Annotated in this window: 47 protein-coding genes (2 of these 47 only partly in view); 23 read left to right on the forward strand and 24 right to left on the reverse strand. The window is 71.8% G+C overall.

The window, feature by feature from the left end:
- The 3 genes in view from G5B56_RS15705 to G5B56_RS15715 are tightly spaced (at most 13 nt apart) and all read right to left on the reverse strand, a layout consistent with a single transcriptional unit that may run on beyond the window.
- Positions 1 to 518, reverse strand: partial view of a phosphoadenylyl-sulfate reductase gene (locus G5B56_RS15705; protein WP_009858672.1) — the 5' portion only. It extends 214 nt beyond the left edge of the window; the window shows 518 of its 732 coding nt (coding positions 1-518); its start codon is at positions 516 to 518; its stop codon lies off the left edge, out of view.
- Positions 519 to 522: 4 nt separating this feature from the next.
- Positions 523 to 900 (reverse strand): DUF934 domain-containing protein, encoded by a 378-nt coding sequence (locus G5B56_RS15710; protein WP_138938919.1) that lies wholly within the window; start codon positions 898 to 900, stop codon positions 523 to 525.
- A 13-nt stretch (positions 901 to 913) separates the two neighbouring features.
- Positions 914 to 2626 carry a nitrite/sulfite reductase gene (locus G5B56_RS15715; protein ID WP_164963840.1) on the reverse strand — a complete coding sequence of 571 codons (1713 nt, stop codon included), beginning with the start codon at positions 2624 to 2626 and terminating at the stop codon, positions 914 to 916.
- A 121-nt stretch (positions 2627 to 2747) separates the two neighbouring features.
- Between G5B56_RS15715 and G5B56_RS15720 the strand changes: the two genes are divergently transcribed.
- Positions 2748 to 3644 (forward strand): patatin-like phospholipase family protein, encoded by an 897-nt coding sequence (locus G5B56_RS15720; RefSeq protein WP_029718381.1) that lies wholly within the window; start codon positions 2748 to 2750, stop codon positions 3642 to 3644.
- 43 nt (positions 3645 to 3687) lie between these two features.
- Here G5B56_RS15720 and G5B56_RS15725 read toward each other — a convergent pair whose 3' ends face one another.
- A complete protein-coding gene (locus G5B56_RS15725; protein ID WP_164963841.1) occupies positions 3688 to 4257 on the reverse strand; it encodes a helix-turn-helix domain-containing protein in 570 nt (189 codons plus the stop codon).
- 15 nt (positions 4258 to 4272) lie between these two features.
- Between G5B56_RS15725 and G5B56_RS15730 the strand changes: the two genes are divergently transcribed.
- Positions 4273 to 5175 (forward strand): DMT family transporter, encoded by a 903-nt coding sequence (locus tag G5B56_RS15730; RefSeq protein ID WP_029718380.1) that lies wholly within the window; start codon positions 4273 to 4275, stop codon positions 5173 to 5175.
- Here G5B56_RS15730 and G5B56_RS15735 read toward each other — a convergent pair.
- Together G5B56_RS15735 and G5B56_RS15740 are read right to left on the reverse strand one after the other, a co-directional pair.
- A complete protein-coding gene (locus tag G5B56_RS15735) occupies positions 5165 to 5584 on the reverse strand; it encodes a GreA/GreB family elongation factor (RefSeq protein ID WP_029718379.1) in 420 nt (139 codons plus the stop codon). The two genes, G5B56_RS15730 and G5B56_RS15735, sit on opposite strands and share 11 nt — an antisense overlap.
- Positions 5585 to 5934: 350 nt before the next feature.
- A complete protein-coding gene (locus G5B56_RS15740) occupies positions 5935 to 6492 on the reverse strand; it encodes a phasin family protein (RefSeq protein WP_009858680.1) in 558 nt (185 codons plus the stop codon).
- 133 nt (positions 6493 to 6625) lie between these two features.
- Between G5B56_RS15740 and G5B56_RS15745 the strand changes: the two genes are divergently transcribed.
- From G5B56_RS15745 to G5B56_RS15760, 4 genes are read left to right on the forward strand one after another with little or no spacing between them, the layout of a single operon-like run.
- Positions 6626 to 7570 carry a histone deacetylase gene (locus G5B56_RS15745; RefSeq protein WP_164963842.1) on the forward strand — a complete coding sequence of 315 codons (945 nt, stop codon included), beginning with the start codon at positions 6626 to 6628 and terminating at the stop codon, positions 7568 to 7570.
- On the forward strand, positions 7567 to 8010 hold the full coding sequence (locus tag G5B56_RS15750) for a thioesterase family protein (RefSeq protein ID WP_164963843.1): 444 nt from the start codon (positions 7567 to 7569) through the stop codon (positions 8008 to 8010). The genes G5B56_RS15745 and G5B56_RS15750 overlap by 4 nt, the downstream gene beginning before the upstream one ends.
- Positions 8007 to 8708, forward strand: a complete 702-nt coding sequence (locus G5B56_RS15755) for a nitroreductase (RefSeq protein WP_009858683.1) — start codon at positions 8007 to 8009, stop codon at positions 8706 to 8708. The genes G5B56_RS15750 and G5B56_RS15755 overlap by 4 nt, the downstream gene beginning before the upstream one ends.
- Positions 8709 to 9695, forward strand: coding sequence for a D-glycerate dehydrogenase (locus tag G5B56_RS15760; RefSeq protein WP_164963844.1), 987 nt, complete (start codon positions 8709 to 8711; stop codon positions 9693 to 9695).
- Here the strand turns inward: G5B56_RS15760 and otsB are convergent, their stop codons facing one another.
- Both otsB and G5B56_RS15770 read right to left on the reverse strand, forming a co-directional pair.
- Positions 9696 to 10466 carry a trehalose-phosphatase gene (otsB, locus tag G5B56_RS15765; RefSeq protein ID WP_009858685.1) on the reverse strand — a complete coding sequence of 257 codons (771 nt, stop codon included), beginning with the start codon at positions 10464 to 10466 and terminating at the stop codon, positions 9696 to 9698. It lies immediately after the preceding gene.
- Positions 10463 to 12715 (reverse strand): trehalose-6-phosphate synthase, encoded by a 2253-nt coding sequence (locus tag G5B56_RS15770; RefSeq protein WP_164963845.1) that lies wholly within the window; start codon positions 12713 to 12715, stop codon positions 10463 to 10465. Before G5B56_RS15770 ends, otsB begins: the two co-directional genes overlap by 4 nt.
- A 161-nt stretch (positions 12716 to 12876) precedes the next feature.
- Between G5B56_RS15770 and G5B56_RS15775 the strand changes: the two genes are divergently transcribed.
- Positions 12877 to 14148: a DNA recombination protein RmuC gene (locus tag G5B56_RS15775; RefSeq protein ID WP_009858687.1), complete on the forward strand. Its 1272-nt coding sequence runs from the start codon at positions 12877 to 12879 to the stop codon at positions 14146 to 14148.
- Positions 14141 to 15319 carry an MFS transporter gene (locus G5B56_RS15780; RefSeq protein WP_164963846.1) on the forward strand — a complete coding sequence of 393 codons (1179 nt, stop codon included), beginning with the start codon at positions 14141 to 14143 and terminating at the stop codon, positions 15317 to 15319. Before G5B56_RS15775 ends, G5B56_RS15780 begins: the two co-directional genes overlap by 8 nt.
- On the opposite strand, the gene G5B56_RS15785 is transcribed toward G5B56_RS15780, so the two are convergent.
- The 5 genes from G5B56_RS15785 to G5B56_RS15805 all read right to left on the reverse strand — a co-directional run bounded on the left by G5B56_RS15785 (position 15316) and on the right by G5B56_RS15805 (position 22115).
- A complete protein-coding gene (locus G5B56_RS15785; RefSeq protein ID WP_164963847.1) occupies positions 15316 to 15933 on the reverse strand; it encodes a glutaredoxin family protein in 618 nt (205 codons plus the stop codon). The genes G5B56_RS15780 and G5B56_RS15785 overlap by 4 nt on opposite strands.
- Before the next feature lie 9 nt (positions 15934 to 15942).
- Positions 15943 to 17985 carry a M3 family metallopeptidase gene (locus G5B56_RS15790; protein WP_164963848.1) on the reverse strand — a complete coding sequence of 681 codons (2043 nt, stop codon included), beginning with the start codon at positions 17983 to 17985 and terminating at the stop codon, positions 15943 to 15945.
- Complete coding sequence (folD, locus tag G5B56_RS15795; protein ID WP_164963849.1) at positions 17982 to 18833, reverse strand: bifunctional methylenetetrahydrofolate dehydrogenase/methenyltetrahydrofolate cyclohydrolase FolD; 852 nt, start codon at positions 18831 to 18833, stop codon at positions 17982 to 17984. Before folD ends, G5B56_RS15790 begins: the two co-directional genes overlap by 4 nt.
- Before the next feature lie 73 nt (positions 18834 to 18906).
- Positions 18907 to 19530 (reverse strand): response regulator transcription factor, encoded by a 624-nt coding sequence (locus G5B56_RS15800; protein WP_009856189.1) that lies wholly within the window; start codon positions 19528 to 19530, stop codon positions 18907 to 18909.
- Positions 19527 to 22115, reverse strand: a complete 2589-nt coding sequence (locus G5B56_RS15805; RefSeq protein WP_164963850.1) for a PAS domain-containing sensor histidine kinase — start codon at positions 22113 to 22115, stop codon at positions 19527 to 19529. Before G5B56_RS15805 ends, G5B56_RS15800 begins: the two co-directional genes overlap by 4 nt.
- A 164-nt stretch (positions 22116 to 22279) precedes the next feature.
- Here G5B56_RS15805 and aceE point away from each other — a divergent pair, with 164 nt between their 5' ends.
- Genes aceE through lpdA form a run of 3 tightly spaced genes read left to right on the forward strand, consistent with a single transcriptional unit; the run spans position 22280 to position 28445 of the window.
- A complete protein-coding gene (aceE, locus tag G5B56_RS15810) occupies positions 22280 to 24982 on the forward strand; it encodes a pyruvate dehydrogenase (acetyl-transferring), homodimeric type (protein ID WP_164963851.1) in 2703 nt (900 codons plus the stop codon).
- A 28-nt stretch (positions 24983 to 25010) separates the two neighbouring features.
- Entirely contained in the window at positions 25011 to 26675 is a 1665-nt protein-coding gene (aceF, locus tag G5B56_RS15815; protein WP_164963852.1) for a dihydrolipoyllysine-residue acetyltransferase, read from the forward strand.
- 12 nt (positions 26676 to 26687) lie between these two features.
- A complete protein-coding gene (gene lpdA, locus G5B56_RS15820; protein WP_164963853.1) occupies positions 26688 to 28445 on the forward strand; it encodes a dihydrolipoyl dehydrogenase in 1758 nt (585 codons plus the stop codon).
- A gap of 94 nt (positions 28446 to 28539) precedes the next feature.
- Here the strand turns inward: lpdA and G5B56_RS15825 are convergent, their stop codons facing one another.
- Positions 28540 to 28842 carry a high-potential iron-sulfur protein gene (locus G5B56_RS15825; protein WP_009856858.1) on the reverse strand — a complete coding sequence of 101 codons (303 nt, stop codon included), beginning with the start codon at positions 28840 to 28842 and terminating at the stop codon, positions 28540 to 28542.
- 260 nt (positions 28843 to 29102) lie between these two features.
- On the opposite strand from G5B56_RS15825, the gene G5B56_RS15830 reads away from it, so the two are divergent.
- Positions 29103 to 30524, forward strand: a complete 1422-nt coding sequence (locus G5B56_RS15830; RefSeq protein WP_164963854.1) for an EAL domain-containing protein — start codon at positions 29103 to 29105, stop codon at positions 30522 to 30524.
- Between the two features lie 17 nt (positions 30525 to 30541).
- Here G5B56_RS15830 and G5B56_RS15835 read toward each other — a convergent pair whose 3' ends face one another.
- Entirely contained in the window at positions 30542 to 31087 is a 546-nt protein-coding gene (locus G5B56_RS15835) for an NUDIX hydrolase (RefSeq protein WP_164963855.1), read from the reverse strand.
- Positions 31088 to 31150: 63 nt separating this feature from the next.
- Between G5B56_RS15835 and G5B56_RS15840 the strand changes: the two genes are divergently transcribed.
- Genes G5B56_RS15840 through pgeF form a run of 3 tightly spaced genes read left to right on the forward strand, consistent with a single transcriptional unit; the run spans position 31151 to position 33271 of the window.
- Positions 31151 to 31843, forward strand: a complete 693-nt coding sequence (locus tag G5B56_RS15840) for a fumarylacetoacetate hydrolase family protein (protein ID WP_009856861.1) — start codon at positions 31151 to 31153, stop codon at positions 31841 to 31843.
- Between the two features lie 2 nt (positions 31844 to 31845).
- Positions 31846 to 32481 (forward strand): maleylacetoacetate isomerase, encoded by a 636-nt coding sequence (gene maiA, locus G5B56_RS15845; RefSeq protein ID WP_009856862.1) that lies wholly within the window; start codon positions 31846 to 31848, stop codon positions 32479 to 32481.
- Between the two features lie 4 nt (positions 32482 to 32485).
- On the forward strand, positions 32486 to 33271 hold the full coding sequence (pgeF, locus tag G5B56_RS15850; RefSeq protein ID WP_164963856.1) for a peptidoglycan editing factor PgeF: 786 nt from the start codon (positions 32486 to 32488) through the stop codon (positions 33269 to 33271).
- Here pgeF and G5B56_RS15855 read toward each other — a convergent pair.
- A complete protein-coding gene (locus tag G5B56_RS15855) occupies positions 33200 to 33460 on the reverse strand; it encodes a hypothetical protein (protein ID WP_029718375.1) in 261 nt (86 codons plus the stop codon). The genes pgeF and G5B56_RS15855 overlap by 72 nt on opposite strands.
- A gap of 129 nt (positions 33461 to 33589) precedes the next feature.
- Between G5B56_RS15855 and phaC the strand changes: the two genes are divergently transcribed.
- The 3 genes from phaC to phbB all read left to right on the forward strand — a co-directional run bounded on the left by phaC (position 33590) and on the right by phbB (position 37342).
- Positions 33590 to 35281 carry a class I poly(R)-hydroxyalkanoic acid synthase gene (gene phaC / locus G5B56_RS15860; RefSeq protein WP_164963857.1) on the forward strand — a complete coding sequence of 564 codons (1692 nt, stop codon included), beginning with the start codon at positions 33590 to 33592 and terminating at the stop codon, positions 35279 to 35281.
- 23 nt (positions 35282 to 35304) lie between these two features.
- Positions 35305 to 36486: an acetyl-CoA C-acetyltransferase gene (locus tag G5B56_RS15865; RefSeq protein WP_009856866.1), complete on the forward strand. Its 1182-nt coding sequence runs from the start codon at positions 35305 to 35307 to the stop codon at positions 36484 to 36486.
- A 118-nt stretch (positions 36487 to 36604) separates the two neighbouring features.
- Positions 36605 to 37342, forward strand: a complete 738-nt coding sequence (phbB, locus tag G5B56_RS15870) for an acetoacetyl-CoA reductase (protein WP_009856867.1) — start codon at positions 36605 to 36607, stop codon at positions 37340 to 37342.
- Positions 37343 to 37415: 73 nt separating this feature from the next.
- Here phbB and G5B56_RS15875 read toward each other — a convergent pair whose 3' ends face one another.
- From G5B56_RS15875 to map, 5 genes are all read right to left on the reverse strand, one after another.
- A complete protein-coding gene (locus G5B56_RS15875) occupies positions 37416 to 38024 on the reverse strand; it encodes a YitT family protein (protein ID WP_164963858.1) in 609 nt (202 codons plus the stop codon).
- 17 nt (positions 38025 to 38041) lie between these two features.
- Positions 38042 to 38260: a DUF2788 domain-containing protein gene (locus G5B56_RS15880; protein ID WP_009856869.1), complete on the reverse strand. Its 219-nt coding sequence runs from the start codon at positions 38258 to 38260 to the stop codon at positions 38042 to 38044.
- 184 nt (positions 38261 to 38444) lie between these two features.
- Positions 38445 to 39539 carry a tRNA 2-selenouridine(34) synthase MnmH gene (gene mnmH / locus G5B56_RS15885; protein ID WP_164963859.1) on the reverse strand — a complete coding sequence of 365 codons (1095 nt, stop codon included), beginning with the start codon at positions 39537 to 39539 and terminating at the stop codon, positions 38445 to 38447.
- A 37-nt stretch (positions 39540 to 39576) separates the two neighbouring features.
- On the reverse strand, positions 39577 to 42198 hold the full coding sequence (locus tag G5B56_RS15890; RefSeq protein ID WP_164963860.1) for a [protein-PII] uridylyltransferase: 2622 nt from the start codon (positions 42196 to 42198) through the stop codon (positions 39577 to 39579).
- A gap of 3 nt (positions 42199 to 42201) precedes the next feature.
- On the reverse strand, positions 42202 to 43038 hold the full coding sequence (map, locus tag G5B56_RS15895) for a type I methionyl aminopeptidase (protein WP_009856873.1): 837 nt from the start codon (positions 43036 to 43038) through the stop codon (positions 42202 to 42204).
- A 39-nt stretch (positions 43039 to 43077) separates the two neighbouring features.
- On the opposite strand from map, the gene purL reads away from it, so the two are divergent.
- The gene (gene purL / locus G5B56_RS15900; RefSeq protein ID WP_164963861.1) at positions 43078 to 47064 is read left to right on the forward strand and encodes a phosphoribosylformylglycinamidine synthase; all 3987 of its coding nucleotides are present in this window, start codon (positions 43078 to 43080) and stop codon (positions 47062 to 47064) included.
- 175 nt (positions 47065 to 47239) lie between these two features.
- Positions 47240 to 48847 (forward strand): ATP-binding cassette domain-containing protein, encoded by a 1608-nt coding sequence (locus G5B56_RS15905; RefSeq protein ID WP_164963862.1) that lies wholly within the window; start codon positions 47240 to 47242, stop codon positions 48845 to 48847.
- 61 nt (positions 48848 to 48908) lie between these two features.
- Here the strand turns inward: G5B56_RS15905 and G5B56_RS15910 are convergent, their stop codons facing one another.
- Entirely contained in the window at positions 48909 to 49874 is a 966-nt protein-coding gene (locus tag G5B56_RS15910) for a Tim44 domain-containing protein (RefSeq protein WP_164963863.1), read from the reverse strand.
- Positions 49875 to 50039: 165 nt separating this feature from the next.
- On the opposite strand from G5B56_RS15910, the gene G5B56_RS15915 reads away from it, so the two are divergent.
- Positions 50040 to 50522 (forward strand): DUF456 domain-containing protein, encoded by a 483-nt coding sequence (locus G5B56_RS15915; RefSeq protein WP_009856877.1) that lies wholly within the window; start codon positions 50040 to 50042, stop codon positions 50520 to 50522.
- A gap of 83 nt (positions 50523 to 50605) precedes the next feature.
- Here G5B56_RS15915 and G5B56_RS15920 read toward each other — a convergent pair whose 3' ends face one another.
- Positions 50606 to 51409, reverse strand: coding sequence for a YdcF family protein (locus tag G5B56_RS15920; protein WP_164963864.1), 804 nt, complete (start codon positions 51407 to 51409; stop codon positions 50606 to 50608).
- A gap of 62 nt (positions 51410 to 51471) precedes the next feature.
- Between G5B56_RS15920 and G5B56_RS15925 the strand changes: the two genes are divergently transcribed.
- Positions 51472 to 55056 (forward strand): DUF748 domain-containing protein, encoded by a 3585-nt coding sequence (locus G5B56_RS15925; RefSeq protein WP_164963865.1) that lies wholly within the window; start codon positions 51472 to 51474, stop codon positions 55054 to 55056.
- Here the strand turns inward: G5B56_RS15925 and G5B56_RS15930 are convergent.
- Positions 55053 to 55958 (reverse strand): LysR family transcriptional regulator, encoded by a 906-nt coding sequence (locus G5B56_RS15930; protein WP_164963866.1) that lies wholly within the window; start codon positions 55956 to 55958, stop codon positions 55053 to 55055. The two genes, G5B56_RS15925 and G5B56_RS15930, sit on opposite strands and share 4 nt — an antisense overlap.
- A gap of 86 nt (positions 55959 to 56044) precedes the next feature.
- Between G5B56_RS15930 and G5B56_RS15935 the strand changes: the two genes are divergently transcribed.
- On the forward strand, positions 56045 to 56140 hold the 5' end (the start) of the coding sequence (locus G5B56_RS15935; RefSeq protein WP_164963867.1) for an NAD(P)H-dependent oxidoreductase. Its footprint extends 693 nt past the window's final position; only the first 96 of its 789 coding nucleotides appear in the window; the start codon lies at positions 56045 to 56047; the stop codon falls past the right edge of the window.

Consider the following 56140-nt stretch of genomic DNA (forward strand, 5'->3'; position numbering starts at 1 on the left):
GCCAGCGGGTAGAACTTCTCGCGGCTGTCGGCGTCGAGCTCGAAGTGCGGCACACGCGAACGCGACTCCGACTGCTCGCGGCGCAGCCCGGTGATCCAGGCCGTGCGCCCTTCGAGCAGGCGGCGCATCGGCTCCTTCTTGCGCACGTCGCAGCAGTTCTTGCGCAGCTCGACGCTGCGGTACATGGCGTCGCTGCCATGACGGCCCACGAACTGCATGACGGCCTCCTGCTGCGGGCGGAAGACCTGCACCTCGACGCCGTAGCGCTGACGGATGCGCGGGATCAGCGCCAGCGTCTCGGCGTGCAGCGCGCCGGTGTCCAGCGTCGCGACCGGGATCGCCAGGCCGTGGCGCGCGATCAGGTCGGTGATGACCATGCCTTCGACGCCCAGGCTGGTGGCCTGGACGATGCGGCCGGCGTGGTCGGCGGCGGCCTCGCGCAGCAGCGCGACGGCGTGCGCGACCCGGGCATCGTGGCCGCGGGTCTTGCGGGCGTGCAGTTCGATGGCGGTGGGCATACGTTCAGGCAGCGTGGACGATGGGGGTGGCGCGGGCGCCGGTGACGTCGCCCTGGTACTGGCCCGGGAACCGGCCCAGCGTGCGCAGCGCGACGGCCGGATCCTGGTCGGCGCGCAGCTGGGCGGCGTCGAAGCCGCAGCGCTGCAGCATCGGCAGCATGTCGCCGACGACCTCGCCGGTGGCGATCAGCTCGCCGGCGTAGCGCAGCCGCAGGCGCAGCAGCACGGCCTGCGAGTAGGCGCGGCCGTCGGTCCACTTCGGGAAGTGCAGCACGACGGCGCGGGCGGCGGCGATCTCGTCGCGGCGCTCCAGCACGTCGACGGTGTTGTCGAACGCCAGCGCGTCGGCGGGCAGCGGGGAGTGGGTCTCGATCAAACGCATGGACATCTCGGGATCAGGCTTCGGCCGCGGCGGTGCTGCGGCGCACGGCGTCGGCGGCGGCGCGCAGCGGGGCCACGCCCAGGCGGCGCACGGTGTCGACGAAACGTTCGCCGGCCTGGCGCTCGGCGCGGTAGAGCTCGACCAGCGCCTCGACGACGTCGGGCACCTCGTCGGCGGCGAAGGACGGGCCGATCACCTTGCCGGCTGCGGCCGGGCCGTTGGCCAGCGAGCCGTCGGAGCCGGCGACCGTGACCTGGAACCACTCGCTGCCGTCCTTGTCGACGCCGAGGATGCCGATGTGGCCGGTGTGGTGGTGGCCGCAGGAGTTCATGCAGCCGCTGATGTGCAGGTCGATGTCGCCCAGGTCGTAGAGCGCGTCCAGGTCCTCGAAGCGCTCGCGGATCGCCGCGGCGACCGGCAGCGAACGTGCGTTGGCCAGCGAGCACAGGTCGCCGCCGGGGCAGGCGATCATGTCGGTCAAGAGGCCGATGTTGGGCGTCGCGAAGCCGTCTTCGCGCGCGGCCAGCCACAGCGCCCGCAGCTCGTGTTCGGCGACCCAGGGCAGCAGCAGGTTCTGGTCGTGCGTGACACGCAGCTCGCCGTGGCTGAAACGCTCGGCCAGTTCGGCGGCGCGGTCCATCTGGTCGGCGGTGACGTCGCCGGGCGCCTGACCGGCGCGCTTGAGCGACAGCGTCACGGCGCGGTAGCCGGCGAGGCGGTGGGTGTGCACGTTGCGCTCCAGCCAGCGTGTGTAGGCCTTGGGTGCGTCGGCATCGACGGCGTGCAGCGCCGGCGCGGCTTCGCTCACCGGGGCGACGAAGTGCGCGGCGACACGGTCCAGCTCGGCCTGCGGCAGCTCCGGCGCGCCGTCGGCCAGCAGCGCCTCGTACTCGGCGTGGACTTCGCGGATGAACTGCTCGCCCAGCGCCTTGACGAGGATCTTGATGCGCGCCTTGTAGAGGTTGTCGCGCCGGCCGTGCAGGTTGTAGACCCGCACGACGGCTTCGAGGAAGACCAGGATGCGCTGCCAGGGCACGAAGGCCGCGACTTCGGTGGCGATGATGGGCGTGCGGCCCATGCCGCCGCCGACCAGGACGCGGAAGCCGACGTCACCCCGTTCGTCGCGCAGCAGCTGCAGGCCGACGTCGTGCCAGGCGATGACCGCCCGGTCGTCGGTCGCGCCGGTGATCGCGACCTTGAACTTGCGCGGCAGGAAGGCGAACTCGGGGTGCAGCGTGCTCCACTGGCGCAGCAGCTCGGCATAGGGCCGCGGGTCGACGATCTCGTCGGGCGCGATGCCGGCCAGCGCGTCGGTGGTCACGTTGCGGATGCAGTTGCCGCTGGTCTGCACGCCGTGCAGGTCGGCTTCGGCGAGCAGCTCCATCACGTCGGCCGAACGCTCCAGCGGGATCCAGTTGAACTGGCAGTTGTGGCGCGTCGTGAAGTGGCCGAAGCCACCGCGTTCGGCCGGCGTGCCGGCGTCCTGCAGGTCGAACTCGCGCGCCACTCGGGCCAGCGCACGCAGCTGGCGCGAGGACAGCTCGCCATAGGGCACCGCGATGCGCGCCATCGGCGCGTGGCGCTGCACGTACCAGCCGTTCTGCAGCCGAAGCGGGCGGAACAGTTCGTCGGGCAACTGGCCGGCCAGGTGGCGTTCGAGCTGGTCGCGGTATTGCGCGGCACGGGCCCGGATGAACTGGCGGTCGAAGTCGGTGTACTGGTACATGGACGGCAGGATTCGCTGGAGGCGCGACTGTAAGCAAGCTGCTTATAGATGAAAAGTACAGAGTTGTGAGGTGCTTATCGCCTTAGGTTATGAGTTGAAGTTCTTAGAATCGACGCTGACCATGCGCAGACTTCTCGGGACGTTCCTCGTCCTCCTCCTGGCCGCGTGCCAGAGCGTGCCGCTGACGGCACCACCCGCTTCCCCGCCCGCCACCGAGACCGCCGTGCCCAAGCCGCCGCCGCGCCCGCCGCGCGTCGGCCTCGCGCTGGGCGGCGGCGCCGCGCGCGGCTTCTCGCACATCGGCGTGATCCAGGTGCTGGAGGAGAACGGCATCCGCCCGGATCTCGTCGCCGGCACCTCGGCCGGCAGCCTCGTGGCCGCGCTCTACGCCTCGGGCAAGAGCGGCGCCGAACTCGGCATGCTGGCGATGACGATGGACGAAGGCGCGATCACCGACTGGGCCTTCCCCGGCCGCGCGCTGCTGCGTGGCGAGGCGCTGGCGCGCTACGTGCGCGAGCACACCGGCGGCCGCGCCATCGAGCAGATGCGGCTGCCGCTGGGCATCGTCGCGACCGACCTGGACAGCGGCGCACCGATCCTGTTCCAGCGCGGCGACACCGGCACCGCGGTGCGTGCGTCGAGTGCCGTGCCGGCGGTGTTCCAGCCGGTGACGATCGGCGGCCGCGAGTACGTCGACGGCGGCCTCGTGTCACCGGTGCCGGTGCGATTCGCGCGCCAGATGGGCGCCGACCTGGTCATCGCGATCGACATCTCGGCCGTGCCCGACGGCGCGCCGACCGGTGACGCGATGAAGATGCTGCTGCAGACCTTCTCGATCATGAGCCGCAGCATCAACCACTACGAGCTGCGCGACGCCGACATCGTGCTGCGTCCGGCGCTGGCCGGCGTCTCCAGCGCCGACTTCACGGCACGCCGGCGCTCGATCCAGGCCGGCCGCGAAGCCGCGCTGGCGGCGCTGCCGGCGATCAAGGCGAAGATCGCGGCGCTGACGCGCTGAGCGGCGTTGACGTGCCGAGCGGCGTTGACGTGCCGAGCGGTGCTCAGGCGACGACGTTGCGGATGAAGCGTGTCGTCGCCTCGCTGGCGTTAGCGTACGCGTAGGGCTGCGAGCTCGGGTAGACGAGGTAGTCGCCGGCCGCCAGCTCGCGCGGGCCGCCGGCCAGCTCCAGCCGCAGCCGGCCCTCGACGACGACGATCATCTCGTGCCAGCCCTCGGGGTCGGGCTCGGCGTCGTAGCGCTCGCCCGGCGCCAGCGTCCAGGCCCAGAGCTGGGCCTCGTGGCGGGCCGGCACGCTGGCCTGCAGCACCGCGACGCTGTCCTCGTGGCGGCCGCGCCAGGCCACCGCGTCCAGCCGCAGCGTCTGCGCCGCCGGGTCGCGCACCAGGTCGGCGAAGCCGACACCCAGCGCCTCGGCCAGACGGTCCAGCCGCGACAGGCTGATGTTGGTGTCACCTTGTTCGAGCGCGACGATCATGCGCCGGCTCAGGCCCGAGGCCTCGGCCAGCGCCGCCTGGCTCAGCCCGGCGTTTTGGCGGGCGGCACGCAGGTTCTGGCCGACGAAGGCCAGCACGTCACCGTGGCGCGAGACAATGTGCAGTTTATTGCTCATGTTATCCTGAGCAGTATGTTGCACATGCTGGCCCGCGGCAAGACGGCCTGGCCCTTCAGCCGCCAGGAAGCCGCGCTGATCGCGATCACGGCGCTCTGGGGCACGACCTTCCTGATCGTGCACGTCGCGATGCGCCACAGCGGGCCGTTCTTCTTCGTCGGCCTGCGTTTCGTCACCGCGGGGCTGCTGGCGCTGGTGGTGTTCCGGCACGCGCTGGCCGGGCTGACACGCCAGGAGCTGTGGGCCGGCATCACGATCGGCGGCTCGATCTTCCTCGGTTACGGCTTGCAGACGATGGGGCTGCAATCGATCAGCAGCAGCAAGTCGGCGTTCATCACCGCGCTGTACGTGCCGCTGGTGCCGCTGCTGCAGTGGCTGGTGCTGCGCGAGGCGCCCAAACCGATGGCGATGCTGGGCATCGTGCTGGCGTTCGCCGGGCTGGTGCTGCTCGCCGGCCCCGAAGCCGGCAGCGGGGCGATCGGGCCAGGCGAGCTGGCGACCATCCTCAGCGCCTTCGCGATCGCCGCCGAGATCCTGCTGATCGGCCGTTTCGCGCGCCGCGTCGACGTGCGCCGCATCACCGCCGTGCAGTTGCTGGCCGCCGGGCTGATGTCCTGGGCGGCGATGCCGGTGCTGGGCGAGGCCGTGCCGGCGTTCTCGTGGGTCTGGCTGGCGGCGGCCGTCGGCCTGGGGGCGGCCAGCGTCGCGATCCAGCTGACGATCAACTGGGCGCAGCGGTCGGTCGCGCCGGTGCGCGCGACGATCATCTACGCCGGCGAGCCCGTGTGGGGCGGCATCGTCGGCCGTCTGGCCGGCGACCGGCTGCCGGCCGAGGCTTTCGTCGGCGCCGCGCTGGTGCTCGCCGGCACCTTGGTCAGCGAGCTCAAGCCGCGGCGCCGCCGCCCGCTCAGCGACTGAAGTCGCCCGCCGCTTCCGGCTGGTAGGGCAGGGCCTCGATGCGCGCCGTGTGCTCTTCGCCGGCCGGGCCGCGCCAGCCGATGCTGTCGCCGACACGCGCGCCCAGCAGCGCCATGCCCAGCGGCGAGAAAACCGAGACCCGTTCAATGCCGTCGGGCTGGTCGTCGGGGTAGCAGAGCGTCAGGTCCAGCAGCTCGCCGCCGCGGGACAGCACGACACGCGAGCGCATCGTGACGACGTCGGCCGGCAGCGTCTTCGGGTCGACGACCTCGGCCAGGTCGAGCATGTCGCGGGCGTGGTCGGCGAGGGCCTCCGACACCCGTGTGCCGCCGCGCGGCGTCGAGACGAGGTTGAAGAGGCGGACGTGGTCGAGCCAGCCGAGCTGGCGTTCGTGGACGAGGGTGTTCAAGCGGTTCTCCGGTGGGCAGGCGTTGTCCCTGGGGGCGGGGCCCGGCGACCGGAGAGAGGGGGGATTCGGGGGGAGGCGGTCGCCGGGCTCAGGAGAGTGCGGCCGCGACCGGCTGGCGCCACGCGCGCAGCACCACGCCCGCCGCGAGGGCGTGAACGGTGAAGGCGAGACGGGACGACATGGGCCGATGGTAAGCCGTACGGGCGGCGCTTGAAAACAAAGAGCCCGGCACGGGGCCGGGCTGAAGACATCGTTGCGGATGCGCGGATGCCGAGGAGACAACCTTCCAGAGAGAGCCGGGGAGTGCCCCGACAACACTCAGATGCGGTGCGCCCCGCTGGATTTCAAGGTCAGGCGGCGGTGCGCTTGGCGCGGCCCGTGGTCTGCGTGGCCTTGACGGCGGTGTTCGTGACGGCCTGGAAGTTGGCCTCGGCCACTTCGGCGGCCTGCTTGGCGGCCTTCTGCACGCTCTCGAACGCGTTGTTGGCGGCCGAGACGGCGGAACGAACCAGCGCGGCGGCGCTTTCGGTGCCGGCCGGGGCGTTCTTCACCGCGGTGTCGACCAGCGACAGCGTGGTCTTCTGGGCGTCGGCCAGCGTGGACTCGGCGACCTTGGTGAACTCGGCGTTGGTGCCGGCCAGGATGTCGTACAGGTGGCGGCTGTAGGCGGCGGCCTTCTCGGCGCTCGGTTGCAGCAGGCCGGCCTGCAGCGTCAGCAGTTCCTGCGGGTCCTTGACCGATAGCGCGGCCTTGGTCGTCTCGGCCAGTTCGCTCAGCGAGGTCTTGGTGACCTGCAGGTTCAGCTCGACGAGCTTCTCGACGCCTTCGAAGGCGGTCTGGGTCAGGCCGAACAGGGTCTCGACCTGGGCCTTCTGCGCGGCAAGCCATTGTTCCGGGGTGTAGGTCATGTCGATCTCCGTGTGTGGGTGACAGAATTGCTGCACTGCAGCATGAGCCGAAGTATAGAGATCGCTCCCGCTGCCGCAAGCGTTTTTTGCTGCACCGCAACATTCTAGGGAGCCGTTCCTAGAATCGACCGCGATGCGCGCCTTCCACTCGGACCGCTTCGTGCTGCCGCTGCCGGCCGGCCACCCGTTCCCGATGCACAAGTACCGCCTGCTGCGCGAGGCGGTGGCGGCGACGCTGCCGGCGATCCGCGTCGAGCCGGCACCCGCGGCCAGCGACGGCGAACTGGCGCTGGCGCACGAGCCCGCCTGGATCGACGCCGTGGCGCACGGCACGACCAGCGCCGCGCAGCAGCGCGAGATCGGCTTCCCGTGGAGCGAGGCGATGGCCGAACGTGCCCGGCATTCGGTCGGCGCGACGATCGCCGCGGCGCGCGCCGCGCTGTTCGACGGCGACGGTGTCGCCGCCAACCTGGCCGGCGGCACGCACCACGCCTATGCCGACAAAGGCTCGGGTTATTGCGTCTTCAACGACGTCGCGGTGGCGGCGCGGCTGATGCAGGCCGAGTGGCACCGCGTGCACCGCGCCGGGCTGCAGGTGCTGGTCGTCGACCTCGACGTGCATCAGGGCAACGGCACGGCCTCGATCTTCCGCGACGACGCCAGCGTCTTCACGCTGTCGCTGCACGGCGCGAAGAACTTCCCGTTCCGCAAGGAAGCGAGCGACCTGGACGTCGAGCTGCCCGACGGCTGCGCCGACGCCGAGTACCTGGCGGCGCTGGACGCCGCCTTGTCCGAAGCCTGGCGCCGGCTGCGCACGCCGCCCGGGCTGGCGTTCTATCTGGCCGGCGCCGACCCGCACGAGGGCGACCGACTGGGCCGGCTGAAGCTGAGCGCCGAAGGCCTGGCCGAACGCGACCGGCGCGTTTTCACGGCGCTCGCCGAACGCCACGTGCCGGTCGCCGTGACGATGGCCGGCGGCTACGGCCGCGACATCGCCGTCACCGTCGAAATCCAGCGCCGCACGCTGGAAAACGCCTTGGCGGCGCAGCGCGCCTGGACCGGAGAATCGCCCGCATGAGCCACCGCCCGCAGCCGCTGCCGCGCAGCCACTACCCGCGTTTCGACTCGATCACGACTCGCTGGATGGACAACGACGTCTACGGCCACGTCAACAACGTCGTCTACTACAGCTTCTTCGACACCGCGGTGAACCGCTGGCTGATCGACGCCGGCGCGCTGGACATGCACGCCGGCGAGGTCATCGGCCTGGTCGTCGAGACGCAGTGCCACTACTTCGCGCCGCTGGCCTTCCCGCAGCGCGTCGACGCCGGGCTGCGTGTCGCGCACCTGGGCCGCTCCAGCGTGCGCTACGAGGTCGGCCTGTTCGCCGAAGGCGAGCCGACGACGGCCGCCGCCGGCCACTTCGTGCACGTCTACGTCGACCGGGCCACACGGCGCCCGGTCGCGCTGCCGCCGACGCTGCTCGCCGCCCTGCAACCGCTCGTCGTTCCCGCATGACACCGACGCCCGACTCCATCGCCGCGGTCGACGCCGCGATCACCTCGCGCCGCTCGATCCGCGCCTTCCGCCCCGACCCGGTGCCGCGCGAGACCGTCGAACGCATCCTCGAAGTCGCCTCGCGCGCGCCTTCGGGCACCAACGTGCAGCCCTGGAAGGTCACGGTGCTGACCGGCGCCGCCAAGGCGCGGCTGTCGGCGCGCATCCGCGCCGCCTACGACGACCCGGCCGAACGGGCGCGCCACGCCGAGGAGTACGCCTATTACCCGGCCGAATGGGTCTCGCCCTACATCGAGCGCCGGCGCAAGGTCGGCTGGGACCTCTACGGGCTGCTGGGCATCGCCAAGACCGACAAGCAGCGCATGCACGAGCAGCACGGTCGCAACTACGCCTTCTTCGACGCGCCGGTGGGCCTGATCTTCACGATCGGCCGCGTGCTCGGCCAGGGCAGCTGGCTGGACTACGGCATGTTTCTGCAGAACGTGATGGTCGCCGCCCGCGCGCGCGGGCTGGACACCTGCCCGCAGGCTGCGTTTACTCAGTTCCACCGCATCGTCGCCGACGAGCTGGCCCTGCCTGCCGACGAGATGCTCGTCTGCGGCATGGCGCTCGGATACGCCGACCCCGAGGCGCCGGAGAATGCCCTCGTCACCGAGCGCGAACCCGTCGCGGGTTTCGCGCGTTTCCTGGAGTCCTGAATGTCCCGTCCCGCCGTGCTCGTCGCCCGAGCCGTGTTCCCCGAAGTCGTCGAGCGCCTGAGCCAGCATTTCGACGTCGAAGCCAACCCCGACGACACGCCCTGGAGCCGCGAGGAGCTGCTCGCCCGTCTGGCCGGCAAGTCCGGCCTGTTCGCCACCGGCAGCGTGCAGGTCGACGCCGCGCTGCTCGACGCCTGCCCGCAGCTGCGGGTCGTCGCCAACATGGCGGTCGGCTACAACAACCTCGACATCGCCGCCTTCAACGCGCGCGGCGTGCTGGCGACCAACACGCCCGACGTGCTGACCGAGACGACGGCCGACTTCGGTTTCGGCCTGATGCTCGCCGCCGCGCGCCGCATGAGCGAGTCCGAGCGCTTCCTGCGGGCCGGCCAGTGGAAACGCTGGCGCTACGACACGCTCACCGGCAGCGACGTGCACGGCGCGACGCTGGGCATCCTCGGCATGGGCCGCATCGGCCAGGCCATCGCGCGCCGCGGCGCGCTGGGCTTCGGCATGAAGGTCATCTATCACAACCGCAGCCGCCTGCCGGCCGAGCAGGAAGCGCCGATCGGCGCGCGCTGGGTCGACAAGGCGACGCTGCTGGCCGAAGCCGACCACCTGGTGCTGGTCCTGCCGTACAGCCCGGAGAGCCACCACGCCATCGGCGGGGCGGAGCTGGCGGCGATGAAACCGACGGCGACGCTGACCAACGTCGCGCGCGGCGGCATCGTCGACGACCGGGCGCTGATCGAGGCGCTGCGCGAGCGCCGCATCGCCGCCGCGGCGCTGGACGTCTTCGAAGGCGAGCCGGCTTTCGACCCGGGTTTCCTGGACCTGCCCAACGTCGTGCTGACGCCGCACATCGCCAGCGCGACGGTGGCCACGCGCCGCGCGATGGCCGATCTGGCGGCCGACAACCTGATCGCCGCGCTGACCGGCGGCACGCCGCCGACGCCGGTCAACCCGCAGGTGCTGGCGCCGCGCTGATCAGCGCCGTTCGGGCAGCTGCGCCAGCAGCTGCTCGAGCAGCTGCGCGACCTCGGACTGGCTGTCGAGGAAAAACCGTGCCTGCGAGGTCGGCTCGCGTCCGACGCGCAAGGTCAGCCAGTGCAGCGGCGCACGTTCGAAGACGACCTCGTCGTTGAGGTCGTCGCCGACGAAGAGCGCGCTGTCACAGCCCGCCGCGGCCACCAGCGAGAAGACGGCGTCGGCCTTGTCCGGCGCGTCGGCGCCGACGACGTTGACGACGCACTTGCCGCCGAAGCGCCGCAGGCCGGTGTCCAGCGTGCCGAGCCGGGCGTCGATCTCGGCGAGCGCCGCGTCGCGGTCGCGCGCCAGGCGGTAGTGCAGGGCGAACGAATGCTGCTTGTCCTCGATGCGCACGCCGGCGGCGGCGAGCGCCGGCTCGGCGTCGGCCAGTCGCTGGCGCAGCGTGTCCAGCGCCTGCAGCGTCTCGGCCGACGCGGGTTCGATCGTGTTCTCGGCGCCATGGTTGCCGACGATCCAGCCGGGCTCGAAACCCAGCCGCGGGCGCACGTCGTCGACGGCACGGCCGGTGACGATGGCCAGCGGCCGGCGTGCCGCCAGCTGCGCCAGCCGGCGTGACAGCGCCGCCGAGATGCGCGCGTCCTCGGGGCGAGCGACGATGGGTGCCAGCGTGCCGTCGAAGTCGAAGGCCAGCAGCGGGTCGCGGCGGCACAGGGCGTCGAAGGCGGCGTGGCCTTCGGGCGAGAAGAGATGGCGTCTGGGTGTGTTCATCGGCTGCTGCGGTGGCGGTAGCGCTCGACACGCGCCTCGATGCGTTCGCGCAGGCGCGAACGCCCGGCGTCGGCCAGCATCAGGCCGGCCCAGCGGAAGACGTTGGCCTCGCGGATCGTCATGCGCAGGCTGGCCATGCGCTCGCGCTGCTCGGCGCGCGGCATCGTCAGCGCGCGGTGCAGGGCGTCGGCGGTTTCCTCGACGTGGTACGGGTTCACGATCAAGGCCTCGTTGAGCTCGCGCGCGGCGCCGGCGAAGCGGCTCAGGATCAGCACGCCGGCTTCGTCGTCGCGCGCCGCGCAGTACTCCTTGCAGACGAGGTTCATGCCGTCGTGCAGGCTGGTGACGACGCAGACCTCGCTGGCGCGGTAGAGCTCGTTGACGGCGTCGCTGTCGTGGTGCTCGGCCAGCAGCCGCACCGGCTGCCAGTGTTCGTTGCCGAAACGCGTGTTGATGCGCTCGGTGATCTCCTTGATCCGGTCCTGGAAGACGCGGTACTCGGGCAGCGAGCTGCGCGTCGGCGCGGCCACCTGCACGAAGCTGAAGCGGTCGATCCAGCGCGGGTACTTCTCCAGCAGGCGCTCGACGGCGTGCAGACGCTCGACGATGCCCTTGGTGTAGTCGAAGCGGTCGACGCCGCAGGCGATCAGCTGGTCCTCGGGCAGGCCCAGGCGGCGGCGTACGGCCTGGCGGCACTCGTCGACCGAAGGCCGGCGCGCCACCGTCTCGTCGTCGGGCCATTCGATCGAGATCGGGTAGCTCTCGATGAAGGTCTCGTCGTCGCGGTAGGAGACGACCGAGTGCTCGTGCTCGATGCGCGCCTCGAGGTAGCGGTCCACCGTCTCGATGAAGTTCTTGCAGTGGTAGCGCGTGTGGAAGCCCAGGATCGTGCTGCCCAGCATGCCTTCGAGCAGCTCGCGCCGCCACGGGCAGATGCCGAAGCTCTCGGGGTTGGGCCAGGGGATGTGCCAGAAGGTGAGGATGGTCGCGCGCGGCAGCTTGGCGCGCACCATCGCCGGCAGCAGCGCGAAGTGGTAGTCCTGCACCAGCACGATCGGGTCTTCGCTGCGCGCCTCGGCGACCACCGCGTCGGCGAAACGCTGGTTGACCTCGCGGTAACGCTGCCAGTCAGACTCGCGGAACACCGGGCGCACGTGGGCCACGTGGCACAGCGGCCACAGGCCTTCGTTGGCGAAGCCGAAGTAGTAGCCGGCTTCCTCTTCCTCGGTGAGCCAGAGGCGGCGCAGCGTGTAGTCCTCGTGGCCCGGCGGCACGCGGATGCGATCGTTCGCGTCGACGACCTCGCGGTCGGCGCTGCCGCTGCCGTGCGCGATCCAGGTGCCCGAGCAGGCGCGCATCACCGGCTCCACCGCCGTCACCAGGCCGCTGGCCGGGCGCTTGACGACGATGCTGCCGTCTTCGTTGCGCTGGTGCAGGTAGGGCTCGCGGTTGGAGACGACGATGACCTCGTCGCCACGCAGCTGCGTGCGCAGCAGCAGGCGCAGGCGTTCGGCGTTCCACTCCGACTCCAGCCCCAGCGAGCGCCGGTACTCGTCTTCCAGGTCGCGCAGCCGTGAGCGCAGCTCCAGCGCCAGCGGCTCGAGTTCGGGCGAGGGCTCGTCGACCAGCGGCCGAACGATGCCTTCGCCGCGCAGCAGCGCGCGTGCGCCGCGCATCCAGCCGCGCCAGCTGACCTGGGCGACGACCATCGTGATCAGCGAGATCGTCACGCCCAGCGCGATGATCAGGATCAGCAGGTAGCGCCGCGTGTCCTGGCTGCGGCGCTCGATGAAGCTCATGTCCTGCAGCAGCACCAGCTCGCCGACCTGGCCGGTCTCGCCCTGCACCGGATAGATGCCGGCATGCACGGTGCCGCCGGCGATCGACAGCTCGGGGTCGGGGCGCGACGCGGCCTCGCGCACCTGGGCGCAGGACAGGTCGGGCGGGAAGCCGTAGCTGGCCACCGCCAGCCGGTCGCCTGGTTCGCACAGGCCGATGGCGACCATGCGTTCGTCCTGGACGGCGCGGTTGAACAGGCTGCGCAGGCGGTTGCTGCGCCGGCCGTCGGACAGCGACTCGACGATCGAGTCGGACAGCGTGTTGGCGACGAGGTTGCCGCGGGTCGTCAGGTCGCGCGCGAACCAGCGCAGCGTCAGCTTGTCCATCAGCGGCAGGGCCAGGTAGGCGGCTGCCACCAGCGTCGCGACCAGCGGGAGCAGGAAGCGAAGCTGTAGGCGCAGGGTTCGCATCAGGGCAGCAGAACGGGCGCCGGCGCGCCCGTGGTGGTGGACAAGGCCGCCCACTGTACCGACCACCCTCCGGCCTTCGTGAGAACCCTCACGGATCGCGGGCATGAATCCCGCTTCCGTTGGCACCGCCAGCGCCGGGCCGGGCCTGAGACAATCGTGTGATGCCCGACTGGACCGTTCCGGCGCTGCTGGCGCTGAACCTGCTGCTGCTGGCCTGGATCGCGCTGCGCCGTCCCGACGACGGCGCCGAGCGCCGACTGGAAACCGAACTGCGCGACGAACTGGCGCGCACGACGACGACGCTGCGCGCCGACCTGGCGACGCTGCAGCGTTCGCTGCTGGCCCATGGCGGCGAGAACCAGCGCACGCAGAACGAGCAGATCGATGCGATCCGCCGCCAGCTCGCCGCGTCGCAGGTGCAGGCCGAGGCCTCGATGCGGCGTTTCGGCGAGACGCTGGCCGAGCGGCTGCAATCGCTGTCGGACGCCAACGAACGCCGCCTGGGCGCGCTGCAGGAGGGCAACGAGCGCAAGCTCGAGCAGATGCGCGTGACCGTCGACGAGAAGCTGCAATCGACGCTGGAGCAGCGCCTGGGCGAGAGCTTCCGCCAGGTCGCCGAGCGCCTGGAGCAGGTGCACCGCGGCCTGGGCGAGATGCAGACGCTGGCGCGCGACGTCGGCGCGCTGAGCCGGGTGCTGAACAACGTCAAGACCCGCGGCGTCTTCGGCGAGGTGCAGCTCGCAGCGCTGCTGGAGCAGGTGTTCACCGCCGAGCAGTACGCGGCCAACGTCGCCACCGTGCCGGGCAGCAACGAGCGTGTCGAGTTCGCGATCCGCCTGCCGGGCCAGAAGGACGGCGCACCGCTGTGGCTGCCGATCGATGCCAAGTTCCCGCGCGAGGACTACGAGCGCCTGCTCGACGCCCACGAACGCGCCGACGCCGCCGGCGTCGAGACCGCGGCGCGGGCCATCGAGCAGCGCCTGCGTGCCGAGGCGCGAACGATCCGCCAGAAGTACGTCGCGCCGCCGCACACCACCGATTTCGCGATCCTGTTCGTGCCCACCGAAGGCCTGTACGCCGAGGCGCTGCGCCGCCCCGGGCTGGTCGACGCGCTGCAGCGCGAGCAGCGTGTGATGCTGGCCGGGCCGACGACGCTGCTGGCGACGCTCAACAGCCTGCAGATGGGTTTCCGCACGCTGGCGCTGGAGCGCCGCTCGGCCGAGGTCTGGGAGGTGCTGGGCGCGGTGAAGACCGAGTTCGGCAAGTTCGGCGACGTGCTCGCCAAGACCAAGAAGAAGCTCGAGGAAGCGCACGGCGCGATCGACCAGGCCGAGGTGCGCACGCGCCAGATGGCGCGCCAGCTGAAGGGCGTCGAGGCCCTGCCCGAGGAGCGTGCGGTCGAGCTGCTGCCCGGCGACGGCCGCGATGGCTGAGACGGCTGCCGCGCCGGCGCACGGCCGGGGCTGGCTGGCGGCGCTGATCGCCGGCCAGGTGGGCCTGCACGCGGCGATGGCGGGCCTGCGCATGGCCGCGCCGCTGCAGGCGCTGCGCGAGGGCTACAGCCCCTGGGCTGTGGGCCTGCTGCTGGCGCTGTTCGCCGCCGCGCCGGTGGTGCTGGCGCTGCACTCCGGGCGCCTGGCCGACCGCCACGGCTACCACCGGCCGGTGCACATCGCCATCGGCCTGGTGACGGCGGCGCTGCTGCTGGCGCTGGCCGCCGACTTCGCCGGCGGCAGGGCCGGCTTCGGGCTGTTGTGCCTGGCGGCGATGCTGGCCGGCGCCGGCGCCAACATGGGCATGCTGACGATCCAGCGCACCGCCGGGCTGGCTGCGCACGACGGGCCGCAGCGCGTGCGCATCTTCAGCTGGCTGGGCATCGCGCCGTCGTTCTCGAATGTCGTCGGCCCGGTGGCGATCGGCTTCGCGATCGACTTGGCGGGTTTCGCCGCCGGCTACGCGCTGATGCTGCTGCTGCCTCTGGTGACGCTGTTCAGTGCGCGGCGGGTCGAGCGTGTGGTGCCCGCTGCGCAGGCCCCACGGCATGGAACGTCGTGGGACCTGCTCGATGCGCCGGGTCTGAAGCGGCTGCTGCTGGTCAACTGGCTGCTGTCGATGTGCTGGGACGTGCACAGCTTCGCCGTGCCCATCCTCGGCCACGAGCGCGGCTACAGCGCCTCGACGATCGGGCTGGTGCTGGGCACCTTCACGCTGTCGGTGACGGCGGTGCGCGTGCTGATCCCGTGGATCGCCCACCGGCTCGACGAGACCACCGTCGTGCGCGCCGCGATGCTGGGCACCGGCATCGTCTTCGCGGCCTATCCGCTGGCCTCGTCGCCATGGGCGATGGGCGGCTGCGCGGTGCTGCTGGGCGTGACGCTGGGCGCGGTGCAGCCGATGATCATGTCGACGCTGCACCAGCTGACGCCGGCGCACCGCCACGGCGAGGCGCTGGCCTTCCGCTCGATGGCGATCAACGCGTCGAGCACGGTGATGCCGCTGGTCTTCGGCGCCGCCGGCACGGTGGTCGGCGCGGCGGTGCTGTTCTGGGCCGTCGGCGGCGCGGTCGGCGCCGGCTCGTGGATGGCGCGGCGGCCGGGCGGCTAGAAGCGGATGCCGGCGTCGTCGCCAGCCCCGGCGGCGGGCGGTGCTGGGGGCGGCACCTGCGCGGGCTCGGCTGCGGCCGGCGGCGGGGACGCCCGGCCCTCGGCCAGCGGCGTCACCGCGGGTGGCTGCCAGCTCCTGGGCAGCTTGGACTCGCGCGGATAACCGGCCGCGTCGAGGTAGGCGTTCCAGTCGGCGGGCGACAGGCCGCGCAGCACCTGCTGGCCGACCGTCAGCGCCGGCACGGTGCGCGCGCCGGTCAGGCGTTCGAGCGCCAGCGTGTCGTCGTCGCTGGCCACGGCGCGCTCGCGATAGGGCACGCCGCGCTGCTGCAGCAGCGTGCGTGCGCTGTCGCAGGGCGGGCATTCGGCCGCGGCATAGAGCACGACCGGGTAACGCGCGCTGGCCTGGCGCAGCTCCAGCGGCAGCGAGGCATCGCCCAGCGGCGTCGACTCGCCGTGGCGGCCGATGCTGGTGATGCGCGCGTTGGATGCGACCGGCGGCCGGTCGGTGTAGGTCACGCTGCCGTCGGGCCCGATCACCTTGTACAGCGACCAGGCCGGCAGGCAGGTCGCGGCGAGCGTGATGGCGGCGGCGAGTTGGCGCGTGCGGAGCATGGCGGCAATCTAGCGCAGGACGGCGGCGCCGGGGAGCGTCATGCCCTGGTGGCGCAACAGCGCATCGAGACGGGGTTCACGCCCGCGGAAGGCGACGAAGCTCTCCAGCGCCGGCCGGCTGCCGCCGGCCTCGAGCACGCATTCGCGGAAACGGCGCCCGGTCGCCGGGTCGAAGACGCCGGCTTCCTCGAAGGCGCTGAAGGCGTCGGCCGACAGCACCTCCGCCCAGGCGTAGCTGTAGTAGCCCGCCGAGTAGCCGCCGTCGAACAGGTGCGTGAAGCTGTGCGGGAAGCGATGCCAGTCGGGCATCGCCCAGCCGCCGATCTCGGCGCGCACCTCCTCGACCAGCGCCATCACGCGCGCTTCGGCGCCCGGCTCGGCGTGCAGCCGCATGTCGAACAGGCCGAACTCCGCGTGGCGCAGCATCATCAGCCCGCTCTGGAAGTTCTTCGCCGCGACCATGCGCTCGAAGAGCTCGCGCGGCAGCGCCTCGCCGGTGTCGACGTGCGCCGACAGCCGCGACAGCACCTCCCACTCCCAGGCGAAGTTCTCCATGAACTGGCTGGGCAGCTCGACGGCGTCCCATTCGACGCCGCTGATGCCGGCCACCGCCAGCTCGTCGACCTGGGTCAGCATGTGGTGCAGACCGTGGCCAAACTCGTGGAACAGCGTGACGACGTCGTCGTGCGACAGCAGCGCCGGCTTGTCGCCGACCGGCGGCGCGAAGTTGCAGACCAGGTGCGCCAGCGGCCACTGCAGGCCGCCGCCGTCGGGCCGCTGCCAGCGGCCGCGCGCGTCGTCCATCCAGGCGCCGGACTGCTTGCCGGGCCGGGCGTGGAGGTCCAGGTAGACGCCGGCGATCGTGCGGCGGTCGCGGCGCAGCTCGCAGAAGCGCACGTCCGGGTGCCAGACCGGCGCCTCGGCGGGCACGATCTCGACCTCGAACAGCGTGCGCACCAGATCGAACAGGCCATCGAGCACCCGCGGCTCGGTGAAGTACTGGCGGACCTCGGCGTTGGAGAAGGCGTAGCGCGACTGCTTCAGGCGTTCGCTGGCGTAGCGCCGGTCCCAGGGCTGCAGCGGCGACAGGCCGAGCTCGCGTGCGGCGAAGTCTTCGAGTTCCTGCTTGTCGGCCTGCGCGAAAGGCCGTGCGCGCTGCGCGAGGTCGCGGATGAAGTCCATCACCTGCGCCGGCGTCTCGGCCATCTTCGGCACCAGCGAGACCTCGGCATGGCTGGCCAGGCCGAGCAGCGCGGCTTCTTCCTGGCGCAGCGCGACGATCTCGGCGATCAGCGGGCCGTTGTCGAGCTCGGCGGCGCCGAACTCGCTGGCACGCGTGGCGTCGGCGCGGAACAGCTGCTCGCGCACAGTGCGGTCGTGCGCGTACTGCAGCACCGGGCGCAGCACCGGCTCGTGCAGCGTCAGCTTGTGGCCGTCGCGGCCTTCGGCGGCGGCCGCGGCGCGTGTGGCCTCGACGACGTCGGCCGGAACCCCGGCCAGCGCCGCCGTCTCGACGTAGAGCGCGAAGCCGTCGGTGGCGTCGAGCACGTGTTCGCCGAAGCTCTGGCACAGCTCGGCCAGGCGCGACTGGATGGCGGCGAAACGTTCGCGCGCCGCGCCCCGCAGCTCGGCGCCGCCGAGCACGAAGTCGCGCAGCGCATCGGCCAGCGCCTTGCGGCGCGCCGGGGCCAGTGTCGCGGCCTCGGGCCGCGCTGCGACCGCCTTGTACTTGGCGTACAGGCGTTCGTCGGCGCCCAGGCGGGTCAGGAAGTCGGTGACCCGGGGCAGCGCCTCGCCATAGGCGGCGCGCAGCTCGGGCGTGTCGGCGACGGCCTGCAGATGGCCGACCGCGCTCCAGGCTCGGCGCAGGCGCTCGACCGGCACGTCCAGCGCGAGCGACAACGCCTCGTACTCGGCCGGCACGGCGTCGGAGACGGCGGCTTCCAGCGCCGCGTCGGCCTCGGCCAGCAGCGCGTCGACCGCCGGCACGACGTGCTCGGCGCGGATCTCGGCGAACCGCGGCAGGCCGGAGAAGTCGAGCAGCGGGCTCAACGCGCCGCGCCCTGGGCCGTCTCGGCCGCCTGCAGCGTGTTGACGAGCAGCATCGTGATCGTCATCGGGCCGACGCCGCCGGGCACCGGGGTGATCCAGCCGGCGACTTCGCGCACGGCGGCGAAATCGACGTCGCCGCAGAGCTTGCCTTCGTCGTTGCGGTTCATGCCGACGTCGATGACGATCGCGCCGGGCTTGACCATGTCGGCGGTGACCGTGTTGCGCCGGCCGACTGCGGCGACGACGACGTCGGCCTGGCGCACGTGGTGGGCGAGGTCGGTGGTGCCGCTGTGGCAGACGGTGACGGTGGCGTTGGCCTGCAGCAGCAGCAGCGCCATCGGCTTGCCGACGGTGTTGCTGCGGCCGATGACGACCGCGTGCTTGCCCTTCAGGCTCTGGCCGGTGCTCTCGATCAGCTTCATGCAGCCGAACGGCGTGCACGGGCGCAGGCCGGGCAGGCCGCTGGCCAGCTCGCCGGCCGACAGCACCGAGAAGCCGTCGACGTCCTTCTCGGGCGCGATCGCGGCGATGACCTTCTGCGGGTCGATGTGTTTGGGCAGCGGCATCTGCACCAGGATGCCGTCGATCGCCGGGTCGGCGTTGAGCGCGGCGATGCGTGCCAGCAGCGCGGTCTCTGCGAGGTCGGCGTCGTACTTCTCGAACACCGAGTGCAGGCCGCTCTCGCCGCAGGCCTTGATCTTGTTGCGCACGTAGACCGCGCTGGCCGGGTCTTCGCCGACGAGGATGACGGCCAGGCCCGGGCGGCGGGGCAGGGCGGCGGCACGTTCGGCGACGCCGGCACGGAGGGTTCGGGACAGCGCGACGCCGTCGATCAGCTGGGCGGTCATTCTTCTATCGGCTCCACAAACGAGAAAGGCCGCTGGGGCAGCGGCCTCGGGGGACGGGTGTATCGGGTGCGGCTCAGGCCTTGCCGTGCGCGCCGAGCGCGATCTTCAGCAGGTCGGCGACGGTGTTGGCGTTGAGCTTTTCCATGATGTTGGCGCGGTGCGCCTCCACCGTCTTGATGCTGATGCCCAGGTCGTCGGCGATCTGCTTGTTCAGGCGGCCGGCGACGATGCGCTCGAGCACCTGCGACTCGCGCGTCGTCAGGCGCGCCAGCAGCGCGTCGCGGCTGGCCTGCTCCTGGTGCTGGCTGAAGGCCTGGCGCGCCTGGTCGAGCATGCGTTCGACCAGCGACACGAGTTCCTCTTCCTTGAAGGGCTTCTCGATGAAGTCCATCGCGCCCTTCTTCATCGTCGTGACGGCCATCGGCACGTCGCCGTGGCCGGTGATGAAGACGATCGGCAGCGGGCTCTTGCGTTCGAGCAGGCGGTCCTGCAGTTCCAGGCCGCTCATGCCGTCCATGCGGATGTCGGCGATGAGGCACGCCACTTCGCGCGGATCGAAGCGCGCGAGGAAGGACTCGGCCGAGTCGAAGCACTTGACGCGGTAGTCCTTGCCTTCCAGCAACCACTGCAGCGAATCGCGTACGGCCTCGTCGTCGTCGACGACGTAGACGGTGCCCTTCTTGGGGATCAGGCTCATGTGGAGGTGACGGTGGTGGTGGATGAAACCGCCATGCCCGCCTCGTCTCCCGTGCCTGCCGCCTCGTGGCGCGCCGCGATGTCGACGGGCAGGGTGAAGGCGAAACGGCAGCCGACGATGTGGTGGCCATTGTAGAGGTTCTGGGCCCTCATCCGCCCTCGGTGAGACTCGATGATCGAGCGACAGAGGGACAGCCCGATGCCCAGCCCTTCGGCCTTGGTCGAGAAGAAGGCTTCGTACAGCCGGCCCAGCACTTCCTCCTTGATGCCCGGGCCCATGTCGGTGACGCTGAACTCGATGACGTCGCCTTCCTCCTGGGCGTAACGTGGCACCACCGACAGCTCGATGTGGCGCCGTGCCGGCGGCAGCGCGGCGCTGTCGATCGCCTCGGCGGCGTTCTTCAGCAGGTTCAGCAGCACCTGCTCGACGAGGATCGGGTCGCACATCAGCGTCGGCAGGCGCTGCGCGACGTAGGTGTGGATCGCCACCTGGCGCCGGCGCAGCTCGATGCCGGCCAGGTCGACGGCGTCCTCGACGATCTGCTGGGCCTGCGCCGGCTGGCGCTGCGGCTCGCTGCGTTTCACGAACGAGCGGATGCGGTGGATGATCTGGCCGGCGCGTTCGGCCTGGCGCGCGGTCTTCTGCAGCGCGGCCACCAGATCGTCCTGCGAGATGCTGCCGGCCTTCACGCGCGAGACCATGCCGTTGCAGTAGTTGGTGATCGCCGTCAGCGGCTGGTTCAGCTCGTGCGCGACCGACGAGGCCATCTCGCCCATCGTCACCAGCCGGCTCGTCACCTGCGCCTTCTCGGCCTGCATCGCGGTCTGCTCCTCGGCGCGGCGGCGGGCGGTGATGTCGGTGGCGATCAGCATCTGCGCCAGCCGGCCGTCGGTCCACTGCAGGTAGCGCGAGCGCACGTCGAACCACTTCTGCAGCGACTCGACGAAGACCTCGCGCGGGCTGGTGCCGACCTCGGTCAGCTCGTGCGTCGGCAGACCGGAGAGCTGGTCGACGTCGTCCTCGGCGCCGGGCATGAACTCGGCCGGCGTGGCGCCGCCGGTCAGCAGCGCGTGGCCGCGTGCGTCGCCGCCGAACCACAGCCGGTACGAGCGGTTGGTGAACAGCAGCTCGCCCTGCTGCACCGAGAGCACCGAGACCGAGGCGTCCAGGCCCTCCAGCACGGTCGTGAAACGTTCGTGCGAGGCCGAGAGCTGGTCGCGGATGCGCTTGGCCTCGGTGATGTTGGTCATCGAGGTCATCCAGCCGGTCTGCTGCCCCTTGGGGTCGATCAGCGGCGAGACGTACATGCGCGCGTCGAAGACCAGGCCGTCCTTGCGCATCACCTTGACCTCGATGCCGCCCGACGGGCTGCGGCCCTGCAGCTCGAGCTGCAGGAAGCGGCCGTTCTCCTCGACACGGTCGGGCGGCCAGTACGGGAAGGGCGGCAGGCGGCCGATCAGCTCGTGCTCGGCGAAGCCCGTCATCTGGCAGAAGGCCGCGTTCACGTAGGTCATGCGGCCGTCCAGGTCCATCGCGCGCATGCCGGTGGGCATGGAGTTCTCCATCGCGCGGCGGAAGTTGGTCTCCTGGGTCAGCGCCTCCTGGATGCGCACGCGGTGGCGCATGTGGCGCCAGGTGCCGAGCAGCATCCAGACCGTCAGCCCGGCCAGCGCGACGACCATCCAGAACAGCGTGTTGCTGACCAGGCCCTTGGACGTCGGGTAGCCCTGGCCACGCAGCATCAGGCCGTTCAGCGCGGGCGTCAGCGGCGCGTCGCTGACCAGCGGCTCGCGGCCGCCGGCGGCGTCGGGCAGGCGCGTCACGGTGCTGGCCAGCACGCTGCCGTACTGGTCGACGACCGAGACCATGTGCCGCCGCGCCACGTCCTCGGGCACGAAGTTGCGCAGCAGCGTGTCCACCGAGTACTCGACGACCAGCACGCCGCTGAAGCGGCCGCGCTCGATCAGCGGCATCTGCAGCTGGAAGTACGGGTTGCCGATGTCGTCGACGAAGGAGCCGGAGTAGGTCGGCAGCCGGGTCGTGCGGGCGCTGTCGAAGGCCTGCGCCGCGGCGCCGTTGCGGGCTGTCAGCGGGGCCAGCGGCGCCTGCGCGCCGGGGCGGCCTTCGCGCACGCTCGCGTCGGGCGCGTACAGCGTGGCGAGGTGGATCGCGATCGGAACGCGGTCGGCCCCGACCCAGCTCACCTGGATGACCTCGGGCCTGTCCTTGGAGAACGCCGTCGCCTGCTCGATGAAACGCTCCGGCGACAGGCCCGGCGCGACCATCTCGCGCGCCACCGGCGTCAGCAGTTCCTGGTTCTGGATCAGGCGCAGGCCGATCTGCTGCTGGGTCAGCTCGGCGTCGCGCTTGATCGACTCGGTCTCGCGCACGATCTCCTCGTTGCGCAGATACCAGAAGGCCGCGGTGATCGCCGCGAGGAACAGCAGCACCGACATCAGCGGCCCGAGCGTCGCCAGCCGGTCCTGGCGCGCCGGCGAGAGTCCGCGCCACCAGCCGGCGAACGGGCGGCGGCGGCGGGTGGCCGGCGCCGCGCGGCCGGACGGGGAAGCGGATTTCGGAGCCATGACCCATTATCCCGAGCGTGCCGGCGAAATCCGCCCGGGGGCAACGCCGAGTCGGCGTGCTCCGGGTCTCATATCTCGCAATGCGATAAAGCCCTGCACTATTCGGAATGCGTGGCACGTGACAAACTCCCCGCCGTCCGAGATCGACCACAAAGGAGACAAGCATGTCCGCAATGCCGGAGGCCCTGCCGGGCGACCCCCGGGACCACGACGCGCAGGAGACGCGCGAATGGCTGGAGGCGCTGTCGGCGGTCATCGCCAACGAAGGCCCCGAGCGGGCGCACTACCTGCTCGATCAGCTGATCGACGAGGCGCGCCGTTCCGGTGTCGGCATGCCGTTCTCGGCCAACACCGCCTACGTCAACACGATCCCGCCCCACGAGGAGGAGCGCAGCCCCGGCAATCTCGAGCTCGAGGGCCGGCTGCGTGCGGCGATGCGCTGGAACGCGATGGCGATGGTCGTCAAGGCCAACCGCCTGCACCCGGAGGACGGTGGTGACCTGGGCGGCCACATCAGCTCGTTCGCCTCGGTGGCGCACATGTTCGCCGCCGGCTTCAACCATTTCTGGCACGGCGACAGCGAAGGTCATGGCGGCGACCTGCTCTACATCCAGGGCCACAGCGCGCCCGGCATCTACGCCCGCGCCTTCCTGGAAGGACGCCTGACCGAGGAGCAGCTGCTGAACTTCCGCCAGGAAGTCGGCGGCAAGGGGCTGTCGAGCTACCCGCATCCGAAGCTGATGCCCGACTTCTGGCAGTTCCCGACCGTCAGCATGGGCCTGGGCCCGCTGATGGCGATCTACCAGGCGCGTTTCCTCAAGTACCTGCACGCGCGCGGCATCGCCGACACCTCCAAGCGCAAGGTCTGGGTGTTCCTGGGCGACGGCGAGATGGACGAGCCGGAGAGCACCGGCGCCATCGGCCTGGCGGCGCGCGAGAAGCTCGACAACCTGATCTTCGTCGTCAACTGCAACCTGCAGCGCCTGGACGGCCCGGTGCGCGGCAACGGCAAGATCATCCAGGAGCTCGAAGGCGAGTTCCGCGGCGCCGGCTGGAACGTCATCAAGCTGATCTGGGGCAGCAACTGGGACCCGCTGCTGGCGCGCGACAAGGATGGGGCGCTGCGCCGCATCATGATGGACACGCTGGACGGCGACTACCAGGCCTTCAAGGCCAACGACGGCGCCTTCGTGCGCAAGCACTTCTTCGGCCGCGACCCGCGCACGCTGGAGATGGTGTCCAAGATGAGCGACAGCGACATCTGGCAGCTGCGCCGCGGCGGCCACGACGCCAACAAGGTCTACGCCGCCTTCCACCGCGCCAACGCCCACACCGGCCAGCCGACCGTCGTGCTCGTGAAGACCGTCAAGGGCTACGGCATGGGCAAGGCCGGCGAAGGCAAGAACACCGCGCACCAGGCCAAGAAGCTCAGCGACGACGACATCCGCTACTTCCGCGACCGTTTCAACGTGCCGATCCCGGACAGCGAGCTGCCGAAGATCCCGTTCTACAAGCCGGCCGACGACACGCCGGAAATGCGCTACCTGCACGAGCGCCGCAAGGCGCTGGGCGGCTACCTGCCGGCGCGCCGCCGCAAGGCCGAGGAGAGCTTCGTCGTGCCGCCGCTGGAGACCTTCAAGGCCGTGCTCGAGCCCACGGCCGAAGGCCGCGAGATCAGCACCACCCAGGCCTACGTGCGTTGCCTGACGCAGCTGCTGCGTGACGCGGCGCTGGGCCCGCGTGTCGTGCCGATCCTCGTCGACGAGGCGCGCACCTTCGGCATGGAAGGCCTGTTCCGCCAGATCGGCATCTACAACCCCGAGGGCCAGAAGTACACGCCGGTCGATCGCGACCAGGTCATGTACTACCGCGAGGACAAGGCCGGCCAGATCCTGCAGGAAGGCATCAACGAGGCCGGCGGCATGGCCAGCTGGATCGCCGCGGCGACCTCGTACTCGACGAACAACCGGATCATGATCCCGTTCTTCGTCTACTACTCGATGTTCGGCTTCCAGCGCATCGGCGACCTGGCCTGGGCCGCCGGCGACATGCAGGCGCGCGGCTTCCTGCTGGGCGGCACCTCGGGGCGCACGACGCTCAACGGCGAGGGCCTGCAGCACGAGGACGGCCACAGCCACATCCTGGCCGGCACGATCCCGAACTGCGTCAGCTACGACCCGAGCTTCGCGCACGAGGTCGGCGTCATCCTGCACCACGGCCTCAAGCGCATGGTCGAGCAGCAGGAGAACGTCTTCTTCTACGTCACGCTGCTCAACGAGAACTACCCGATGCCCGGCCTGAAACCCGGCACCGAGGAGCAGATCATCAAGGGCCTGTACCTGCTGGAGCCCGGCGCCGAGCACCCGCCCAAGGTGAACCTGCTGGGCAGCGGCACGATCCTGCGCGAAGCCCAGGCCGCACGCGACCTGCTGGCCGCCGACTGGGGCGTGTCGGCCAACGTCTGGAGCGCGCCGAGCTTCAACGAGCTGACACGCGACGGCCAGGACTGCGAACGCTGGAACCTGCTGAACCCGACGGCCGAGCCGCGTGTGCCCTACGTCGCGCAGCAACTGGGCGCGCATGCCGGCCCGGTCGTCGCGTCGACCGACTACATGAAGAACTACGCCGAGCAGATCCGCCCGTTCATGCCCAAGGGCCGCGTCTACAAGGTGCTGGGCACCGACGGCTTCGGCCGCAGCGACTTCCGCAGCCGGCTGCGTTCGCACTTCGAGGTCGACCGCCACCACATCGTCGTCGCCGCGCTGAAGGCGCTGGCCGAGGAGGGCACGGTGCCGCCGGCCAAGGTCGCCGAGGCGATCGCCAAGTACGGTCTGGACCCGGCCAAGCCGAACCCGCTGTACGCCTGAGAATCGAAAAGACGAACGGAGATAACCCATGGCGGTGGTGGAACTGAAGGTCCCCGACATCGGCGACTTCAAGGAGGTCGAGGTCATCGAGCTGCTGGTCAAGCCGGGCGACACGATCGCGCTGGACCAGTCGCTGGCGACGGTCGAGTCGGACAAGGCCTCGATGGAGATCCCGGCCGAGCGCGCCGGCACGGTGCGCGAGCTGAAGATCCAGCTCGGCGACAAGGTCAGCCAGGGCAGCCTGATCGCGCTGCTCGAGGTGGGCGACGACGCCGCAGCACCGGCGGCGCCGGCCGCGGCACCCGTGGCCGCACCCGCGGCGCCTGCGCCTGCAGCGCTCGCGGCAGCACCGGCGGCCGCTGCGGCGACCGGCCGCGTCGAGGTCCTGGTGCCCGACATCGGCGACTTCGCCGAAGTCACGGTCATCGAGGTCTTCGTCAATCCCGGCGACACGATCAAGGCCGAGCAGAGCCTGATCACCGTCGAGAGCGACAAGGCCTCGATGGAGATCCCGTCCTCGCACGGCGGCGTGCTGCGCGAGCTGAAGGTCAAGCTCGGCGACAAGGTCAGCCGCGGTTCGGTGATCGCGGTGCTCGAGGTCGCGGCGGCCAGCGCGCCGATGGCACCGGCCGCGGCACCGGCCCCCGCAAGCGCTCCGGCTGCCCCGGCTCCGGCAGCCGCCGCCGCCCCGGTCGCCGCGCCCGCCGCCGCCCCGGTGCCGGCGCACGACCCGACGGCGCCGGTCTCGGCCGCGCTGCCGCATGCCTCGCCGTCGATCCGGCGTTATGCGCGTGAGCTCGGCGTGCCGCTGGAAGAGATCAAGGGCAGCGGCCCCAAGGGCCGCATCACCCAGGAAGACGTGCAGGCCTTCGTCAAGGGCGTGATGGCCGGCGAGGCCCAGACCAGCGCTCAGAAGGCCAAGGCGCCGGCCGCTCCGGCAGCCGCGGCCGGCGGCACGCTGCCGGGTTTGCTGCCCTGGCCGCAGGTCGACTTCACGAAGTTCGGCACCGTCGAGCGCCAGCCGCTGTCGCGCATCAAGAAGATCAGCGGCGCGAATCTGCACCGCAACTGGGTGCTGATCCCGCACGTCACCAACCACGAGGACGCGGACATCACCGAGCTGGAGGCGCTGCGTGTCCAGCTGAACAAGGAGAACGAGAAGTCGGGCGTCAAGGTCACGATGCTGGCCTTCCTGATCAAGGCCTGCGCCGCGGCACTGAAGCAGTTCCCCGAGTTCAACGCCTCGCTCGACGGCGACGAGTTGGTGCTGAAGAAGTACGTGCACATCGGCTTCGCCGCCGACACGCCCAACGGGCTGGTCGTGCCGGTGATCCGCGATGTCGACGGCAAGGGCATCCTGCAGATCAGCCGCGAGATGTCCGAACTGGCGAAGAAGGCGCGCGACGGCAAGCTGACGCCGGCCGAGATGTCCGGCGGCTGCTTCTCGATCAGCTCGCTGGGCGGCATCGGCGGCACCTACTTCACGCCGATCATCAACGCGCCCGAGGTCGCGATCCTCGGCGTCTGCCGCAGCACGATGAAGCCGCAGTGGAACGGCCGCGAGTTCGTGCCGCGCCTGATGCTGCCGCTGTCGCTGAGCTGGGACCACCGCGTCATCGACGGCGCCGCGGCGGCGCGCTTCAACGCCTTCCTGGCGTCGGTGCTGGCGGATTTCCGCCGCGTGATGCTGTAAGGGGGCACGACGATGGCCGTCATCGAGATCCGTGTTCCCGACATCGGCGACTTCAACGAGGTCGCCGTCATCGAAGTGCTGGTCGCGCCCGGCGACACGATCAAGGCCGAGCAGAGCCTGATCACCGTCGAGAGCGACAAGGCGTCGATGGAGATCCCGTCGCCGCACGCCGGCGTGCTGCAGAGCCTGGCCGTGAAGGTCGGCGACAAGGTCAGCCAGGGCGTGCTGCTGGCGAGCATCGAGACCGCTGAGGCGGCGGCGCCTGCGCCGGCCCCTGCCGCGCCGGCACCGTCGGCGCCGTCACTGGCGCCTGCGCCCCAGCCGGCCGCGGCACCGGTGGCCGCCGCCTCCGGCGGCGCCTACGACTGCGATCTGCTGGTGCTGGGCGGCGGCCCGGGCGGTTATTCGGCCGCCTTCCGCGGCGCCGACCTGGGGATGAAGGTCGTGCTCGTCGAGCGTTACCCGACGCTGGGCGGCGTCTGCCTGAACGTCGGCTGCATCCCGAGCAAGGCGCTGCTGCACGTCGCCGCGGTCGTCGACGAAGCGGCGCACCTGGCAGCCGCCGGCGTCAGCTTCGGCGCGCCGCAGATCGACCTCGATCAGCTGCGTGCGCACAAGCAGAAGGTCGTCTCCAAGCTCACCGGCGGGCTGGCCGCGATGGCCAAGATGCGCAAGGTGACGGTGGTGCAGGGCGTCGGCGCCTTTGCCGGGCCGCACGAGCTGGTCGTGGAGCTCTCGGCCGGTGGTACGCAGACGATCCGCTTCGCCCAGGCGATCATCGCCGCCGGCTCCGAGGCGGTGAAGCTGCCCTTCCTGCCCGACGACGAGCGCATCGTCACCTCCACCGGTGCGCTGCAGTTGCGCCAGAGGCCGAAGAAGATGCTCGTCATCGGCGGCGGCATCATCGGTCTGGAGATGGGCACCGTCTATTCGACGCTGGGCGCGCGCCTGGACGTCGTCGAGATGCTCGACGGTCTGATGGCCGGTGCAGACCGCGACCTTGTCAAGGTCTGGCAGAAGATGAACGCCCACCGCTTCGACCGGCTGATGCTGAAGACGAAGACGGTCGGCGCCGAAGCCACCGCCGACGGCATCCGCGTGCAGTTCGAGGCCGCTGACGGCACGCGCAGCGACGGTCTCTACGACCTCGTGCTGCAGGCCGTGGGCCGGCGCCCGAACGGGCGTTCGATCGGCGCCGAGCGTGCCGGCGTCAAGGTCGACGAACGCGGCTTCGTGCCGGTGGACGTGCAGATGCGCACCAGCGTGCCGCACATCTTCGCGATCGGCGACCTGGTCGGCCAGCCGATGCTGGCGCACAAGGCGGTGCACGAAGGCCACGTCGCGGCCGAAGTCGCCGCCGGCGACGACAAGGCGCGTTTCGACGCCCGCGTCATCCCGGGTGTGGCCTACACCGACCCCGAGGTCGCCTGGGTCGGCCTGACCGAGGACGACGCCAAGGCGCGCGGGGTGGCCGTCAAGAAGGGCCTGTTCCCGTGGTCGGCTTCCGGCCGGGCGATTGCCAACGGCCGCGACGAAGGCTTCACCAAGCTGCTGTTCGACGCCCAGACGCACCGCATCCTGGGCGGCGGCATCGTCGGCACGCATGCCGGCGACATGATCGGCGAGGTCGCGTTGGCCATCGAGATGGGCGCCGACGAGGTCGACATCGGCCGCACGATCCACCCGCACCCGACGCTGGGCGAGTCGCTGGGCCTAGCCGCCGAGGCGGCACACGGCAGCTGCACCGACCTGCCGCCGGCGCGCCGCTGACGGCGCGTCACGCAAAAGAAAGAGGGCTCCCGCGGGAGCCCTCTTCAGGGGTGAAACACCGGCCCGCGTCGGTGGCGCGGGCGATCGGGTTTCCTCAGGCCTTCTTGGCCCAGGCCGAGCACCAGCCCTTGTTCGCGACTTGCTTGCCGGCGAACAGCGGGCAGCCGCCGACGGGGTCGGTCGCCTTGCCTTGGAACAGCGCGCAGTTGCCGCAGTGCGAACCGGCGACGAACTGCTTGTACTTGGCCTTGTCGGCCTTGGCGGCGTCCGAGACGTAGCCCAGGGCAACGGCTTGCGGGTCCTTCTCGTCCACCGGGGCGGCCATGGCGCTGCGGCCAGTCAGCAGCGCGGCGCCGGCGAGCGGGACGATCTGGATGAATTCACGACGAGAGGTCATTCGCGGTCTCCGAAAGGAAAGTCGATTCAGGTCACCCATCGCGTCGGCGCGCGGTTGAGTGGACACCCTGGACGTTAACGCATCATGAGCTTATTCGGCTGACATAGATCGCATGTCGGTCGGCTTTACGTCGTGAATGGACGTCATTGGCAGGCAAATGCAGCGAATGCAAATGATTCGCATCTGCGAATTGAAGTGTTTTGCCACGCTTTTGCGGTGCATGCCTCAAGTCCTGCGCCTGCGCTGACGAAGCTGCTGGCATGCTGGGCGTGCGCCGCATGTCCGGCGCCGAAGCGGAGTGCCCGATCGTGTCGCAGCTTCCCGACTCGATGACCGACCTGCTGCGCCGTCGCCTGGCGTCCTGGTACGCGGCGCGGCGTGACGCCGTGGCCGACCTGCCGAAACCGCCTGCTCACGCCGATGCTCGGCCGGCGGCGGCGCAGGTCGAGGCCTTGCGGCTGCGTGCCCACACCGATCCCGTCACGGGGCTGCCCAACCGCCGCCATTTCCTCGGCCGCCTGGCCGGTGTGCTGGGGCAGGGCGCGGCGCCGGAGTGTTCGCTGCTGCTGCTGCGGGCGCTGAATCTCGGGCCGCTGGGGCTGCGCCTCGGCGACGACCCGCTGGAGCGGCGCCTGGCGCTCGTCGCCGAGGCGCTGGACGCCTACCCGAGGCGCGTGCACGGGGCGTTTGCCGGGCGCTTGAACGAAACCGACTTCGCGCTGTGCCTGCCGGCGGCCGGCGTCGCCGACGAAACCGCCCGAACGCTGCTGCAGGCCTTGCGTGCCACCCCGGCCGCCGGCCCGGGCGGCATCGAGATCGTCATCGGTGCTGCCGACGGCCTGCGCAGTGGCGAGTCCGGCGACGCGATGGCCGCCGCCGGCCTGGCGCTGGCCCAGGCCGAGGCCGCCGGGCCGTTCAGCATCGAGATCCACGCCGCCGGTGACGGTGTGCAGGGCGAGCAGGTCTGGCGCGACCGGATCGCCGAGGCGCTGCACGACGGCCGCGCGCGGCTGGCCGAGTTCCCGGTCTGCGACCGCCACGGCCAGGTGCTGCACCTGGAGTGCCCGCTGCGCCTGCAGCTCGAGGCCGGCGGCCCGTTCCGCGAGGCGCAGCGCTGGCTGGCGATGGCCTCGCGCTCGCGCCTGCTGCCGCGTGTGGACCTGTCGGCGATCGAGCTTGCGCTGCTGGCCTGCTCGCGCGACGAGCGCGCGCGCTGCGTGCACGTCGGTGCCGCGTCGCTGGGCACGCCCGGCTTCATCGCCGAAGTCGAGCAGCGCCTGCTGGCCGAACCGGAGGCTGCGCTCCGGCTGCTGATCGACGTCGGCGACGGGGTCTGGCTCGAACGTGCGCTGTCGAGGCTGGGCGAAGCCGCGCGTGCCTGGCGGGCCGCCGGGGTGCGTGTCGGCGTCGAGCACGCGGGGGCCTCGACGCAGGCCTTCGTGCGCTGGGCCGAGCTCGGGCTGGACCATGTGCGCATCGAGGCCTGCTTCGTGCGCGGCAGCGCCGCCGATGCGGCGGTGCGCGAGTTCGCCGCCGGGCTGGCGGCGCTGGCCCATGCGATGGGGCTGTCGCTGGTGGCCGAAGGCGTCGACGACGCGGCTGACCTGCGCACGCTGTTCGACCTGGGCTTCGACGCGGCCACCGGTCCGGCGGTGCGGACGGCGGGCCGAGCAGCGGGCTGAGCGCCGGCCGGCGCGTCTCAGCGGATGTCGCCGGCGTGCACCTCGAAGCGGCCGCGGGCGCGGTCGGCGAAATACAGGCGCAAGGTCTCGCGCACGGTGCGGAACGCGAGTTCGTCCCAGGGCAGTTCGTGCTCGCGGAACAGCCGCGCCTCGATCGTCTCAGGGCCGGGCGCGAAGCGCGTGTCGTGCAGCCGCGCGAGGTAGAAGAAATGCACCTGGCCGGCGCTGACGACGTTCAGCACCGTGAACAGCGCACCGAGCTCGATGCTCGCGCCGGCTTCCTCGTCGGTCTCGCGCATCGCGCCCTCGGCCGTGCTCTCGCCGAGCTCGAGGAATCCGGCCGGCAGCGTCCAGAGGCCGCGGCGCGGCTCGATGTTGCGCCGGCACAGCAGCACCTGGTCACCCCAGACGGGCACGGTGCCGACGACGTTGATCGGGTTCTCGTAGTGGATCTCGCCGCAGGCGGTGCAGATCGCGCGCTCGCGCGTGTCCTCGGCCGGCACCTCGTAGCGGGCGGGCTGGCCGCAGGCCCGGCAATGGCGGATGCGGCGGGGCTCGAACATGGCGGCAGTGTAGCGGCGGCGCGTGGCATCATCGTTTCATCGCCCACCGTCTTGATCCTGGATATGCAACTCGTCCTGCCTGCTCCCGCTCCCGTCCTGCTGCCGGTGGCCGGCGGCGGCGCGTTCCCGGTGCGGCGCATCTTCTGCGTCGGCCGCAACTACGCCGAACACGCGCAGGAGATGGGCCACAGCGGCCGCGAAGCGCCGTTCTTCTTCATGAAGCCGGCCGATGCGCTGCTGCCGGTGGCCGACGGCGAGACCGGCACGATGGACTATCCGTCGCTGACGAAGAATCTGCACCACGAGATCGAGCTCGTCGTCGCGCTCGGCCGCGGCGGTCGCGACATCCCGGCGGCCGAGGCCGCCGACTGCATCTGGGGCTATGCCGTCGGTCTGGACATGACGCGCCGCGACCTGCAGAACGAGATGAAGAAGCAGGGCCGGCCCTGGGAGATCGGCAAGGCCTTCGAGCAGTCGGCGCCGATCGGCCCGCTGGTGCCGCGCACACGCTGCGGGACGCTCGAACGCGGCGCGATCACGCTCGCCGTCAACGGCCAGCCGCGGCAGAAGGGCGATCTGTCCGACCTGATCTGGAGCATTGCCGAGACGATCGAACAGCTCAGCCGCGCATGGCAACTGCAAGCCGGCGACCTGATCTTCACCGGCACGCCGGCAGGCGTGGGGGCCGTGGTGCCGGGCGACGTGATGGACGGGGCCATCGAGGGCCTCGGCACCCTGCGCGTGGCCGTGAGGTGAGCATGGAGCTCTACAACTACTTCCGTTCGTCGGCCTCGTGGCGGGTGCGCATCGCGCTCGCGCTGAAGGGGCTGGAGTACGACTACAAGCCGGTGCACCTGCGCCGCGACGAGCAGTTCCAGGAGTCGTATGCCGCCGTCTCGGCGGCTCGGCTGGTGCCGCTGCTGCGCGACGGCGACGCGGTGATCACGCAGTCGCTGGCGATCATCGAGTACCTCGACGAGACGCATCCCGCACCACCGCTGCTGCCGGCCGACCCCGTGGGCCGGGCCCGCGTGCGCTCGCTGGCCTACGACATCGCCTGCGAGGTTCACCCGCTGAACAACCTGCGCGTGCTGCGTTTCCTGGTGCGCGACCTGAAGGTCTCCGAGGACGACAAGAACCGCTGGTATCGGCACTGGGTCGAGACCGGGCTGGAGACCGTCGAGCGCCAACTCGCGGCGCAGCCTTCGACCTTCTGCCACGGCGATGCACCGACGCTGGCCGACTGCCTGCTGGTGCCGCAGGTGGTGAACGCGCAGCGCTTCGGCTGCCGCCTCGAGCACGTGCCGAACGTGCGCCGGGTCTTCGACACCTGCATGGCGCTGCCGGCCTTCGCCGACACGCAGGCGTCGCGCTGCCCCGACGCCGAGGCCTGAGGCGATGCTGCTGCATCCCGAGTGGCCGGCGCCCGAGCGCGTCGGCGCCGCGTTCAGCACGCGCCAGGGCGGCATCAGCGCCGCACCCTTCGACAGCCTGAACCTGCGCCCGCCGGCCCTGCGCGGCGACGCCGTCGACGCGCCCGGGTCGGTGCAGGAGAACCAGCGCCGCTTCGCGGCAGCGCTCGGTGCGCGCCCGGTCTACCTCGACCAGGTGCACGGCGCGGCGGTCGTGCGGCTGCGTGGCGACGAGCCCTCGGATCTGCTCGCCAAGGCCGACGCCAGCGTGACGACGGCCGTCGGCGTCGCCTGCACGGTGCTCGTGGCCGACTGCCTGCCGGTGCTGCTGTGCACGGCCGACGGGCGAGGCGTCGGAGCGGCGCATGCGGGCTGGCGCGGCCTGGCCGGCGGCGTCGTCGAGGCCACCGCCGCGGCGCTGTGCGACGCCACCGGCGCCGCGCCGCGGGATCTGCTCGCCTGGCTCGGGCCCTGCATCGGGCCGCGCCAGTTCGAGGTCGGGCAGGACGTCGTCGAGGCCTTCGGCGGCGACCCGGCCGCCGAGCCGCCGGCCGATGCCCCGGCGCTGTTCCGTCCACGGCGTCGTGCCGACGGCGAGCGCCGCTGGCTGGCCGACCTGCCCGGGCTGGCGCGCCGGCGGCTGTCAGCGATCGGTGTCGATCGTGTCAGCGGCGGCGCCTGGTGCACCGTCGAGGACGGTTCACGGTTCTTTTCGTTCCGTCGCGACCGGATCACCGGCCGCATGGCCGCCGCCGTCTGGCGTCGCGGCTGAGGCTTCGGCGGCGCGGCGTGCGCGGCGCCGCGCTGGCGTGCCCATGATGTAGAGCACGATGGCGAGCGGCAGCACGCCGTACATCGTGAAGGTGACGATGGCGCCGAGCACGCTGCCGTGCACCGACAGCGCTTCGGCCAGTGCCATCATCAGCACGACGTAAATCCAGGCGATGGCGACGATGTACATCGGAGTGAGTGTGTTGCGGGACGTGAGTATCGCGGTGCGCGTCAAGCCGAGGTAAGCCGGCCGGCCTACAACCGTTGCGCGTCACGGGTCACGCCGACCCCGGCCGCACCGCCAGCGAGGAGACAGACGATGACGAGCAAGCGCAGCTTGCCGGCCGCCGACGGCACGCAGGCCGCGGCATTCGGCGCCGCCGTGGGTGAGATGCTGAAGTCGATGTCGGGACTGCGGGTTCCGCAGGAGACGCTGGCGGCGATCCAGGCGGACTACCTGAAGGCCGCGACCGAACTCTGGACCGCGTCGCTGCAGCGTGCCGGCCGCGAGAGCGCGCCGCCACCGGCCACGGGTGACCGCCGCTTCGCCGCCGCCGACTGGACGCAGAACCCCGGCGCGGCCTACGTCGCCGAGATGTACCTGCTGAACGCGCGCACGCTGCAGCGCATGGCCGACGCGGTGCAGGGCGATGCCAAGGCACGCGAGCGTGTGCGCTTCGCGGTGCAGCAGTGGGTCGAGGCGGCCAGCCCGAGCAACTATCTGGCCTTCAACCCCGAGGCGCTGCGCAAGGCGCTGGAGAGCCAGGGGCAGAGCATCGCCACCGGCGTGCGCCAGCTCGTCGAGGACCTCGCCAAGGGCCATGTCTCGCAGACCGACGAGACGCTGTTCGAGGTCGGCCGCAACGTCGCGACGACCGAAGGCGCGGTGGTCTTCGAGAACGATCTCTTCCAGCTGATCGAATACCGGCCGCTGACGGCCACCGTGCACCAGCGGCCGATGCTGTTCGTGCCGCCGTGCATCAACAAGTACTACATCCTCGACCTGCAGCCCGAGAACTCGGTGATCCGCTACACCGTCGAGCAGGGCCACCGCACCTTCGTGATGAGCTGGCGCAACCCCGACGCCTCGGCGCGCCACCTCGGCTGGGACGACTACATCGAGCGCGGGCCGATCGAGGCGATCCGCGTCGTGCGCGAGATCACGCGCTCGGAGACGATCAACACGCTGGGCTTCTGTGTCGGCGGCACCATCCTCGCCACCGCGCTGGCGGTGCTGGCGGCCCGCGGCGAGCGCCCGGCGCAGTCGATGACGCTGCTGACGACGCTGCTGGACTTCAGCGACACCGGCGTGCTGGACCTCTTCGTCGACGAGGCCGGCGTGCAGTGGCGCGAGATGACGATCGGCGCCGACGCGCCCGGCGGCCCCGGGTTGCTGAAGGGCCAGGAGCTGGCCACGACCTTCAGCTTCCTGCGCCCGAACGACCTGGTCTGGAACTACGTCGTCGGCAACTACCTGAAGGGCGAGACGCCGCCGCCCTTCGACCTGCTGTACTGGAACAGCGACTCGACCAACCTGCCCGGGCCGATGTACTGCTGGTACCTGCGCCACATGTACCTGCAGAACGAGCTGAAGCGGCCCGGCGCGCTGACGGTCTGCGGCGAGGCGGTCGACCTGGGCGCGATCGACGTGCCGACTTTCGTCTACGGCTCGCGCGAGGACCACATCGTGCCGTGGAAGGCGGCCTACGCCTCCGTCCCGCTGCTCGGCGGCGACAGCACGTTCGTGCTCGGCGCCTCGGGCCACATCGCCGGCGTCATCAACCCGCCGGCCAAGGGCAAACGCAGCCACTGGCTGAACGGCGCCAATGCGGCGACTGCCGACGAATGGTTCGCCGGCGCCACCGAACACCCGGGCAGCTGGTGGCCGGTCTGGAGCCGCTGGCTGGCCGGCCACGCCGGGCGTCAGGTGGCGGCACCCAAGACTCCGGGCAGCCGGCGCCACAAGGCCATCGAGCCGGCGCCGGGCCGCTACGTCAAGGCCAAGGCCTGATTTCCCCCAACCAGAGGAGACCCATGAGCACCGACATCGTCATCGTCGCCGCCGCCCGCACCGCCGTCGGCAAGTTCGGCGGTTCGCTGGCCCGCACGCCGGCATCCGAGCTGGGCGCGGCCGTGATCCGCGCGCTGCTGGAGCGCAGCGGGGTGGAAGGCGGCCAGATCGGCGAGGTCATCCTCGGCCAGGTGCTGCAGGCCGGCTGCGGCCAGAACCCGGCGCGCCAGGCGGTCATCAAGGCCGGCCTGCCGAACGCCGTGCCGGCCTACACGATCAACAAGGTCTGCGGCTCGGGGCTGAAGGCGGTGATGCTGGGCGTGCAGGCGCTGCGCGACGGCGACACCGAGGTCGTCATCGCCGGCGGCCAGGAGAACATGAGCGCCTCGCCGCACGTGCTGCCGGGCTCGCGCGACGGCCAGCGCATGGGCGACTGGAAGATGGTCGACACGATGATCGTCGACGGCCTGTGGGACGTGTACAACCAATACCACATGGGCATCACGGCGGAGAACGTCGCGCGCCACTACGGCATCACGCGCGAAGCCCAGGACGCGTTGGCGCTGGCCTCGCAGCGCAAGGCCGCCGCGGCGCAGGACGCCGGGCGCTTCAAGGACGAGATCGTGCCGATCGTGCTGCCGCAGAAGAAGGGCGACCCGATCGTCTTCGACGCCGACGAGTACATCAACCGCAAGACCAGCGCCGAAGCGCTGGCCGGCCTGCGTCCGGCCTTCGACAAGGCCGGCTCGGTGACCGCCGGCAACGCCTCGGGCCTCAACGACGGCGCCGCGGCGGTGATGCTGATGACCGCCGCCCGCGCCGAGCGCCTGGGGCTGCAGCCGCTGGCGCGCATCGCCAGCTACGCCAGCGCCGGCCTGGACCCGGCGACGATGGGCATGGGTCCGGTGCCGGCCTCGCGCAAGGCGCTGGAGCGCGCCGGCTGGAAGGCCGCCGACCTCGACCTGCTCGAGATCAACGAGGCCTTCGCGGCCCAGGCCTGTGCGGTGCACCAGCAGATGGGCTGGGACACCGAGAAGGTCAACGTCAACGGCGGCGCGATCGCCATCGGCCACCCGATCGGCGCCTCGGGCTGCCGCATCCTCGTCACGCTGCTGCACGAGATGCGCCGGCGCGGCGCCCGCCGCGGCATCGCCTCGCTGTGCATCGGCGGCGGCATGGGCGTGGCGCTGACGGTGGAGCGCTGAGCCGGCACGTCGTGCCCCCCACGCAGGGGAGGCGCTAGTGTCGTTGCCGATGGCGCGGGCCTGCCCGCGCCGCCAGGATTCGACGGAACAGTTCGGAACGGTTCAAAGGAGACAGTTCATGGCACAGAAGGTTGCGTACGTCACGGGTGGGATGGGGGGCATCGGCACGGCGATCTGCCAGCGGCTGGCCCGCGAAGGCTTCAAGGTCATCGCCGGCTGCGGCCCGAATCGCGACTTCCGCCGCTGGCTCGACGAGCAGACCGCGCTGGGTTACGAGTTCCACGCCTCGGTGGGCAACGTCGCCGACTGGGAGTCGACGGTCGAGGCCTTCGGCAAGGCCAAGGCCGAACACGGGCCGATCGACGTGCTGGTCAACAACGCCGGCATCACGCGCGACCGCATGTTCCTGAAGATGTCGCCAGAAGACTGGCACGCCGTCATCGACACCAACCTGAACAGCATGTTCAACGTCACCAAGCAGGTGGTGCCCGACATGGTCGAGCGCGGCTGGGGCCGGATCATCCAGATCAGCTCGGTCAACGGCGAGAAGGGCCAGGCCGGCCAGACCAACTACTCGGCGGCCAAGGCCGGCATGCACGGCTTCACGATGGCCCTGGCGCAGGAGCTGGCGGCCAAGGGCGTGACGGTCAACACCGTCAGCCCGGGCTACATCGGCACCGAGATGGTCCGCGCGATCAAGCCCGAGATCCTGGAGAAGATCGTCGCGACGATCCCCGTCAAGCGCCTGGGCACGCCCGAGGAGATCGGCTCGGTCGTCGCCTGGCTGGCGGGGCCGGATTCGGGCTTCACGACCGGAGCGGACTTCTCCTGCAACGGCGGCTTGCACATGGGTTGAGCGTCGCTCGACCTGCGGGAGGCGTGGACTCCCGGGGCCCCCTCCGGGAGGGGGCTCCATTCAGATTCTCGCGTCAGACCGCGGCGTAGCGGCCGGGGCGGTGGTTGACGGCCAGCGAGAAGTTCAGCGCGACGGCACCGATCACCGACAGCACGAGCTGCCACCCGCCCACCCAGGGGATCGCGGTCAGCAGGATGCTCACGTCCAGCACCATCTGGATCTTGCCAGCGCGCCAGCCGCGTTTTTCCTGCAGCCACAGCACCAGCACGTTGATGCCGCCCAGGCTGGCCTTGTGGCGGAACAGGATCAGCAGCCCGGTGCCCATCAGCAGGCCGCCGCCGATCGCCGCGAACAGCGGCTCGACCGACTGCAGCACCACCCAGCGCGGCAGCACCTCCGCCAGCACCGACAGCAGTGCCACCGCGCAGAAGGTCTTGATCGTGAAGCGCGCGCCCATGCGCTTCCAGGCCAGCCAGTAGAACGGCAGGTTCAGCGCGAAGAAGGCGACGCCGAACGGCACGTGCGTCGCGTAGTGCAGCACGAAGGCCATGCCGGCCGTCCCGCCGGTCAGCATGCCGGCATGGCGGAACATCACCAGCGCCAGCGCGACGAACAGCGCACCGGTGACGACACCCTGCACGTCCTCGAACAAGGTGTGGCGCTGGATCGGCAGGGCGTTCATCGTGGTCGTGCTCGCGGTCATTCGCCGACACCGTGGAGGAAATACTTGATCAGGCCCTTGGCGGCAAAGCCGACCAGGCCGAAGCCCAGGGCCAGGAAGAGCACGAAGGCGCCGAACTTGCCGGCTTTCGATTCGCGCGCGAGCTGGAAGATGATGAACACCATGTACAGCATGAACGCGCCGACCCCGAAGGTCAGCCCGAACTGCGCGATCTGGTCCTCGGTGTAACCGAACATCAGGCAGGCTCCGACATCCCGGTGGTGTCCACCAGGTGAAGATGGGCGTGCCGGCTGGCCTGCGCGAGCCAGGGCACGGTGATGACGGGACCGGGCGGCAACGGGGCCGCGGCGATCGCCGTCGGGACGACGGACCGCGGCGCCCAGGCCGTCGGCGACCGTCGGAGGAGGGCCGGCGTCACGCTCACGGCAAGACGCCTTCCGGCCCGGGTGGCGTCCCGACCGTCCGTTGCGCCAGCGCCTGCGCCGCACGCGCGAGCGTCGGCGCCTCGCCGTCGTCCAGCGGCACGGCCTCGGCCTGGCCGAAGCGGCTGAAGTTGCGTGCCGTCGAGCGCGCGTAGATCGGGTCGTAGTGCTCGGCGAGCAGCTCGCGTACCAGCGTCGGGAAGTCTCCGGCGCGTGCCAGCGCCTGCCAGCGCTCGACGGTGGCGGCGCCACGCAGCTCGCGCAGACGACTCAGCATTGCACACAGCGCCTCGGCGTCGGCGACGAGGTGGGCGTAGTCCTCGATCAGCAGGCGCACGCGGGCCTCCAGCGGCATCTCGACCGCCAGGCAGGGTGCGCCGCGCAGGCGCTCGAGCAGGCTCTCGGGCACCCGCAGCCGGCCGATCGTGCGGCTTTCGGCCTCGACGAAGACCGGTCGCGCCGGGTCGAAGGCGCGCAGCTGCTGCCAGATCCGGGTCTCGAAGGCCTTCTGCGAGGGCTGCGCCTGGTCGGGCAGCGGGCCCAGCACCGAGCCGCGGTGCGCGGCCAGCGCCTCCAGGTCCAGCACCTGGGCGCCGGCCGCGGCCAGCGCGCCGAGCAGCCGGCTCTTGCCCGAGCCGGTCGGGCCGGCGACGACCTGCAGCGTGAACCGAGCGGGCAGGGTCTCGAGGTCGGCGACGACGGCCCGGCGGAACTCGCGGTAACCGCCTTCGATCACGTTGACCGAGAAGCCGATCTGGTCGAGCACCAGCGCCAGCGCGCCCGAGCGGTGGCCGCCGCGCCAGCAGTAGACCAGCGGCCGCCACTCGCGGTCCTTGTCGAGCAGTTCGCGCTCGACGTGGCCGGCGACGTTGCGGGCGACCAGGATCGCGCCGCGCCTGCGTGCCGCGAACGGCGACACCTGCTTGTATTCGGTGCCGATGCTGGCGCGTTCGGCGTCGTTCAGCGACGGCCAGTTGACGGCGCCGGGCAGGCGGTCCTCGGCGTACTCGGACTCGCTGCGCGCGTCGACGACGGCGCTGAACTCGCCCAGCCGGGCGATGGCCTCGGCAGCGCTGATGCGGCGCAGGCTCATGGCGGGCCGGCGCGGCCGGCGGCGGCGTGGCGGGGCGTCATGCCGGGGCCGCGACCGCGTCGAGCAGCTCGCTCTCGATGCGCAGCTGCGTGCGCGGCTGCTGCAGCGCCGGGCCGTCGACGAGGAAGGTGTCTTCCACGCGTTCGCCCAGCGTCGTGATCTTGGCGAGCTGCAGGTTGATGTGGTGCCGTGCCAGCACGCGGGCGATGGCGTACAGCAGGCCCGAGCGGTCGCTGGCGGAGACCGTCAGCAGCCAGCGCTGGGCGCGTTCGTCGGGCGCCAGCGTCACGCGCGGCACGACCGGGAACGAGCGCACGCGGCGCGAGACGCGGCCCTGGCTCGGCTGCGGCAGCGGGCCGTCGGAGGCCAGCGCCGCCGCGGCCTGGTTCTCGACCAGCGCGATCAGGTCGCGGTAGGCCGCCGGGCTGGTGTCGGCCAGCCGCGTGCTGACGACCTGGAAGGTGTCGAGCGCGAAGCCGGCGCGCGTGGTGTGGATCTTCGCGTCCAGGATGCTGAAGCCGGCGCCGTCGAAGTAGCCGCAGATGCGCGCGAACAGGTCGGGCCGGTCGGGCGAGTAGACCAGCACCTGCAGCCCGTCGCCGACCGACGAGGGCCGCGCGCGCACCACCGGCTCGCGCGTCTCGATGTGGCGCCACAGCGAGCGCGCGTGCCAGGCGATGTCCGCCGCCTCGTGGCGCGCGAAGTAGCTGACCTCCAGCGTGCGCCACAGCGGCTCCTCGGTGCCGGGCAGCGCGGTGTGCAGCGCCAGGATCTGCCGCGCCTCGTGCATGCGGGCCTCGATCTCGGCGTCGATGTTGGGGTGCGAGCCGCCGAGCGCACGCAGCGTCAGCCGGAACAGGTCTTCCAGCAGCTTGCCCTTCCAGGCGTTCCAGACGCGCGGGCCGGTGCCGCGGATGTCGGCCACCGTCAGCAGGTACAGGCCGATCAGCTGGCGCTCGTTGCCGACCAGCCGCGCGAACGACGCGATGACCTCGCTGTCCGACAGGTCCTCCTTCTGCGCGATGCGGCTCATCGTCAGGTGGTGGCGCACGAGGAACTCGACGAGCTGCGTGTCGGGGCGCGACAGGCCGTGGTCGCGGCAGAAGCGCCGCACCTCGAGCGCGCCGAGTTCGGAGTGGTCGCCGCCGCGGCCCTTGGCGACGTCGTGGAACAGCGCCGCGATGTAGAGCAGCTCGGGGTGGTCCCAGTGCGCGGCCAGCCGGCTGCAGAACGGATACTCGTGCGCGTGCTCCGGGATGAAGAAGCGGCGCACGTTGCGCAGCACCATCAGGATGTGCTGGTCCACGGTGTAGACGTGGAACAGGTCGTGCTGCATGCGCCCGACGATGCGCCGGAACACCCAGAGGTAGCGCCCCAGCACCGAGGTCGAGTTCAGCAGCCGGAAGGCGTGCGTCAGCCCCGTCGGCTGGCGCAGGATCTGCATGAACAGCGCGCGGTTCTTCGGGTCGCGGCGGAAGCGGCCGTCCATCACGCCGCGCGAGTTGTACAGCGCACGCAGCGTGCGCGAGGACAGGCCCTGGATGCCCGGCTCCTGCGCGAAGACGAGAAAGGTCTCGAGGATCGCGTCGGGGTGCTGCTGGTACAGGTCGTCGCTGGCGACCTCGAGCATGCCGGCGCGGTCGAGGAAACGCTCGCTGATCGGACGGCCCGGCGCGGCCTCCGAGCCGTTGATGCGTTCCTCGATGTTGAGCATCAGGATCTGGTTGAGCTGCGCCACCGCCTTGGCCGCCCAGTAGTAGCGGTGCATCAGCACCTCGGAGCTGCGCTGGCCCTTGGTCGGGTGGTAGCCGAAGCTCTCGGCCACGGCGGTCTGCAGGTCGAAGACCAGGCGGTCCTCGCGGCGCCCGGCGACGACGTGCAGCCGGGCGCGGATCAGCTTCAGCGTGCCTTCGTGGCGCGCCAGCTGCGAGGCCTCGAACGGCGTCACCAGGCCCTTGGCGGCGAGTTCGCCCCAGGTGCGGCCCAGGCCGGCGGCACGGGCGACCCAGATCACGACCTGCAGGTCGCGCAGCCCGCCGGGGCTCTCCTTGCAGTTGGGCTCCAGCGAGTACGGCGTGACCTCGTACTTCACGTGGCGCTGCTGCATCTCCAGCGTCTTGGCGCGCAGGAAGGCCGGGGCGTCGACGGCCTGCATCGTCGCGTCGCGCAGGCCGTTGAAGAGCTTGCGCGCGCCGCAGATCAGGCGCGACTCGAGCAGCGCGGTCTGCACCGTGACGTCGCGCTGCGCCTCCTCCAGGCACTCGTCGAGCGTGCGCACCGACGAGCCGATCTCCAGGCCGATGTCCCAGCAGGCGGTGATGAAGCCTTCGACCGAGGCCCGCAGCGCGTCGCCGCCGGCAGCGTCGGCCGGCAGCAGCACCAGCACGTCGACGTCGGAGTAGGGGAAGAGCTCGCCGCGGCCGTAACCGCCGACGGCGACCAGTGCCGCGCCCGGCGGCATGCCGGCGTGGGCCCAGAGGTCGGCCAGCGTCGCGTCGACGTGGCGCGCCAGCGCCTTCAGCAGCTGGCGCGCGGCGGTGGTCGTCGGGCGCGCCGTGCGGAAGTGGCCGACGAGCGCGGCCTTGCCGTCACGAAAGCGCGCACGCAGCGCGGCGACGCTGCCCGGCGCCCGGGGAGGCGCATCGATCTGCGCGGACATCTCTCAGCTGGCGGCCAGGGCCGGCGTGACGAAGTCCGGCGGCGGCGGACTGCCGGCCGACAACGTCAGCACCTCGTAGCCGCTGTCGGTGACGAGCACGGTGTGCTCCCACTGGGCCGACAGCGACCGGTCGCGCGTGACGATGGTCCAGCCGTCGTAGGGGCGGTTGCCCTTGCGGTCTTCCTTGATGTCGCGCCGGCCGGCGTTGATCATCGGCTCGATCGTGAAGATCATGCCCGGCTGCAGCTCCTCCAGCGTGCCCGGGCGGCCGTAGTGCAGCACCTGCGGTTCCTCGTGGAAGCGGCGGCCGACGCCGTGGCCGCAGTACTCGCGCACGATGGAGAAGCCGGCGTTCTCGGCGTAGGTCTGGATCGCGTGGCCGATGTCGCCCAGGCGCGCACCGGGGCGCACCTTGACGATGCCCTTCCACATCGCCTCGTAGGTGATCTGCACCAGGCGCCGGGCGGCGATCGAGCCTTCGCCGATGACGAACATGCGGCTGTTGTCGCCGTGGAAACCGTCCTTGATGATCGTGACGTCGATGTTGAGGATGTCGCCGTTCTTCAGCGGGCGCTCGTCGGGGATGCCGTGGCAGACGACGTCGTTCAGCGAGGTGCACAGCGAGGCCGGGTAGGGCGGATAGCCCGGCGGCTGGTAGTTCAGCGTCGCCGGCACGCCGCCCTGCACGTTGACCATGTAGTCATGCGCCAGACGGTCGATCTCCTTGGTCGTGACGCCGGCGCGCACGTGCGGCGTCAGCATGTCCAGCACCTCCGACGCCAGCCGGCAGGCCCGGCGCATCGCCTCGATCTCTTCGGCGTTCTTGATCACGATCGTCATCGCCGGATTATCCCATCGGCCCCCGTAAAATCCCGGACCATGGCTTCTTCCGCCCCGCAACTTCTGCACTACGAGGGCGGCAACGCGCTCTCCCCGTTCCGGTCCCGCTCGCTGCTCACGCGGCTGCAGTCGGCCTGTCCGCGCATCAGCGCCGTTGCCGCTCGCCACGTCCACTGGGCCGCGTTCGACGCCGAGCCCGACGCGGCGACGCGTGAACGGCTCGCGGCGCTGCTGGCCGTCGGCGACCCCTACGACGGCCCCGCCGACGGCGAGCTCGTCGTCGTGATGCCGCGCCTGGGCACCGTGAGCCCGTGGGCGAGCAAGGCGACCGACATCGCGCACAACTGCGGCCTCGCCGTGCACCGCGTCGAGCGTGTCACCGAGTACCGGCTGACGGTCAAGGGCGGCTTCTTCGGCGGCGCCAAGCCGCTGGCCGACGAGGAGCGTGCCGCGGTCGCGGCAGTGCTGCACGACCGCATGACCGAGAGCGTGGCTTTCGAACGCGGCTCGGCAGCGCAGCTGTTCGCCGCCCAGGCCGCCGAGCCGCTGGCCCACGTCGACGTGCTCGGCCACGGCCGCGAGGCGCTGGTGCAGGCCAACGTCGAGTTCGGCCTGGCGCTGTCGGCCGACGAGATCGACTACCTCGTCGAGGCCTTCGGCAAGCTCGGCCGCAACCCGAGCGACGTCGAGCTGATGATGTTCGCGCAGGCCAACAGCGAGCACTGCCGGCACAAGATCTTCAACGCCGAGTTCACCATCGACGGCCAGAAGCAGCCGCTGTCGATGTTCGGCATGATCCGCAACACCGAGAAGGTGTCGCCGCAGCACAGCATCGTCGCCTACAGCGACAACGCCGCGGTGATGGAAGGCGGCCCGGTCGAGCGCTGGCTGCCGCAGGGCTGGACCGGCGCCCCGGTCTACGGCGCGCGTGCCGAGACCTCGCACGTGCTGATGAAGGTCGAGACGCACAACCACCCGACGGCGATCTCGCCGTTCCCGGGGGCGGCCACCGGCGCCGGCGGCGAGATCCGCGACGAAGGCGCGACCGGCCGTGGCGCCAAGCCCAAGGCCGGCCTGACCGGCTTCTCGGTCGGCAACCTGCGCCTGCCGGGCACGAACGAGCCCTGGGAGCGCGAGGACATCGGCCGCCCCGGCCACATCGCCAGCGCCTTGCAGATCATGACCGAGGGCCCGCTGGGCGGCGCCGCGTTCAACAACGAGTTCGGCCGGCCCAACCTGGGCGGCTACTTCCGCGTCTACGAGCAGACCGTGGCCGGCGTGCAGCGCGGCTACCACAAGCCGATCATGATCGCCGGCGGCATCGGCGCGATCTCGGACGACCAGACGCACAAGCTGCCCTTCGGCGCCGGCACGCTGCTGGTGCAGCTCGGCGGCCCGGGCATGCGCATCGGCATGGGCGGCGGCGCCGCCAGCTCGATGGCCGCCGGCACCAACGCCGCGGCGCTCGACTTCGACTCGGTGCAGCGCGGCAACCCCGAGATCCAGCGCCGCGCGCAGGAGGTCATCAACCACTGCTGGGCGCTGGGTGAAGCCAACCCGATCCTCGCGATCCACGACGTCGGCGCCGGCGGCATCAGCAACGCCTTCCCCGAACTCGTCGACGGTGCCGGGCAGGGCGCCCGCTTCGACCTGCGCAAGGTGCCGCTGGAAGAGACCGGCCTGGCGCCCAAGGAGATCTGGTGCAACGAGAGCCAGGAGCGCTACGTCCTGGCGATCGCGCCCGACAAGCTCGAGGCCTTCGAGGCGGTGTGCGCGCGCGAGCGCTGCCCGTTCGCCGTCGTCGGCGTTGCCACCGCCGAGCGTGAGCTGGTCGTCGAGGACGGCTCCGAAGCCGTCATCGACATGCCGATGGACGTGCTGCTGGGCAAGCCGCCGAAGATGCACCGCGACGTGACGCGCGTCGAACGCAGCGAAGCGCCGCTGGACCTGACCGGCGTGAAGCTCGATCAGGTGGCGCTGGACGTGCTGCGCCATCCGACGGTCGCCAGCAAACGTTTCCTGATCACGATCGGCGACCGCACCGTCGGCGGCCTGAGCCACCGCGACCAGATGGTCGGCCCGTGGCAGCTGCCGGTGGCCGACTGCGCGGTGACGCTGGCCGACTACGCCGGTTTCCGCGGCGAGGCGATGGCTATGGGCGAGCGCACGCCGCTGGCCGCGCTGGACGCGCCGGCCTCGGGCCGCATGGCCGTGGCCGAGGCCGTGCTGAACCTGCTGGCCGCGCCGATCGAGCTGTCGCGCGTGAAGCTCAGCGCCAACTGGATGGCGGCCTGCGGCGAACCCGGCGAGGACGCGGCGCTGTACGACACCGTCAAGGCCGTCGGCCTGGAGCTGTGCCCGGCGCTGGGCGTCGGCATCCCGGTGGGCAAGGATTCGCTGTCGATGAAGACGCGCTGGGCCGATCCGGCCAGCGGCCAGACGCGCCAGGTCACCGCGCCGGTGTCGCTGATCGCCAGCGCCTTCTGCACGCTGGACGACGTGCGCGGCACGCTGACGCCGCAGCTGCAGCGCGGCGACACGGCGCTGCTGCTCGTCGACCTGGGCGGCGGCAAGAACCGCCTGGGCGGCTCGATGCTGGCCCAGGTGCTGGGTGGCTTCGGCGATGCCGTGCCCGATCTCGACGACCCGGCGCGCCTGAAGGCGCTGGTCGCCGCCGTCAACGAGCTGCGCGGCGCGGGCACGCTGCTGGCCTATCACGACCGCAGCGACGGCGGCCTCTGGGCCGCGGTCTGCGAGATGGCCTTCGCCGGCCACGTCGGCGTCAGCCTGAACGTGGACATCCTGGTCACCGAAGGCGACGGCATCGCCGACAGCCGCGCCGACGTCGGCGACTCGAAGAACTGGGCCACCCAGGTCGCCGAGCGCCGCAACGAGCTGACGCTCAAAGCCTTGTTCAACGAGGAGCTCGGCGTCGTGCTGCAGGTGCCGCGCGAGCAGCGCGACGCCGCGATCGCGGTGCTGCGCGCCCACGGCCTGTCCAAGGACACGCACGTCATCGGCAAGACCAACGAACGCGGCGCGGTCGAGGTCTGGCGCGACACCCAGCTGCAGTTCTCGGCCCCGCTGGCCGATCTGCTGAAGCAGTGGGACGAGGTCAGCTGGCGCATCGCGCGCGAGCGCGACAACCCCGAGAGTGCCGACAGCGAACACGCCCGCGTGGCGGCGGCCGACGATCCGGGGCTGCACGTGCAGCTCACGTTCGACCCGGCCGAGGACATCTGCGCGCCGTTCGTCCACGCCGCGCGGCCGAAGATCGCGATCCTGCGCGAGCAGGGCGTCAACTCGCACGTCGAGATGAGCTACGCGATGCACCAGGCGGGCTTCGACACCTACGACGTGCACATGAGCGACCTGCAGGCCGGCCGCGCGGACCTCGCGCAGTTCCAGGCCTTCGTCGCCTGCGGCGGCTTCAGCTACGGCGACACGCTCGGTGCCGGCGAGGGCTGGGCGCGCTCGATCCTCTTCAACCCGGCGCTGAACGACGCCTTCGCCGCGTTCTTCGCCCGGCCGGACACGATCGCGCTGGGCGTCTGCAACGGCTGCCAGATGCTGGCCGCGCTGTCGCCGATGATCCCGGGCGCCGAGCACTGGCCGAAGTTCACGCGCAACAAGAGCGAGCAGTTCGAGGCCCGGCTGGCGTTGGTCGAGGTGCTGCAAAGCCCCAGCGTCTTCTTCGACGGCATGGCCGGCAGCCGCATCCCGATCGCCGTCGCGCACGGCGAAGGTTTCGCCGACTTCTCGCAGCGTGGCGACGCCGCCCGGGTGCTGCGTGCGATGCGTTTCGTCGACCACCACGGCCGCGCCACCGAGGCCTATCCGGCGAATCCGAACGGCAGCCCCGACGGCCTGACCTCGGTGACCACGGCCGACGGCCGCTTCACCGCGCTGATGCCGCACCCGGAGCGGGTCTTCCGCAACGTCCAGATGAGCTGGACATCGGGCGACAAGAGCGTGTTCAGCCCCTGGATGCGCATGTTCCGCAACGCGCGTCGTTCGCTGGGCTGAAGTCATGCGGGAGGCTCGGCCGCCGTGCCGGGTCTCCCGCGCAGAATGCGTGCCGCCGGCTTGGCCGGCCTGAACCAGGAGTCCGCACCCATGCGCCATTGATGCCGCCGTCTGCATGACGGCTTTCGCCCCTCCGGCAGCACCGGAGGACCGAATGCATCGATCGGAGCCCGGGATGACGGATCCTCTGCTGACGCTGGACGGCGTCGGCTTCCTGCTCGCCGACGGCCGGCCGCTGTTCGCCGACCTTCACGAAACCTTCGACCGCCGCCGCACCGGCCTCGTCGGCCGCAACGGCATCGGCAAGAGCGTGCTCGGCCGCGTGCTGGCCGGCGAGCTGCCGCCTTCCAGCGGCCGTGTGCGCCGCCAGGGGCGTGTCTTCCGCCTCGCGCAGCAGGCCGAGCCGGCGCCCGGCGCGACGCTGGCGCGGCTGGCCGGCGTCGCCGATGCGCTGGCCGCGCTGCAGCGGCTGGAAGCCGGTGACGGCGACGAGGCCGACCTCGTGCTGCTGGCCGAGCGCTGGGACCTGCGCCAGCGCCTGCAGGCCGAGCTGGCGCGCGCCGGGCTGCCGCCGCTGCCACCCGACACGCCGGCGGCCCGACTCAGCGGCGGCCAGGCGATGCGCGCCGCACTGGCGGGCGCCTGGCTCGCCGACGCCGACTTCCTGATCCTCGACGAGCCCAGCAACCACCTCGACCGCGAAGGTCGCCGTGCCTTGCTCGCGCAGCTGCGGCGCTGGCGCGGCGGCCTGCTCGTCATCAGCCACGACCGCGAGTTGCTGGAGACGATGGAGAGCATCGTCGAGCTGTCGCCGCTGGGCCTGCAGCGCCACGGCGGCGGCTGGAGCTTCTACGTCGAACGCCGCGACGCGATGCGGGCCCAGGCCGAAGCCGAACTGGAGCGCCGCAAGCTCGAACGCCGCCAGACCGCTGCGCGGCTGCAGCGCGAGGTCGAGCGCCAGCAGCACCGTCGGTCGCAAGCGCGTCAGGAGCGTGGCGACGGCAGCCAGCCGAAGTTCGTGCTCGACTTCCGCCAGGAACGCAGCGAAGCCAGCGCCGGGCGGCTGCGCCAGCGCCACGAGGCGGTGCGCGCCGAGTTGGCCGGCGCGGTGCACGAGGCGGCGGGCCGGGTCGCGGCTGACGTGGCCATCGTCGTGCCGCCGTTGCCGCCGGCGGTGCTGCCGCACGAGGTGCTGGCCTTCGACGGCGAACTGCCCTTCGTCGCCGCGCCGCTGGCGCGTGTGCAGCTCAGGCTGCACGGCGCCGCCCGGCTGGCGGTCTGCGGCCCCAACGGTTGTGGCAAGTCGACGCTGCTGCAGGTGCTGGCCGGGCGGCTGGTGCCGCGGGCCGGGCAGGTCGAACGCTACGTCCGCCACGCCTGGCTGGACCAGCGGCTGGCCGGCTTCGATGGCCCGGGCAGCGCACTGGAGCTGTTGCGCCCGGCCTGCCGTCAGCGGCCCGAAGCCGAACTGCGAACACGCCTGGCGCAACTGGGCCTGGGCGCCGCGGCGCTGGACACGCCGTGCGCGGCGCTGAGCGGCGGCGAACGCTTGAAGCTCGCGCTGGCCCACGCGCTGCTGGCCGACGAGCCGGCGCGGCTGCTGCTGCTCGACGAACCCGGCAACCACCTGGACCTCGCCGCGCTCGAGGCGCTGGAAACGATGCTGCGCGGCTGGCGTGGCGCGATCGTCGTCGTCTCGCACGACGAGGCCTTCCTCGCGGCGCTGGCGCTCGAGGAACGCCTGGACGCGACGCCTGAGGGCTGGCGGCGGCGCCCGTTCTGAGCGCCGGACAAAAGAAAACCGGCCCCGCGGGGCCGGTTTTCAGCGTGAGGCGGCAAGGGCCTCAGGCCTGGGTGTCCATCTGCTCGATGCCGGCGATGGCCCAGCCGCGGCTGTCGTCGCCGACCGGCTTGACCAGGTGCCAGACCTCGTCGAAGGCCACCGGCTCGGCGCCGGCTTCCTCGCGCACGCGGCCGACGTAGCGCACGCTGACGATCTGGCGGCCGTCTTCCTCGGCCACGTCGACGACCTTGGCCTCGACCTCGACCACGTCGGTGGTCTGGGTGCTGCTGCCCCGGTCCTGCAGGTCCATCTTCAGCTCGGCGAACATCTCCGGCGTCGTGAAGCGGCGCAGGTCGTCGAGGTCGGCGCTGTCGTTGGCCGCCTGCAGGCGCACGAAGATCGTCTTCGCGACACGCTCGAAGCTCTCGCTGTCGAAGGCTGCCGGCACGAAGGCCGGGGCCAGCGTGCGTTCGGCCGCGACCGGCGCGGCCGCGGCGACCGGCGCCGCGGACGGCACCGGCGTCACCGGGGTGGGCGACACCGGCGCCGGCGGCGGCGTCCAGTCGGCCGGGCCGGTGCGCAGCGCCCCGACACCGGCGGCGGCCGGCGCGGCAGCCGGGCGGGGCCCGAAGCGGCGCAGCAGGAAACGGATGACGAAGAACGCGACGACGGCCAGCAGCGCGATCGTCAGGAAGTTGGCGAACTCCGCCCCCAGACCCAGATGGCTCATCAGCGCCGCCAGGCCCAGGCCGGCCGCGATGCCGGCGATCGGGCCGAGCCAGGAACGCTTGCCGGCCGCCGCGGCGGCGCCAGCGGCCGCGCCGGCCTGCGTCGGGGCGGCCTGGTTCGGGGCTGCCTGGGTGGGCTGGGCAGGCTTGGCCGGCGTCGGTGCCGGTGCGGTGCGGTCGGGCATGCTGCGCTGCATGCCGGAGGACTTGCCGCCACCCATGCGTTTGGCTTCGCTCAGATCGGGCGCGAGCGTGAGCGCGAGCGAAGCGGCGAGCGCGACGAGCCAGCCGGATTTCATCGGAGTGTTTCCTCTTGTGAGAATGATCGAGGTGCCGAGTGTGCGCGAGGACCCGCCCGGCACCAAACGCCGCCCGCCAATCCCCCATCGGCCGTCGGACAGGGCTTGAATGCCGGCGCCTGCGCCCCAAGTGCCGACGGACCCTTCACGTCGAGAAAGAACGCGATGTCGATCACCCTGCTCTGGATGCTGACCGTGCTGCTGATGCTGGTCGGCCTGGCGGGCACCGTGCTGCCGGTGCTGCCGGGCACGGCGCTGGTGTTCGCCGGGGCCTGGCTGGGGGCCTGGATCGACGGCTACGAGCGGGTCGGCGTCTACACCGTCGTCGTGCTCGGCGTGATGGCCGCGCTGGCCTGGGCGCTGGACTACGTCGCCGCGCTGATGGGTGCCAAACGTGTCGGTGCCAGCCCGCAGGCGCTGGTCGGCGCGGCGATCGGCACCGTCGCCGGGCTGCTGGCGGGCTTCGTCGGCGTGCTCTTCATGCCGTTCATCGGCGCGGCGGCCGGGGAGTACCTGGCGCGCCGCGACGAGCAGCGCGCGATGCAGGTCGGGCTGGCCACCGGCCTGGGGCTGCTGCTGGGCATGGTCGCCAAGGTCGCGATCGCCTTCGCGATGGTCGGCGTGTTCATCGTCGCGTGGCTGGTCTGACGGCGCCCACCCGAGGCCGCGAAGCCAGGCTCGCCGTCGACCGGGCAGACCGCTGAGCCGTTGACGCGCGACGCTGCGCCGGCTCAGGCGCCGGCCAGCCGGCCGAGCCACTCGTGCATCGCGATCCAGCTCAGGCGATAGGCCTCGGGGTCGGGCAGCAGGTCGCCGCCTTCCAGCGGGCGCTCCGGCCGCGTGCCGGTGGGCGCCGCGACGAGTTGCATCGGCACGCCCTGGCGCGCCGCGGCACGTTCGAAGGCGGCCAGCGCGCGCCGCATGTGAAAGCCGTTCGTGACCAGCACGATGCGCGTGATGCCGGCCTCGTGCAGCAGCGCGACACTGTGGACCGCGTTCTCGTGGGTGTCGCGCGAGCGCGTCTCGGCCCAGCGCGGCACCATGCCGTGGTCCTCGGCCAGCGTGGCCGCCGCCACCTCGGCTTCCGAGGGCCCGCTGCGCGCGTGGTGGCCGCGGCCGCCGCTGAAGGCCAGCGGCAGCCCGGTGCGGCGGGCGAGCCAGACGCCGTAGCGCAGCCGCTGCGCCGACAGCGGCTTGAGCACCGCGGCGCCGTACTCCGGGGCCTCGGGGTAGATGCCGGCGCCGAGCACGACGATCGCCGTGCCGGGGGCGTCGCGCAGCGCCCGGACCTCGTCGGCGCCGAGTGCCGCCGGCGGCTGCGTCAGCCGGGCCACCAGCCAGTGGCTGCCCGCCGGCGTGCACACCGCCCAGAGGGCCAGGACGCCGGCGGCCAGCGGCAGCCAGCCCAGCGCCCGGCGCCGCAGCATCCAGGCGCCGAGCAGGATCAGCAGCAGCATCGGCACCGGCGGCAGCAGCAGCATCGCGAGTGCCGGCTTCCACGACTCGATGCCCAGCCGCACCAACAGGTCGTTCATGCGGGACGGATCGGGGGGATGGGCGACATTGTCACCGCGGGCGGCTGAGGCATCATCGGCTCATGCTCGCGAGTTCTGACAAGACGAGCCGTCGGCTGCGCATCGCGGCCGCACTGCTCGCCATCGTCGCCGCGCTGGCCGTGGCGGCGGCGCTCCTGGTCCCCCGTGTCGTGAAGACCCAGCTGGAGCAGCGTGGCAGCGCGCTGCTCGGCCGCGGGCTGCACGTGGCCGAGGTCTCGTTCTCGCCGTTGACGCTGACGCTCGAGCTGCGCGGCCTGCAGCTCGACGCCGCGGCCGGCGATGCCGGGGCCGGCCCGCAGGCGCGCATCGAGCGGCTGGCGCTGAATCTCTCCGCGCGCAGCCTGCTGGCGGGCCTCCCGATCGTCGAGGCGCTGCAGGTCGACGCGCCGTCGCTGCGCCTGGCGCGCACCGCGGCCGGCCGCTATGACGTCGACGACCTGATCGCCCGACTGACGGCACCGTCGCCGCCGGACGCCACGCCGGCGAGGTTCGCGCTCTACAACCTGCGCGTGCAGGGGGGCCGGCTCGACTTCGACGACCGCCCCGCAGGCCGCCAGCACGTGGTCGACGCCGTCGAGCTCGCCTTGCCCTTCGTGTCCAACGCGCCCGAGCAGGTCGACGTCGACGTCGAGCCCCGGCTGTCGCTGCGCCTGGACGGCAGCGCGCTGACGCTGCAGGGCCGCTCGCGGCCGTTCGCCGCGGATCGGGAGAGCCTGCTGACGCTGGAGCTGCCGTCGCTGGCGCTCGACCCGCTGTGGCCCTACCTGCCGCATTCGCTGCCGCTGCGCGGGCAGGGCGGCGTGCTGTCGGGGCGGCTGGACATCCGTTTCGCGCAGCCGGCCGGCAAGCCGCCCGAACTCGCGCTGCACGGCCCGCTGACGCTGTCGAGCATCGCGCTGGCGCGGCCCGATGGCGCGCCGCTGGCCGCCTGGAAGGCGCTCGAGATCGAACTCGAGGACCTGCGCCCGCTGGAGCGCCGCGTGGCGCTGAAGACCGTCCGGCTGGACACCGCGGTGCTGCACCTGCGCCGCGAGGCCTCGGGTGCGCTGGAGCTCGTGCGCCTGGCCGGCTCCGGCGCCACGGCACCGGCGGCCAACACGCCCGCCTGGCGCTGGGCCGTGGGCTCCAGCGAGGTGCTGGCGTCCAGCGTGCACTGGGAAGACGCCGCGCTGCGGCCGGCGGTGCCGCTGGAGCTGCGCGACCTGTCGCTGCGCGTGGGCCGTCTGGGCGAACCGCAACCGCCGGCGCCGGCCACCGTCGCCGGCGCCGTGCGGCTGGTCGCCGACGGCCAGGACGCGGGCCGTTTCGCCGTCGACGGCACGGCGTCGACCGTGGCGGCCGCCGTCGGCGTCGACATCGAGGCGCTCCAGCTCGCCGCCGCGGCACCCTATCTGCGCCAACAGCTGCTGCAGACGCCGACCGGGCGGGTGGACGGCCGCGTCGAGCTGGACTGGGCTGCAGGCCACGACGGCCGCCTGATGCTGCGCCTGCCGCAGGCCCGTGTCGACGGCCTGCGCTGGGGCCGCCAGGCGCTGGCCACGCTGGAACTGACCGGACTCGGCGCCGATCTGCGGGCGCGGCGGCTGGAGGCCGAGGCCCTGCGCCTGGACCGCCCGGCGCTCGACCTGGAACGCGACGCGCAGGGCCGCTGGAACGTGCTCGCCATGCTGCGCCCGCCGGCCGCCGGCGCGGCGCCGGCCACGGCCTCTGCCGGTCCGGCGTGGCAGGCCGTGCTGCGCCGGCTGAAGATCGATGGCGGCCGGCTGCACCTGTCCGATGCGGCCGCGGCGGCGCCGGTCGGCTTCGGCGTGCAGGCGCTGGCGCTGACGGCCGGCGAGCTGCGCTGGCCGGCCACGGCCCAGCCGTCGCCGCTCGAACTGTCGCTGCAGCTCGCGCCCGACCGCGTGTCCGGCGCGCCGGCTCCGGTGCCGGGCCGGCTGCAGGCCCAGGGCACGCTGGCGCTGGAGCCGCTGGCCTGGCGGGGCCGGCTGTCGCTTTCACGGCTGCCGCTGCAGGTGGCCGAACCGTACTGGCGTGCGCAACTGCCGGTGCAGGTGCGGCGCGCCGAACTCGGCTGGCGCGGCGACACCGAGCTGCGCCTGACACCGGGCGGGCCGGCCTTCTCGCTGCGCGGCAACGCCATGCTGGCGGACCTGCGTGTGCAGGCCCGCGGCGACGACGACAGCGGCGAGGCCGGCGACGAGCTGCTGGCCTGGCAGTCGCTGCGGGTCGAGGCGCTCGCGGCGTCGATGGCGCCGGGCCGGCCGCTGCAGCTGACGACCGGCCCGGTGCGCCTGTCGCGCTTCTTCTCGCGGCTGGTCGTCACGCCGCAGGGCCGCCTGAACCTGCAGGAGGCGAACGTCGCCGACGGCGCCGCCGTGGCCGTGCCGCCGCCCGCCGTCGCGGCGGCCAGCGCGCCGGCCGCGGCCGCCATGTCGCCGGTGCTCGACATCGCCGGCGTCGAGTTCGTCGACGGCCGTGTCGACTTCCGCGACCGTTTCATCCAGCCCAATTACTCGGCCTCGCTGAGCGAGCTCAACGGCAAGCTGGGCCGGCTGCGCTCGGGCACTCGCGAGATGGCGACGCTGGAGATCACCGGCCGTGCCGCCGACACCGCGACGCTGGAGGTGCGCGGCGCGCTGAACCCCACCGCCGACCCGCTGGCGCTGGACATCGCCGCCAAGGCCAGCGGGCTGGAGCTGGCGCCGCTGTCGCCGTACGCCGGCAAGTACGCCGGCTACGCGATCGAACGCGGCAAGCTCAGCATGGACGTCGCCTACCGCGTCGACGCCGACGGCCGGCTCGAGGCCCGCAACCGCATCGTGCTGAACCAGCTGACCTTCGGCGACCCGGTCGACAGCCCCGAGGCGACCAAGCTGCCGGTGCGGCTGGCGCTGGCGCTGCTGTCCGACCGCAACGGTGTCGTCGACGTCGACCTGCCGATCAGCGGCTCGATCAACGACCCCGAGTTCAGCGTCTTCGGCCTGGTGCTGAAGGTCATCGGCAACCTGATCGTCAAGGCGGTGACGGCGCCGTTCGCGCTGCTGACCGGTGGCGGCGGCGACGAGACCGGCGCGGTCGAGTTCCTGCCCGGCACCGCCACGCTGGCGCCGTCGGCCGAGGCGGCGCTGGACCGCATCGCGCAGGCGCTGAAGGACCGCCCGGCGCTGCAGACCACGGTGGCCGGTGCCGCCGATGCCCGCGCCGAACACGACGCGATCCAGGCCGCGGCGCTGGAAGAGCGCCTGCGCACCGAGCAGGCACGCGAGCGGGCGCGTGCACGCAGCGTCGCCCCGGGCGCTGCCGCGCCAGCCGCCGAGGAGCGTGAACGCACGCTGCGCCGCGTCTATGCCGACACCCGGCTGCCGGACAAGCCGCGTTACCTGATCGGCCTGGCCAAGGACATCCCCGCAGCGGAGATGGAGCGGCTGCTGAAGGCCGCGATACCGGTCAACGCCGATGTCGCACGCGATCTGGCGCTGCGCCGCGGCGTCGCGGTGCGCGAGGCGCTGGTCGCCCGCGGCCTGCCGGCCGAGCGCCTGTTCCTCGCCGCACCCAGGCTCGACGCGGCCGAAGGCCAGGCCGGCTGGACGCCGAAGGTCGAGCTGTCGCTGGAGATGCCTTAGGCCGCCGCCACCGCCGCCGCGACCTGCTCGCGCAGCCACTGGTGCGCCGGGTCGCGGTGCAGGCGTTCGTGCCAGAGCATCAGCATCTCGAAGCCGGGCAGCTCGACCGGCGGCTCCACGACCTGCAGCGCGCCGCCCGCACGCAGCTGGCGCGCCGGCAGCATCGCCACCAGGTCGCTGGCGGCCAGCGCCGCTTCCAGGAACAGGAAGTGCGGCACCGACAGCACGACGCGCCGCGCCAGCCCTCGTGCCGCCAGCACCGGGTCGGTCGCGCCGACGAAACCGCCGCCGTCGGGCGAGACGATCGCGTGCTCCAGCGCGCAGAACTCGGCCAGCGTCGGCCGCCGCTGCAGCGCCGGATGGCCGGCGCGCGCGACGAGCACGTAGCGCTCCTGGAACAGCGGACGGCGGCGCAGGTCGGGCGGCGCCAGCTCGGTGGCATGGAAGGCGAGATCGAGTTCGCCTTGCTCCAGCTGGCGGGCGAGCGTCGGCGGCTTCAGTTCCAGCACCGCGAGCCGCGTGCCCGGCGCCGCGGCACGCAGCCGGGCCAGCGCCGGCAGCACGATCGTCGACGCGCCGTAGTCGGTGGCCGCGACGCGCCAGGTGTGGGTCGCGTGCGCCGGGTCGAACGCCGCCGACGGCGCGATCGCCTGGCCGAGCGCGGCCAGCGCCTCGTGCAGCGGCGCGCGCAGCTCCAGCGCACGCGCGGTGGGCCGCATGCCGCGTGGGCCGGGCAGCAGCAGCGGGTCGGCGAAAGCCTCGCGCAGCTTGGCGAGCTGCACGCTGACCGCCGGCTGCGACAGATGCAGGCGCGCGGCGGCACGGGTCACGTTCTGCTCGGCGAGCAGGGCGTCGAGCGTGACCAGCAGGTTGAGGTCCAGTCGCCTCAGGCTATCTTGCATGGCTATACCAGGCGTCACTGCAATTCATTTCCAATATACAGCTGGCCTGCCTATCGTGCGTCGCATCTCCTGTTGGAACACGACGCATGAAAGTCCTGATCGTCTACGCCCACCCCGAACCGCGCTCGCTGAACGGCGCGCTGAAGGATTTCGCCGTCGAGCGCCTGCAGCGCGCCGGCCAC

This window comes from Rubrivivax sp. JA1026 (genome assembly GCF_011065555.1).
Classification (GTDB): Bacteria; Pseudomonadota; Gammaproteobacteria; order Burkholderiales; family Burkholderiaceae_C; genus Rubrivivax; species Rubrivivax benzoatilyticus.

Bases quoted from the DNA above. Each gene is read 5' to 3' on its own strand.
- G5B56_RS15750 (WP_164963843.1), top strand. From the start codon at position 7,567: ATGAGCCACCGCCCGCAGCCGCTGCCGCGCAGCCACTACCCGCGTTTC.
- G5B56_RS15920 (WP_164963864.1), bottom strand. From the start codon at position 51,409: ATGAACGACCTGTTGGTGCGGCTGGGCATCGAGTCGTGGAAGCCGGCA.
- maiA (WP_009856862.1), top strand. From the start codon at position 31,846: ATGGAGCTCTACAACTACTTCCGTTCGTCGGCCTCGTGGCGGGTGCGC.
- G5B56_RS15925 (WP_164963865.1), top strand. From the start codon at position 51,472: ATGCTCGCGAGTTCTGACAAGACGAGCCGTCGGCTGCGCATCGCGGCC.
- G5B56_RS15725 (WP_164963841.1), bottom strand. From the start codon at position 4,257: ATGAGCAATAAACTGCACATTGTCTCGCGCCACGGTGACGTGCTGGCC.
- G5B56_RS15755 (WP_009858683.1), top strand. From the start codon at position 8,007: ATGACACCGACGCCCGACTCCATCGCCGCGGTCGACGCCGCGATCACC.
- G5B56_RS15835 (WP_164963855.1), bottom strand. From the start codon at position 31,087: ATGTTCGAGCCCCGCCGCATCCGCCATTGCCGGGCCTGCGGCCAGCCC.
- G5B56_RS15805 (WP_164963850.1), bottom strand. From the start codon at position 22,115: ATGGCTCCGAAATCCGCTTCCCCGTCCGGCCGCGCGGCGCCGGCCACC.
- G5B56_RS15855 (WP_029718375.1), bottom strand. From the start codon at position 33,460: ATGTACATCGTCGCCATCGCCTGGATTTACGTCGTGCTGATGATGGCA.
- G5B56_RS15715 (WP_164963840.1), bottom strand. From the start codon at position 2,626: ATGTACCAGTACACCGACTTCGACCGCCAGTTCATCCGGGCCCGTGCC.
- G5B56_RS15745 (WP_164963842.1), top strand. From the start codon at position 6,626: ATGCGCGCCTTCCACTCGGACCGCTTCGTGCTGCCGCTGCCGGCCGGC.
- map (WP_009856873.1), bottom strand. From the start codon at position 43,038: ATGACGATCGTGATCAAGAACGCCGAAGAGATCGAGGCGATGCGCCGG.
- G5B56_RS15730 (WP_029718380.1), top strand. From the start codon at position 4,273: ATGTTGCACATGCTGGCCCGCGGCAAGACGGCCTGGCCCTTCAGCCGC.
- lpdA (WP_164963853.1), top strand. From the start codon at position 26,688: ATGGCCGTCATCGAGATCCGTGTTCCCGACATCGGCGACTTCAACGAG.
- otsB (WP_009858685.1), bottom strand. From the start codon at position 10,466: ATGAACACACCCAGACGCCATCTCTTCTCGCCCGAAGGCCACGCCGCC.
- purL (WP_164963861.1), top strand. From the start codon at position 43,078: ATGGCTTCTTCCGCCCCGCAACTTCTGCACTACGAGGGCGGCAACGCG.
- G5B56_RS15825 (WP_009856858.1), bottom strand. From the start codon at position 28,842: ATGACCTCTCGTCGTGAATTCATCCAGATCGTCCCGCTCGCCGGCGCC.
- G5B56_RS15740 (WP_009858680.1), bottom strand. From the start codon at position 6,492: ATGACCTACACCCCGGAACAATGGCTTGCCGCGCAGAAGGCCCAGGTC.
- G5B56_RS15785 (WP_164963847.1), bottom strand. From the start codon at position 15,933: ATGCTCCGCACGCGCCAACTCGCCGCCGCCATCACGCTCGCCGCGACC.
- G5B56_RS15915 (WP_009856877.1), top strand. From the start codon at position 50,040: ATGTCGATCACCCTGCTCTGGATGCTGACCGTGCTGCTGATGCTGGTC.
- G5B56_RS15800 (WP_009856189.1), bottom strand. From the start codon at position 19,530: ATGAGCCTGATCCCCAAGAAGGGCACCGTCTACGTCGTCGACGACGAC.
- G5B56_RS15910 (WP_164963863.1), bottom strand. From the start codon at position 49,874: ATGAAATCCGGCTGGCTCGTCGCGCTCGCCGCTTCGCTCGCGCTCACG.
- G5B56_RS15875 (WP_164963858.1), bottom strand. From the start codon at position 38,024: ATGAACGCCCTGCCGATCCAGCGCCACACCTTGTTCGAGGACGTGCAG.
- G5B56_RS15880 (WP_009856869.1), bottom strand. From the start codon at position 38,260: ATGTTCGGTTACACCGAGGACCAGATCGCGCAGTTCGGGCTGACCTTC.
- G5B56_RS15720 (WP_029718381.1), top strand. From the start codon at position 2,748: ATGCGCAGACTTCTCGGGACGTTCCTCGTCCTCCTCCTGGCCGCGTGC.
- G5B56_RS15890 (WP_164963860.1), bottom strand. From the start codon at position 42,198: ATGTCCGCGCAGATCGATGCGCCTCCCCGGGCGCCGGGCAGCGTCGCC.
- aceF (WP_164963852.1), top strand. From the start codon at position 25,011: ATGGCGGTGGTGGAACTGAAGGTCCCCGACATCGGCGACTTCAAGGAG.
- pgeF (WP_164963856.1), top strand. From the start codon at position 32,486: ATGCTGCTGCATCCCGAGTGGCCGGCGCCCGAGCGCGTCGGCGCCGCG.
- phaC (WP_164963857.1), top strand. From the start codon at position 33,590: ATGACGAGCAAGCGCAGCTTGCCGGCCGCCGACGGCACGCAGGCCGCG.
- G5B56_RS15775 (WP_009858687.1), top strand. From the start codon at position 12,877: ATGCCCGACTGGACCGTTCCGGCGCTGCTGGCGCTGAACCTGCTGCTG.
- G5B56_RS15710 (WP_138938919.1), bottom strand. From the start codon at position 900: ATGCGTTTGATCGAGACCCACTCCCCGCTGCCCGCCGACGCGCTGGCG.
- G5B56_RS15760 (WP_164963844.1), top strand. From the start codon at position 8,709: ATGTCCCGTCCCGCCGTGCTCGTCGCCCGAGCCGTGTTCCCCGAAGTC.
- aceE (WP_164963851.1), top strand. From the start codon at position 22,280: ATGTCCGCAATGCCGGAGGCCCTGCCGGGCGACCCCCGGGACCACGAC.
- folD (WP_164963849.1), bottom strand. From the start codon at position 18,833: ATGACCGCCCAGCTGATCGACGGCGTCGCGCTGTCCCGAACCCTCCGT.
- G5B56_RS15905 (WP_164963862.1), top strand. From the start codon at position 47,240: ATGACGGATCCTCTGCTGACGCTGGACGGCGTCGGCTTCCTGCTCGCC.
- G5B56_RS15780 (WP_164963846.1), top strand. From the start codon at position 14,141: ATGGCTGAGACGGCTGCCGCGCCGGCGCACGGCCGGGGCTGGCTGGCG.
- mnmH (WP_164963859.1), bottom strand. From the start codon at position 39,539: ATGAGCCTGCGCCGCATCAGCGCTGCCGAGGCCATCGCCCGGCTGGGC.
- G5B56_RS15930 (WP_164963866.1), bottom strand. From the start codon at position 55,958: ATGCAAGATAGCCTGAGGCGACTGGACCTCAACCTGCTGGTCACGCTC.
- G5B56_RS15830 (WP_164963854.1), top strand. From the start codon at position 29,103: ATGCTGGGCGTGCGCCGCATGTCCGGCGCCGAAGCGGAGTGCCCGATC.
- phbB (WP_009856867.1), top strand. From the start codon at position 36,605: ATGGCACAGAAGGTTGCGTACGTCACGGGTGGGATGGGGGGCATCGGC.
- G5B56_RS15865 (WP_009856866.1), top strand. From the start codon at position 35,305: ATGAGCACCGACATCGTCATCGTCGCCGCCGCCCGCACCGCCGTCGGC.
- G5B56_RS15840 (WP_009856861.1), top strand. From the start codon at position 31,151: ATGCAACTCGTCCTGCCTGCTCCCGCTCCCGTCCTGCTGCCGGTGGCC.
- G5B56_RS15770 (WP_164963845.1), bottom strand. From the start codon at position 12,715: ATGCGAACCCTGCGCCTACAGCTTCGCTTCCTGCTCCCGCTGGTCGCG.